General features: G+C 54.4%; 42 protein-coding genes and 3 riboswitches. Of the genes, 10 read left to right on the forward strand and 32 right to left on the reverse strand.

What is annotated here, in order from left to right:
* Nucleotides 1-375 precede the first annotated feature (375 nt).
* From J2Z70_RS25335 to J2Z70_RS25365, 7 genes are all read right to left on the reverse strand, one after another.
* Entirely contained in the window at nucleotides 376-1,185 is an 810-nt protein-coding gene (locus J2Z70_RS25335; protein WP_209877807.1) for a transglutaminase-like domain-containing protein, read from the reverse strand.
* A gap of 13 nt (nucleotides 1,186-1,198) precedes the next feature.
* A riboswitch (cyclic di-GMP riboswitch) is annotated at nucleotides 1,199-1,279 on the reverse strand.
* 73 nt (nucleotides 1,280-1,352) lie between these two features.
* A riboswitch (cyclic di-GMP riboswitch) is annotated at nucleotides 1,353-1,434 on the reverse strand.
* A gap of 125 nt (nucleotides 1,435-1,559) precedes the next feature.
* A complete protein-coding gene (locus J2Z70_RS25340; protein WP_036723825.1) occupies nucleotides 1,560-2,213 on the reverse strand; it encodes a class D sortase in 654 nt (217 codons plus the stop codon).
* A 68-nt stretch (nucleotides 2,214-2,281) separates the two neighbouring features.
* Nucleotides 2,282-2,686 (reverse strand): GtrA family protein, encoded by a 405-nt coding sequence (locus J2Z70_RS25345; RefSeq protein WP_036723824.1) that lies wholly within the window; start codon nucleotides 2,684-2,686, stop codon nucleotides 2,282-2,284.
* Entirely contained in the window at nucleotides 2,676-3,653 is a 978-nt protein-coding gene (locus tag J2Z70_RS25350; RefSeq protein WP_036723823.1) for a glycosyltransferase family 2 protein, read from the reverse strand. Before J2Z70_RS25350 ends, J2Z70_RS25345 begins: the two co-directional genes overlap by 11 nt.
* 96 nt (nucleotides 3,654-3,749) lie before the next feature.
* Complete coding sequence (locus J2Z70_RS25355; RefSeq protein WP_209877809.1) at nucleotides 3,750-7,589, reverse strand: glycosyltransferase family 39 protein; 3,840 nt, start codon at nucleotides 7,587-7,589, stop codon at nucleotides 3,750-3,752.
* Entirely contained in the window at nucleotides 7,586-9,586 is a 2,001-nt protein-coding gene (locus J2Z70_RS25360; RefSeq protein WP_209877812.1) for a dolichyl-phosphate-mannose--protein mannosyltransferase, read from the reverse strand. Before J2Z70_RS25360 ends, J2Z70_RS25355 begins: the two co-directional genes overlap by 4 nt.
* 157 nt (nucleotides 9,587-9,743) lie before the next feature.
* Nucleotides 9,744-11,144, reverse strand: a complete 1,401-nt coding sequence (locus J2Z70_RS25365; RefSeq protein WP_209877814.1) for an NCS2 family permease — start codon at nucleotides 11,142-11,144, stop codon at nucleotides 9,744-9,746.
* A 126-nt stretch (nucleotides 11,145-11,270) separates the two neighbouring features.
* Nucleotides 11,271-11,370: riboswitch (purine riboswitch) on the reverse strand.
* 537 nt (nucleotides 11,371-11,907) lie between these two features.
* On the opposite strand from J2Z70_RS25365, the gene rsgA reads away from it, so the two are divergent.
* Both rsgA and J2Z70_RS25375 read left to right on the forward strand, forming a co-directional pair.
* Complete coding sequence (gene rsgA / locus J2Z70_RS25370) at nucleotides 11,908-12,981, forward strand: ribosome small subunit-dependent GTPase A (RefSeq protein WP_209877816.1); 1,074 nt, start codon at nucleotides 11,908-11,910, stop codon at nucleotides 12,979-12,981.
* Nucleotides 12,978-13,985 (forward strand): phosphotransferase, encoded by a 1,008-nt coding sequence (locus J2Z70_RS25375; RefSeq protein ID WP_209877818.1) that lies wholly within the window; start codon nucleotides 12,978-12,980, stop codon nucleotides 13,983-13,985. The genes rsgA and J2Z70_RS25375 overlap by 4 nt, the downstream gene beginning before the upstream one ends.
* A 238-nt stretch (nucleotides 13,986-14,223) precedes the next feature.
* Here J2Z70_RS25375 and guaA read toward each other — a convergent pair whose 3' ends face one another.
* From guaA to J2Z70_RS25395, 4 genes are all read right to left on the reverse strand, one after another.
* A complete protein-coding gene (gene guaA / locus J2Z70_RS25380; protein WP_209877820.1) occupies nucleotides 14,224-15,762 on the reverse strand; it encodes a glutamine-hydrolyzing GMP synthase in 1,539 nt (512 codons plus the stop codon).
* Between the two features lie 756 nt (nucleotides 15,763-16,518).
* Nucleotides 16,519-19,071, reverse strand: a complete 2,553-nt coding sequence (locus J2Z70_RS25385) for a transglutaminase-like domain-containing protein (protein WP_209877823.1) — start codon at nucleotides 19,069-19,071, stop codon at nucleotides 16,519-16,521.
* Complete coding sequence (locus J2Z70_RS25390; RefSeq protein WP_209877825.1) at nucleotides 19,040-20,515, reverse strand: DUF58 domain-containing protein; 1,476 nt, start codon at nucleotides 20,513-20,515, stop codon at nucleotides 19,040-19,042. Before J2Z70_RS25390 ends, J2Z70_RS25385 begins: the two co-directional genes overlap by 32 nt.
* Before the next feature lie 226 nt (nucleotides 20,516-20,741).
* Entirely contained in the window at nucleotides 20,742-22,169 is a 1,428-nt protein-coding gene (locus tag J2Z70_RS25395) for a polysaccharide deacetylase family protein (protein ID WP_245368512.1), read from the reverse strand.
* A gap of 108 nt (nucleotides 22,170-22,277) precedes the next feature.
* On the opposite strand from J2Z70_RS25395, the gene J2Z70_RS25400 reads away from it, so the two are divergent.
* Together J2Z70_RS25400 and J2Z70_RS25405 are read left to right on the forward strand one after the other, a co-directional pair.
* Entirely contained in the window at nucleotides 22,278-22,958 is a 681-nt protein-coding gene (locus tag J2Z70_RS25400; protein ID WP_209877945.1) for a DedA family protein, read from the forward strand.
* Nucleotides 22,959-22,995: 37 nt separating this feature from the next.
* Complete coding sequence (locus tag J2Z70_RS25405) at nucleotides 22,996-23,949, forward strand: helix-turn-helix transcriptional regulator (protein WP_209877827.1); 954 nt, start codon at nucleotides 22,996-22,998, stop codon at nucleotides 23,947-23,949.
* Between the two features lie 277 nt (nucleotides 23,950-24,226).
* Here the strand turns inward: J2Z70_RS25405 and J2Z70_RS25410 are convergent, their stop codons facing one another.
* Nucleotides 24,227-25,759: a DHA2 family efflux MFS transporter permease subunit gene (locus tag J2Z70_RS25410; RefSeq protein ID WP_209877829.1), complete on the reverse strand. Its 1,533-nt coding sequence runs from the start codon at nucleotides 25,757-25,759 to the stop codon at nucleotides 24,227-24,229.
* Nucleotides 25,756-26,208 (reverse strand): MarR family winged helix-turn-helix transcriptional regulator, encoded by a 453-nt coding sequence (locus tag J2Z70_RS25415; RefSeq protein WP_036723807.1) that lies wholly within the window; start codon nucleotides 26,206-26,208, stop codon nucleotides 25,756-25,758. Before J2Z70_RS25415 ends, J2Z70_RS25410 begins: the two co-directional genes overlap by 4 nt.
* Nucleotides 26,209-26,346: 138 nt before the next feature.
* Between J2Z70_RS25415 and J2Z70_RS25420 the strand changes: the two genes are divergently transcribed.
* Nucleotides 26,347-27,033: a DinB family protein gene (locus tag J2Z70_RS25420; protein ID WP_209877831.1), complete on the forward strand. Its 687-nt coding sequence runs from the start codon at nucleotides 26,347-26,349 to the stop codon at nucleotides 27,031-27,033.
* A 471-nt stretch (nucleotides 27,034-27,504) separates the two neighbouring features.
* Here the strand turns inward: J2Z70_RS25420 and J2Z70_RS25425 are convergent, their stop codons facing one another.
* The gene (locus J2Z70_RS25425; RefSeq protein WP_209877832.1) at nucleotides 27,505-31,791 is read right to left on the reverse strand and encodes a 2-hydroxyacyl-CoA dehydratase; all 4,287 of its coding nucleotides are present in this window, start codon (nucleotides 31,789-31,791) and stop codon (nucleotides 27,505-27,507) included.
* A 120-nt stretch (nucleotides 31,792-31,911) separates the two neighbouring features.
* Complete coding sequence (gene bcp, locus J2Z70_RS25430; protein WP_209877833.1) at nucleotides 31,912-32,373, reverse strand: thioredoxin-dependent thiol peroxidase; 462 nt, start codon at nucleotides 32,371-32,373, stop codon at nucleotides 31,912-31,914.
* A gap of 102 nt (nucleotides 32,374-32,475) precedes the next feature.
* Here bcp and J2Z70_RS25435 point away from each other — a divergent pair, with 102 nt between their 5' ends.
* Together J2Z70_RS25435 and J2Z70_RS25440 are read left to right on the forward strand one after the other, a co-directional pair.
* Nucleotides 32,476-33,534, forward strand: coding sequence for an LCP family protein (locus J2Z70_RS25435; protein ID WP_209877834.1), 1,059 nt, complete (start codon nucleotides 32,476-32,478; stop codon nucleotides 33,532-33,534).
* 105 nt (nucleotides 33,535-33,639) lie between these two features.
* Nucleotides 33,640-34,956 (forward strand): glutamate-1-semialdehyde 2,1-aminomutase, encoded by a 1,317-nt coding sequence (locus tag J2Z70_RS25440; RefSeq protein WP_209877835.1) that lies wholly within the window; start codon nucleotides 33,640-33,642, stop codon nucleotides 34,954-34,956.
* A 351-nt stretch (nucleotides 34,957-35,307) separates the two neighbouring features.
* Here the strand turns inward: J2Z70_RS25440 and J2Z70_RS25445 are convergent, their stop codons facing one another.
* The 9 genes from J2Z70_RS25445 to J2Z70_RS25485 all read right to left on the reverse strand — a co-directional run bounded on the left by J2Z70_RS25445 (nucleotide 35,308) and on the right by J2Z70_RS25485 (nucleotide 42,471).
* Nucleotides 35,308-35,481, reverse strand: coding sequence for a hypothetical protein (locus J2Z70_RS25445; RefSeq protein WP_209877836.1), 174 nt, complete (start codon nucleotides 35,479-35,481; stop codon nucleotides 35,308-35,310).
* Complete coding sequence (def, locus tag J2Z70_RS25450) at nucleotides 35,462-36,025, reverse strand: peptide deformylase (RefSeq protein WP_209877947.1); 564 nt, start codon at nucleotides 36,023-36,025, stop codon at nucleotides 35,462-35,464. Before def ends, J2Z70_RS25445 begins: the two co-directional genes overlap by 20 nt.
* Nucleotides 36,026-36,129: 104 nt before the next feature.
* On the reverse strand, nucleotides 36,130-37,422 hold the full coding sequence (locus tag J2Z70_RS25455) for a stalk domain-containing protein (protein ID WP_209877837.1): 1,293 nt from the start codon (nucleotides 37,420-37,422) through the stop codon (nucleotides 36,130-36,132).
* A 165-nt stretch (nucleotides 37,423-37,587) separates the two neighbouring features.
* On the reverse strand, nucleotides 37,588-37,878 hold the full coding sequence (locus J2Z70_RS25460) for a hypothetical protein (protein WP_036723798.1): 291 nt from the start codon (nucleotides 37,876-37,878) through the stop codon (nucleotides 37,588-37,590).
* Between the two features lie 16 nt (nucleotides 37,879-37,894).
* A complete protein-coding gene (locus J2Z70_RS25465; RefSeq protein WP_036723796.1) occupies nucleotides 37,895-38,782 on the reverse strand; it encodes an inositol monophosphatase family protein in 888 nt (295 codons plus the stop codon).
* 180 nt (nucleotides 38,783-38,962) lie between these two features.
* Nucleotides 38,963-39,970: a UV DNA damage repair endonuclease UvsE gene (gene uvsE / locus J2Z70_RS25470; RefSeq protein ID WP_209877839.1), complete on the reverse strand. Its 1,008-nt coding sequence runs from the start codon at nucleotides 39,968-39,970 to the stop codon at nucleotides 38,963-38,965.
* Nucleotides 39,967-40,284, reverse strand: coding sequence for a hypothetical protein (locus tag J2Z70_RS25475; protein ID WP_036723794.1), 318 nt, complete (start codon nucleotides 40,282-40,284; stop codon nucleotides 39,967-39,969). The genes uvsE and J2Z70_RS25475 overlap by 4 nt, the downstream gene beginning before the upstream one ends.
* 47 nt (nucleotides 40,285-40,331) lie before the next feature.
* The gene (locus J2Z70_RS25480) at nucleotides 40,332-41,423 is read right to left on the reverse strand and encodes a D-alanine--D-alanine ligase (protein ID WP_209877841.1); all 1,092 of its coding nucleotides are present in this window, start codon (nucleotides 41,421-41,423) and stop codon (nucleotides 40,332-40,334) included.
* A gap of 19 nt (nucleotides 41,424-41,442) precedes the next feature.
* The gene (locus J2Z70_RS25485; protein ID WP_209877843.1) at nucleotides 41,443-42,471 is read right to left on the reverse strand and encodes an amidase domain-containing protein; all 1,029 of its coding nucleotides are present in this window, start codon (nucleotides 42,469-42,471) and stop codon (nucleotides 41,443-41,445) included.
* Nucleotides 42,472-42,780: 309 nt separating this feature from the next.
* On the opposite strand from J2Z70_RS25485, the gene acnA reads away from it, so the two are divergent.
* Nucleotides 42,781-45,525 carry an aconitate hydratase AcnA gene (acnA, locus tag J2Z70_RS25490; protein ID WP_209877845.1) on the forward strand — a complete coding sequence of 915 codons (2,745 nt, stop codon included), beginning with the start codon at nucleotides 42,781-42,783 and terminating at the stop codon, nucleotides 45,523-45,525.
* A 94-nt stretch (nucleotides 45,526-45,619) separates the two neighbouring features.
* Here acnA and J2Z70_RS25495 read toward each other — a convergent pair whose 3' ends face one another.
* From J2Z70_RS25495 to J2Z70_RS25505, 3 genes are all read right to left on the reverse strand, one after another.
* On the reverse strand, nucleotides 45,620-46,639 hold the full coding sequence (locus J2Z70_RS25495) for an ABC transporter substrate-binding protein (protein WP_245368513.1): 1,020 nt from the start codon (nucleotides 46,637-46,639) through the stop codon (nucleotides 45,620-45,622).
* Between the two features lie 672 nt (nucleotides 46,640-47,311).
* Nucleotides 47,312-49,504, reverse strand: coding sequence for a response regulator transcription factor (locus J2Z70_RS34040; RefSeq protein ID WP_425355129.1), 2,193 nt, complete (start codon nucleotides 49,502-49,504; stop codon nucleotides 47,312-47,314).
* Between the two features lie 192 nt (nucleotides 49,505-49,696).
* The gene (locus J2Z70_RS25505) at nucleotides 49,697-50,449 is read right to left on the reverse strand and encodes an IclR family transcriptional regulator (protein ID WP_036723784.1); all 753 of its coding nucleotides are present in this window, start codon (nucleotides 50,447-50,449) and stop codon (nucleotides 49,697-49,699) included.
* 285 nt (nucleotides 50,450-50,734) lie between these two features.
* Between J2Z70_RS25505 and J2Z70_RS25510 the strand changes: the two genes are divergently transcribed.
* Entirely contained in the window at nucleotides 50,735-51,733 is a 999-nt protein-coding gene (locus tag J2Z70_RS25510; protein WP_245368518.1) for an alpha/beta hydrolase, read from the forward strand.
* Nucleotides 51,734-51,917: 184 nt separating this feature from the next.
* The gene (locus J2Z70_RS25515; protein ID WP_209877849.1) at nucleotides 51,918-53,105 is read left to right on the forward strand and encodes a Fe-Mn family superoxide dismutase; all 1,188 of its coding nucleotides are present in this window, start codon (nucleotides 51,918-51,920) and stop codon (nucleotides 53,103-53,105) included.
* Nucleotides 53,106-53,825: 720 nt separating this feature from the next.
* On the opposite strand, the gene folE is transcribed toward J2Z70_RS25515, so the two are convergent.
* From folE to J2Z70_RS25540, 5 genes are all read right to left on the reverse strand, one after another.
* A complete protein-coding gene (gene folE, locus J2Z70_RS25520; RefSeq protein ID WP_036723782.1) occupies nucleotides 53,826-54,419 on the reverse strand; it encodes a GTP cyclohydrolase I FolE in 594 nt (197 codons plus the stop codon).
* Nucleotides 54,420-54,479: 60 nt separating this feature from the next.
* The gene (locus J2Z70_RS25525) at nucleotides 54,480-54,725 is read right to left on the reverse strand and encodes a YneF family protein (RefSeq protein ID WP_036723780.1); all 246 of its coding nucleotides are present in this window, start codon (nucleotides 54,723-54,725) and stop codon (nucleotides 54,480-54,482) included.
* Nucleotides 54,726-54,838: 113 nt separating this feature from the next.
* Nucleotides 54,839-56,035, reverse strand: a complete 1,197-nt coding sequence (gene queG / locus J2Z70_RS25530) for a tRNA epoxyqueuosine(34) reductase QueG (RefSeq protein ID WP_209877850.1) — start codon at nucleotides 56,033-56,035, stop codon at nucleotides 54,839-54,841.
* A gap of 35 nt (nucleotides 56,036-56,070) precedes the next feature.
* Nucleotides 56,071-56,688, reverse strand: a complete 618-nt coding sequence (gene lepB / locus J2Z70_RS25535) for a signal peptidase I (RefSeq protein WP_081751075.1) — start codon at nucleotides 56,686-56,688, stop codon at nucleotides 56,071-56,073.
* 204 nt (nucleotides 56,689-56,892) lie between these two features.
* The gene (locus J2Z70_RS25540; RefSeq protein WP_036723776.1) at nucleotides 56,893-57,312 is read right to left on the reverse strand and encodes a GNAT family N-acetyltransferase; all 420 of its coding nucleotides are present in this window, start codon (nucleotides 57,310-57,312) and stop codon (nucleotides 56,893-56,895) included.
* Between the last annotated feature and the right edge of the window lie 359 nt (nucleotides 57,313-57,671).

A 57,671-nucleotide genomic window follows, 5' to 3' on the forward strand; every position in this document is an offset into this window, starting at 1 on the left:
TCTCCAAATTGGTATTTAGAAAGAGCGATTGCTCATTTTGAAACATCTGACGAGAATTTACATTCTCATTTTTGGATCTCACCGAAGTGATCTCCGATACTCACTCGTTGTTCAGTTTTCAAAGATCAAGCTCGTTGTTAGTGTCGATGTTGTCGTCACCAGCAACTCTTATAATATATCACGTTCATCTGAGCAATGCAAGCTTTATTTTTGAAATCACTTATTTAAGTAATCTCTCATTTCCTTTGCCGCTCCAACAACGCTTATTTATAATAACCTATCCTTCTATTAAAAAGCAACCTTTATATAAATAAAAATAACCCGCTTAATGACTAAGCGGGTTATTCTCAGATAATGCTGTAGTTACAGCTATTCTTAGTAGAATTTCGCTGCAGTATATTTGCTTGCTGATTTGATCAGTTCTGTTGATGCTGTTTTCTTACCCAGACCTGCATCCACTGTAGTATCAATCGTCACCCATTTGCCGTTCAGGAACACTTCGTTCCAGGCATGGTATGAAGTTACATAGCTTGTATTCCCCATAACCAACTTGGTTGGAATCCCTTCACTGCGGAGCATAGTAGCGAACAAGGAAGCGTAATCGTAGCAGATACCTTTGTTGGTAGCCAGTGTGTTGTCGTTGTTCGGAATATAATCTGTGCTTACACTGTTGGCCAGAGAGTAGTCATATTTCACGTTAGCTACGATGTAATTATAGATAGCCTTAACTTTGTCTGCATCTGTGGTCAGACCCTTTGTAAGCTGTGCTGCCTTTTGAACGGATTTATCGGAAGAACTCCACTTTACATTCTGTACAGAGCTCAAATATACGGCATTCACATTGCTCATTGAGAGAGATACAGTCTCGGAAGATAGTACTTTGTATTTGTTACCGGTAGTATTCTCAAGAACGGAGACCTTGTAAGAGCCATTACCTTGTTGCAGCGGGAACGTCTCGGTCGGTTTGGAAGTGTATAAGTTGTAAGTATAGCTGTTATTGTCCTTGGTAATCATGAGCTTCATCTTCTTGTCCTTAGGAACATCGTACGAAACCCCGATAACTCCTTGATCAAGTTGTCCAACATTTAACCAGCTTGAATCTGCATTTGCTGCTTGAGCAGTGCCTGTCTGCACGGAAGTGACGATCACAAAAAGTGTAATCAGCATTAAATAAAACTTCTTCATGGATAAAACCCCTTTCGGTAGCTGGCTGCCATTCTTACGGGAAGGCCCTTTAGCTTTGCGTCCCTACCTTTCGATAGGTTTGCCGTTATCGTATAAGCTTTATCTGTCCAATCTACTGCCACATAATGACAGATTCAGAATGAAAACAAACAAAAAAAGCCTCTTCATTCGGTAACTGGCTGCCATCCATGACGGGAAGGCCCTGTAGCTTTGCGTCCCTACCTTTCGATAGGTTTGCCGTTATCGTGTATTAGCTTTCATAGTTATAGCTTACCATATCTCAATCTATTAGCAAGACCCAAATCACTAGATTCCCGCAAAAATAGACTAAAATTTTATGTTTTTTGACCTTTCTCAGCATTGCCCTATAACAATCAGGTCAACTTTGCATGAATGATGAGTCTGTGGGTCGGGTTGACAAGCGGATCACAGGTAATGAGGGTCAGAATTTTATCATCATCCTTACCCTTCAGTACTGAAATATCGGTAGGCTCTACAATAGATACATCATATACAACATATTTGTATTCCTGTCCGCTTGTAATAACAGTAATGGCATCCCCTTTACCGACCTCATCCAGTCTGTTGAACAGCCGCCCTGCCGTTCTTGACCGATGTGCCGCAATCGCTGCATTGCCTACCGCGCCAATCGGAGCTGTCTCCTTCATATGTGCCGCCGCATGCTTCATATTGGTCTTGGTGGCGCCCTCCAGTACAGGCAGCTTCAGATCGATTTTATCGATTTCAATAATAGCGGTGATTTTGCCTCCCACTTCAATCTCGGGCGCTGTAGTGGGCACCGGCTCTTCCGCACCAGACTCTTCAGCCAGCAGCTGGGTGACTTCTGCATAAGGCTTGCTCAGATCCTGGCTGGCAGGAGCCGTAGCCGAAGGAACGATTTCACTATAGGCCTGTTCAGCCTCTTCCAGCAGCTTCTGCTGCTGACGGTCCTCGTACCATTCGCTTCCTTTGGGGTAGAGCATAATCAGGACCCCGGCAAGTATAATCAAATAGGATAACTTCCGCATGACAATCGCCTCCGCAACATAGAATAAGTGCTTTCCTCCACAGAATACGGGGAAGATATACGCTCTCTTTAAAATACCCACTTCCGGCTTCCAAAGAAATTAATGATTACTGTAACAAAGGTAACCAGCACCTTGGCCATCAGCACCTGGACGCCCAGCCGGTCAGTCAGCAGATGAATCAGCAGCACCGAAATGCCCAGCACCATCAGATTCAGGACAATAAATCTCACCAGCTGCATCCGGTCAAAGCCGCTATTCCCGCCTCTGTTCCCGCCCTTGAAGGTCACCTTCTTATTCCAGAAAAAGCTGTTGGCCGTCCCGGCACTGTAGGAAATAATCTGTGCAGGGGTGTTAAGCATCCCCAGGGAATGAAGCAGGGTAAATACCGCAAAATCTATGAACGTGTTAAGCAGGCCCACCGCATTGAATTTCAGAAACTGGATCATCCCTGCCCGCCAAGCCTTATCTTGCATAATCGCTTGCCTTCCGCGTGTCTTCGGCCTCTGCCTCCGGGTAGCCTCGGGTCTCGCGTACGATATAAAGCGGTCTATCCTTAGATTCATCATAGATCCGTCCGATGTATTCCCCGATCACGCCCAGCAGCATCAGCACAATGCCGTTAAACAGCAGGTTCACCCCGACAATAGATGCCCAGCCCGGCACAGTCCAAGAGGTGAAGACTTTCTGGAATAAGACCAGGAACAGGTAGATGAAGCTGGAGAAGGACAGGAAGAAGCCGACATAAGAAGCGATTTTGAGCGGCTTGTGCGAGAAGGAGGTGATTCCGTCGAGCGCAAAGCGGATCATTTTTTTGAGCGGATATTTCGTCTCCCCGGCGAAGCGTTCCTCCCGCACATATTCCACCATGGTCTGCCGGAAGCCGACCCAGCTTACCAGCCCCCGTACATAACGGTTCTTCTCCTTCAGACCGCGCAGCACATCGCAGACCTTACGGTCGATGAGCCGGAAGTCCCCGGTATCTGTGGGAATCTCCACACTGGTCATGCTGCTGAGCAGACGGTAAAAGATTTTGGCTGTCACCTTCTTAAAGAAGGTCTCTCCGTGGCGCTTCAGCCGCTTGGCATAGACTACCTCATAGCCTTCCTTCCACTTGGCGATCATCTGCAGGATGACCTCCGGCGGGTCCTGGAGATCTGCGTCAATCACCACAACAGCCTGGCCTTCAGCATAATCCATACCCGCCGTAATCGCCACCTGATGGCCGAAGTTACGGGAGAAGTCAATCAGCTTGACATGCTCATCCCTATTACTGATTTCGCGCATAATCTCAGCCGTACGGTCCCGGCTGCCGTCATTGACGAACACGAGCTCATAGGAATCCCCGCACTCATCCATTACTTTTTTGAGCCGTTCGTAGGTTATCTGAATGACTTCCTCCTCATTATACATGGGCACAATTACACTATATCTGGCCTTCACAAGGGTTCCTCCTCAATTTATTGTAAGCCACAGCTTCCTTGATGCGCTTCATCAACATCAGCTTTGAGCAACTATGCGGCTCTTACAGCTCCCCTCCTAGAATACCCAGGAAGGGAACCAGCGAAGTACATGAATGATATAACTGCTGTTCACCTGCATGCCGGACAATACCGGATAGAACATTACAAACAGGATGGCGGCGGCCGCAACATAGGCGTACCGCAGATATTTGGCACCCTGGAACCTGCCGTCAAGCAGCTTCAGGATGTACACAATGGATAGAATCATAAACGGCACCATCGCAAAGTAATGGTACAGGAAGGTCTCACGCGGCACAAGCATCCACGGAACATATTGTGAGAAGAAGCCGATCCAAATCATATACAGGCTCTTGTCCCGGCGCTTCAGGGTGAACCATACAGCAGCCAGCATCGTGAAGATTCCTGTCCACCAGATCAGCGGATTGCCCATCGTTACTATGCTGCTCGCCTTGCCTGCAGGCAAGCCTTCGCCGCCGCTGAAGAACCACACCGGACGCTTCATGAACGGCCACTCCCACCAGGAGGAGGCGAACGGATGTGTAGCTACAAGCTGACTGTGATAGTTGTACATATTCTTCTGGGCATCAATCAGCCCCTTAACGGTGAAGCCCTCTGCCGACGCAGATAGTGAAGGAATGAAGGACAGGCTGTATATGATTCCCGGAATGATGACGAAGAATCCGATGCAGCTGGCCAGCGTGATGATCGTGTTCTTCCAGAAGGACTGATCTGCAGTCCGGCAGGCGGCTTTGAGCTCCTGACCGCTCAGCTTGCCTTCAGCCAGCAGGCGTCCGGCAGCCTTGTATTCTCTATAGCGTTCAATGAGTACCAGCGCAAGCATAATAGCAAGTCCTGCGCCTCCGTAGATCACGATCCACTTCGAAGCAACCCCGATGCCGAAGAACAGGCCGGACCAGAACAGCGGAGCCAGTGTGGTCCTCAGCGGCACCCGGTAGAAATTCATCGTGAAATACCGCTGCATGAAATAGAACATCAGCATAATGAAGAATACACCGTACACATCGATGGTCGATATCCGCGTCTGGGTGAAATGCATGAAGTCCAGAGCGAATAATCCCGCTGCCAGTGCAGCATAGGTGGTCTTACGGAACAACCGAATCGCCATGATATAGATCAGCGGCAGCATCGCAATCCCGAACAAGGTGCCGATGATCCGCCAACCGAACGGATTGACGCCGAACAGCTCCATCCCTACCCCGATCAGCAGCTTGCCAAGCGGCGGATGCGTGTTCTCATAAGGAACAATATTATGATAATGCTCATAAGCTGTACGGGCATGATAGATCTCATCAAAATACGTACTGTTCATGAAATTAGAGTTCCCCGGTATGACGGACTGCTCGTCAAACAGATTGGCCGGCGTTCCTCTTTTAGCTTCTGCTCCCGAATCGGGTGTCACGCTTGCTATCGTCAGAGGAACCTCCGGTGCCCCCTGCTCATAGAAGGCCATCTCATTGAGAGTGAAGCCTGGAGACGTAACCGAGAGCTTGACATATCTTGCAGATACGTTAAGCGGCTGGCTTTTCCAGATGAAGACATTGCCCACATCCTCGCTTACCTCAAGCGGGCTGCTCCAATTATCAGGGGTCTGGCTGAATTCCAGCTGAAACTTCCCTGTTCCGACACCGCCGAACACATTAACCCGCTCCAGTTGATGGGCCTGCCCCAGATCCACATAGAAGCTCTCGCCGCTGGCTGCTGGCTCCCACAGAGTCTCAGGTGCCTTGTTATCTCCCAGATGATAGAGGGCAAGCGCCCCGTATAGCACGGTGATACCGAGCATCCAGATCCAGTCTCTGCGCTTCAGCTTCAGCGGAGAACGGCGCTCAGCAGGAGCAAGCGGCTTGATGCCTTCTGCAAGCAGCAGATCTGCTGCGTACGCCTCCTTGGGGGTAACCGGCTCAGGAAAAAGCTTCGCAGTTCGGCGGATATATACATCGTATCCAATATAGAGCAGATATATCGCAAGAATGATAGTGGTAATAGCTGTAACCAGAACAATGCCGTCAGCCGGCGGATTTCCGCCGGTATTCAGATACGCCAGTGTATAACCAACATTGATGTACTGGGTCAGGGAGAACCCGAGGAACAGGGTCAGGAACCGCCGGTCCCGGCTCTCCATGAAGGCGAATAAGGACAGAATCAGTACCGGATACAAGTAACGCTCATGCATTTTGGTACCGAATACGAAGACAATCGTGATCAGCACCATAGCGATGAAGTAGGACTTGGAGAGATCCTTGCGGTCCTTGGTATTGAAGGAATAATAAGCAGCAAGTGCTACTGCCACCAGGATGAAAATAAAGCCCCATATACGATACGGTATGCCGAGCCAGGTCACATCCAGCGCCGACCACATCGGGTCAGTCAAGGCATACAGATTGAATGCATTCACTGTGGAATACGGATAGGAGGACAGTGTGCTTTTGTAGAGGTTAATCAAGCCTGCAAAACCGCCGTTGTTCCAGAAGAACGGGGCTGCGAGGACAAGGAAAATCCCCAGTCCGTACAGGGCGCCCAGCGCAAGCTGCTTCCAGGCCCGGTGATGGTAGAAGGCAAGCAGCAGCACAGGTGTGAAAATCAGCGCCTGCGGCTTGATTAATGTAGCGACGGCAAAGAAGATCGCTGCACGTACGAAGCGCTTATCAACAACCCCGATCATACTGAGCAGCAGAAAGATGAGGAAAAAGGAATCCGCCTGCCCCCAGGCTGCCGAATCCATCAGCACAGCCGGATTGAACAGGAACAGCATCATCAGCCCCATAGCCAGCCGGGAGCCGAGCCTGGTTCGCGCGCTCTTATAGATAATCCAGCCAAGCACCAGATCCGAGAGCATCGCGGGCAGCTTGAAGAGAACCGTCTCGGCACCTGAGCCGCCCGCAAAGTTAAATAATCCGCGCAGCAGGCTAAGCAGGTATAGCACATATAAGTACCCCGGCGGGTAATCGGCGAAATAACCTTCCTCATAGAATTTGCCCGGTCCAAGGTCGGTCAGACGCTGGCCCCAGGCCATGAAGGTGTTCATATCATTCTTATAGCCCTGTGCCGTAAGGCCGATCCAGATCCGCAGGATGAATGCCGCCCCAAACAAAACGTACAGCCAGCGGGTGTAGATTACATCCTCCTGTCTCAGCAGACGCTCACTGCGGAAGGCTCTTGTGTACAGAAAAGCAAAGAACAGGCAGAATACTCCAGAAAGCAGCAGCAGCTTGGCCGGAGACACCTTATGCGGCACTTCCTCCGGCTTGCTTCCGCCGTCCGCATCTGCCGGGGGAGCCTGGGCGCCGCTGTCCAGTGAGATGATATTCGATCCCTCCGGTACTGTATCCAGCTTCTCTACGGACAGATCATCGAAATAGGCCTTACCCTGAATCAGATTGGCATAGCCGCCCAGCGCAGCGCCGATTCCGATCTCGGTCTGCTCCTTGCCGGTCTGGCCGATGAACTCCAGACGCTGCCATTCACCGCCGGTATCGCTGGTAGCGGGATAACCGCCCCCAATGCCTACCGGGAAAATATTGGCCCCGATTCCCCCGCCTGCGGTGCTGGCTATTTTGACGTATCCAGAGATTCTGTAATAGCTATCCGGCAAGACGGTAACGGTCTGCACCCACTTCAGGTGATTGGGCTCCAGATTCTCAATAACCGCCGCTTTGCTGCCGGAATGAACCTCTTCCGACTGAACGGATATGGAGCCCGCCGCATCTCCGGCAATCCACATGTCCTTGGTCCAGCCTGCCGGTGCCCCCTCTTCGCCTTCTTCAAAGCCCGGGTTCTGCAACAAATTCCCTTCGGCATAAATGCTTGTTACAGGAAGAATAAATAATAAGAGCATTAGTATAACGGTTGCCGCTGCACGTACCTTCTTGGTCATCGTTCTACCCTCACCTCGTCAATGTTAATCCAGCCATTACCGCCGGTTATGTATACTTCTGCCTGTATCCCCTGCTCCAGAGTGACCGCAGGAAGTGTGACCTGTTGATAGGCTTCCGCCGCAGGCAGCTCTGTCTCTGCAAGCAGCTTACCGGCTGCCCGGATGCCGATCTTCCCGCCGCTGCCGCCGCTACTGGACATGACGGTCAGTCTGTACTCACCGGCTGGTGCAGTGAAAGCCTGCGAAACGATGTTCTCCGTTCCGGGATCAAGATATGCCAGCTTACTCCCGGCGAAGGGGTTGTTGACAGCAACTCCCGTTCCCGCAGAGAAGGACCAGCCTGCCGTCCCTTCTTCAAATCCGCCATTCACAAATTCAAATGCAGCAGTCTTGGGTGTATCTTGAGGCCCGCCATTCTGTTCACTGGTGAGCATTACGCTGTAGTTGGCAAAACGCTTCACTCTGGACCCGGCGCTTGCCGCAGGCGGCGCAGCAGTATTCGCATAAATATATGCGGCATTCGCAGGCACCCTGTTCAGATCATCAAACCTGTATCTTCCAAAGGAAGAGACGCGCTGAAAGGCCTCTCCCGGATTGGCATACTGAACGGACTTCAGGAAATCATGCGGGCTGATCTGTTCATAGAACAGCACATAAATATAAGGCATATTCACCTGGTTCGTAAGATAGACTTCACCGGAGCTGTGTTCCGAAGCATACTGCACAGCCTCCCCTAAGGATTCATAGAAGACTGGACCGATTCGTTCAGGGAACTCGCGGAAATACGTATTGGAGAATAAAATGAACATCATGGCGAACCCGGCCGCGGCCAGGATGGCTATCCCTTTGACTCTGCCTGCCAGCCAGACGAATCCGGTGCTTACCAGCATAATGAACGGATAAAAAATAATATTAATCCGGTTAATATTCACAGTTGTAATCAGCGCCATTAGCACCGCCACCAGGAACCATAGCAGCACGGCTCCCCTACCAGCGCTCTCCCTCTCCCGCCGGCTTGCCCACCAGGAATGCAGGAGAACGGTCAGGCCGAGCAGTGCAAAAGGCAGCGCCAGCGGGTACGCATACCCGTAAGGAGAGATGGAGTTCCAAGCCAAGCCGTCACTTCCGCTCCACATCAGCTTGCTGAACGCAGTGAGGTTATCCGCAGCCGCCTGCCACAGCCTGCCGCCGAATACGGATGAAATCTCCTCCACGCGCGGGGTCGTGAGCTTCGGAATTGTGAACAGCGGAGTGGCTATATCCTGCATAGCGTAACGGTTAATGATAATAAATAGTAATATAGGCAGCGCCAGTACCGCAAACCATACGAAATTCCAGACCAGGGCACGAGGTCTCAGGACCTTGCTATATAATAGAAGAATTGCCGTACCGAGCGCAAATAGCGGGACGAAGAAGTAAGCTGTTCCATAAGCATACAGCGAGAGGGCCAGCATGCCGGTAAAGGCGTACAGCCACCTTGGATTCGCAAAGGCGCGCAGCAGAAAGTATACGGATATCAAAATCATTGTAGGAAACAGATTCGATTCCAATGCCCACCTGGACATCATAATATGCCACGGGTTAATGGCGATAAAGAACATGGCAGCGGTCCCGGCTCCAGTCGAGGCCGACAGTCTTTTCATAATGAGATAGAAAAACAGCATGCCCAGTAGTCCCATGATCAGGCTAAGCGCCCTTACAGACAATGGCGTTAGACCGAACAACAGAATGAACGGCATGGACAAGTAGGCATATAGCGCATTCTGTCCGCTCCCCCAGGCGATCAGGTGAATTGGCAGATGAACACCATTCCGGTCCATCCCGTAGTGCAGAATGGCGTAGGCATCATAGCCGATAGAGGCTTCGTCCTGGTTCAGTCCCGGTGGAATAGAAGTTATGTATAGAATACGGACTATTGCCCCAAGCAGGAACAGCAGCACCGGCCAGGGCTGGCTACGGAAGAACTTGTACACTCGATTGAATACACCGGACACCATTTATCACCTCTTCAACAATATAATCTAAATATTGGTTGATGAAAAGGGTAAAACCCAGCTTGTCCCGCGCGGCTCCCCCCTTAAAAGAATAAAAAGAAAACGGCCCCTTCATATAATGAAGAGACCGCAGAATGTAAGTCAGAATCCGTGGAGCTTATTAGCCTTGGCTGCCGATCAGAACATAACGCAGGATGATCAGAATCGCCAGCACCCACATCATCCAGTGGATATCATATTTCTTCTTGCCGGCGATATTCGCTACACAAGCCAGAATCACGTAAGTAACAATCCCGAACGAGATCCCGTTAGCAATGTTATACGTAAACGGCATGATCACGAAGGTCAGGAAGGCCGGAATCGCCAGCACCATGTCCTGGAAGTCGATCTCACGGATCGATTGAGCCATCAGAACACCGACAATAATCAGCGCTGCCGCTGTGGCCGGACCAGGGATCAGAGCGACTACCGGAGCCAGGAACAAGGCAAGCAGGAAGCAGATCCCTGTAGTTACTGCAGTCAGACCCGTACGTCCGCCTTCAGCTACACCGGCTGCACTTTCTACATAAGCGGTAGTGGTGGAAGTCCCCAGCATCGCACCGCCCGCAACAGCTACCGCATCTACGAACATGGCATTGCCGACACGCTTCTTGCCTTCTTCAGGGTTCTTCATAATTCCGGCACGTTCAGCAGTACCTACCAGCGTACCGAAGGTATCGAACAGTTCTACGAAGGTAAAAGTGGCAATCGCCGATACGATACCTGTGTGCATAATGCCTTCCCAGTCGAATTCCCAGAAGTTGAGCTGGGTGAAGTCAGGAATCCATGGTGTCTGCGGATTGCTCAATGAACTGAAATCCACAGCCCCCATTAGGATTGCAGCCACGGTAGTCCCGAGAATTCCGAACAGGATGGCGCCGCGAACGCGCAGTACCATTAAGATGGAGATCAGCAGCAGGCCGATAATCACGAGCTGAACATTGGTGTTCTCCAGGCTGCCCATATGAATTACAGTTTCAAAAGAAAGAACATCTGTAAATTTGTTAGCGGCGATATCACTTCCGGCTTCAACGCCGATGGTCATCAGTCCGCTGTTCTTCAGGCCGATAATGGTGATGAACATCCCGATCCCGACAGTAATCGCATGCTTCAGGCTATCAGGAATAGCAGTGAGGAGAATCTGCCGGACCCTGGTGATCGTGAGCAGGATAAATACGATCCCGGAGATGAAGACGGCGGTCAGCCCCATCTGCCAGGTGAACTGATGCTCCGTGGTGGCGGAGGATAAGACGACGGAAGCGAAATATGCGTTAAGGCCCATACCAGGTGCCAAAGCGACCGGGAAGTTAATGAATACCCCCATGGCAATGGTGAAAATACCGGCTGCCAGTGCCGTCGCAAGGAATACGGAATACCAGCCCATATCAATGCGGCCGAAGGCAGTCAGAGTGCTTGGATTAACCGACAGAATATAAGCCATTGCCATAAACGTGGTTATACCGGCCATGATCTCTGTACGTACTGTGGTGCCGTTCTCTTTCAATTTGAAAAAGCGGTTCAAATCGTTCTCCCCCTAAGGTTGTATGTTGTGCCAATACAGCAACACAAAAGCCGGCATCTGGGAAGACACCGGCCCGAAAAAGAGATGGCTGCCGGGAATTCCGGACAATCGCCGGAAATCCCAGAACAAGTTGCTCTTCTTAATCGTAGCCAGGTCATTACGGTGACCTCGTAGAGACTTCCGGGCCGATCCCCGGAATTATACGAATATATTTGCTGTAGCGCTTTATCATTTTAGGGGGAGATGACAGCTCTTGTCAATGGTAAATACGAACATTGGCCGTCAGGTTTACACAAATGTTCGTAAATTGAACATTTCTATGACAAATACTGCTTGGTTCAGGGAGAATCCGCCAAACATTGCAGCATAAATGCGGATAGTTCCGCACTAAATTAACTATAATCAAACTCTACATGGATTTGCATACCAAATCTATGTTAATCTGAATGTGCTTAGCGATAAGCATTAAATTTCTAATCAAGTTCCTTATCCGAAAGGGGATGTTTTGATTGGCTACTACTTATATGGTGGTTTCCGTTTAAAACTGCATAGCAGGCATACATCTTAAAAATCAGGCGAACGCCTGGATTATTTGGTATGCCATCCCAAGTAACCTTTCGTGAATATTGCTGTTTGCGGGATACGATGAAGGTCGTATCTTCTTTGCATCTTGATGCCGTAGAACAGCAGCTTCTTATTGAGGCTGCTGTTCCGCGGCATTTTTGCGTCCACCAAACAACAGATAAGGAGCTAACCCAAAACCATGATGGATCTAAAAACCTATGGATACACAGAAATAGAGGAAATCCCATCCGGATTATTGCCTGGCAGAATTACAGAGCTCCGGCGGGAGCGCTTCACGGTAATCACAGAGCGGGGCGAGCTGACCGCTGTACTCAAAGGCGCGTTCTATCACAGTGCGGAATCGCGCGGGGACTTCCCGTGCGTCGGCGACTTCGTCCTGCTGCGTCCGAACGAAAGCGGGGAATCGCTCATTACAGCGCTTCTCCCCCGCCGCTCCAAGTTCTCGCGTGCGAATTATTCCGGCCATGCCGCAGAATATACCAGAACCGTTCTGGAACAGGTCGTAGCCGCCAATTTCGACTATGTATTTATTTTGTCTTCCCTGAACAAGGATTTCAATGTCACGCGCATGATGCGTTATTTGACCCAGGCCAGGCAGAGCGGCGGCCAGCCGGTCATCATTCTGACGAAGGCGGATCTCACAGAAGACTACAGCCTCCCGCTGGCAGAAGTCCGGCAGAGCATGCCGAATGTTCCCGTGCACGCAGTGTGCAGTCATAACGGTCTCGGGCTGAATGAGCTCGATGTCTACCTTGAGCCAGGTTCAACTGTCGTCTTCCTTGGCATGTCCGGAGTCGGCAAATCATCGCTGCTTAACGCCCTGATGGAACGGGATGTTATGAAGGTCAGTGCCATCCGGGAGGAAGACAGCCGGGGACGGCATACGACGACCCACCGCCAGTTGTTCATGCTCCCCTCGGGAGCAATGGTAATCGATACTCCCGGGATGCGTGAGCTTGGATTATTCGATGCTGACGAAGGCATCTCTGCAGGCTTCAACGATGTGGAGGAATGGTTCGCAGGGTGCCGGTTCCATGACTGCCGCCATGAGTCCGAGCCGGGCTGTGCGGTACTCGCCGCCCTGGCGGACGGTTCCTTGCCGCGTGAACGCTGGGAGCGTTACAACTCACAGCAGCAGGAGAACCGGTTCGTCCAGGACAAAACACACTATCTCAGGGACAAGGATGCCCGCAATCAGTCAGCTGCAATGCAGCGCAAGCAAATGAAGAAAAACGGAGGACGATACAAATGAAGATAAACCAAGATGCTTTATATATTGCTCTATCTCAGCTTTTTAATACAACGATTACCTCTGCAGATTACGAAACGCTACAGTTACACGGCGGAACTGTGGGGGATGTGCAATTGGTCACCGGAACCGCTGCAAGTGCTGCCGGGGAGAGCCTGCCGTTCCGCATCGTGCTGAAAATTCAAAAGAAATGGGAACGTTACAATGACCCGGATTCATGGCGGCGGGAATATGATCTCTACGCTTCTGAGCTGGGAGCGACCTTCAATGATACCTTCCGCTGGCCGGTGTGTTATCACGCGAAGATGAATGATGAAGAGAATGAGTACCAGCTATGGCTGGAATATATCAACGGTATATCCGGCCTGGACCTAACGGGTGATATGTACGAACAGGCGGCAATGGAGTTGGGACGGTATCAAGGGAAGTTGTACGCGGAGCAGCCTGAGGTGCTGCAAAGTCTGACCAACCTGAGCCATGCAGACCTCATGAAGAATACGTATCTGCACTACCGGTCTTGGCCGGTTGTCTACGACTATATCCGTTCAGAGGAATGCGGATTCCCGCAGCATGTGCGGCAAATGCTCATTGACATCGATGAGCATTCGGACGATATTTTTGCCCGGATTGAAAGCCTGCCTCTGGTGTTATGCCACCGGGACTTCTGGGTAACCAACATCATCTATACTGGCGGGACCATCGCGCTGATCGACTGGGATACCAGCGGCTGGGGCTACCTCGGCGAGGACATCGCCAGCCTGATTGCAGATGAGGTGGATCTTGATCACATGATTGAATACTATCAGCGGTGTGTCCCTGCTTATTACCGGGGCTTCACGGAATATGCGGGAGAGATTGCCCCGCTTGCCGGCCACTGCGTCTACGAATTCATTCTGCTCGTCTTCGGATACCGGCTGGTGGAGGGATATCTTCATGCGGAGGATGATGATAAGAAGACAGAGTGTCTGGATACGCTGGAGAAGATTTATGAGTTGAAGAGCTTGTAGCTATCCGCCTAAGCGGGAAGAACTCCAAACCATAATATAGGGTTTGGAGTTCTTTTTTGTCATAACCGTTTCGGCAAGTGGAAACGGCTTTGCCGTCCTTTTAAAGGACGGTACCGTTTCAGCGAGAAATAGAAGGATAAGTTATCGTGTGCAACATATAAGTTCTTATATTTCGAAAAAAACTCTCTCCCATCAGCAAAAATCGCCGATAGAAGAGAGTTTTTATTTTATCCTTGATCTATTCCCACTCGATCGTGGCAGGTGGCTTAGAAGTAATATCGTAAACAATACGGTTCACGTTATCTACTTCGTTGACGATGCGGACCGAAATTTTCTCCAGCACATCCCATGGGATACGTGCCCAGTCAGCGGTCATGCCGTCGATGGAGGTTACCGCACGAATGCCTACGGTGTAGGAATAGGTGCGCTCGTCACCCATTACGCCAACACTCTTCATGTTAGGGAGTGCAGTGAAATACTGCCAGATCTCGCGGTCGAGACCCGCCTTGGCAATCTCTTCACGCAAGATATAGTCGGAATCGCGAACGATCTGCAGCTTCTCTTCGGTCACTTCACCCAGCACACGAATCGCCAGACCCGGACCCGGGAAAGGCTGACGCCACACGATCGCATGCGGCATGCCCAGCTCTTCGCCCAGCTTGCGGACTTCATCCTTGAAGAGGGTGTTCAGCGGCTCGATCAGGCTGAATTTCATATCTTCCGGCAACCCGCCGACATTGTGGTGCGACTTAATTGTCTGCGCCGTTGCTGTACCGCTCTCTACGATATCGGTATACAGTGTACCCTGGGCCAGGAACGCGAAGTCACCCAGCTTGGCCGATTCTTCGTCGAAGCAGTAGATGAACTCGTTGCCGATGATTTTACGTTTCTGTTCGGGATCGGACACACCGGCCAGCTTGCCGAGGAAGCGGTCACGAGCGTCGATTTTGACAACATGGATATCGAACTTGCCGACAAACGTCTCCATGACGCTCTCCGCTTCACCTTTACGCAGAAGGCCGTGGTCGATGAACATACAGGTCAGCTGATCGCCGATCGCACGGTGAATCAGCATCGCCACAACAGAGGAATCCACGCCGCCGCTGAGTGCGCAGAGCACCTTCCGGTCGCCGACTTTATCACGGATGTCCTTAACAGCATCCTCGATGAACGACTCCATCGTCCATTTGCCCTCGCAGCCGCAGACCTCGTACAGGAAGTTCGAGATCATCTCATTCCCCTTCACGGAGTGGCGTACCTCAGGATGGAACTGAACGGCGAAGAATTTGCGTTCATCATTACTCATGGCTGCAATCGGCGCGCTCTCTGTACCGGCATCCAGCTTAAAGCCCTCCGGAAGCTCCACTACATGGTCGCCGTGGCTCATCCAGACGGTCTGTTTGCTATCAAGGCCCGCTGCCAGCACGGAGCTGGGTGCGAATTCCACATCGGCTTTGCCGTACTCGCGCTTGGCGGAGCGCTCCACCTTGCCTCCCTGCTGCTGTGCCATCAGTTGCATCCCATAGCAGATTCCGAAGATCGGCAGCCCGAGCTCGTAAATCGCCGGGTCGACATGTGGTGCATTCTCCGCATAGACACTACTTGGCCCGCCTGAGAATACAATACCTTTGGGTGATAAGGCCTTAATCTTCTCCATCGGTGTATTGTACGGCAGAAGCTCGCTGTATACCCCCAGGTCACGAATTCTGCGCGCGATAAGCTGGTTATACTGTCCCCCGAAATCCAGAACAACGATTATTTCATTTGGCTTGTTCATTACTTGCCTCCCTTGATTATTGGATTCATTATACTCATGGTTAATTCTCAGCGTCAAGGAAATGGGGTCCCTCTGTTTCAAGGTTTTGGGCTGGCTGTGGTAGGGGTGGAGGGAATACCTGCATGGGGCAAAGATAGCGGAAACAGGCTCGCGGCCATGACAGTAAAGAATACCTGCAGATGAGCAAATGTCTGCCGATTCACTGGTGCCGGGAGCCGGTATCTATGTTATGGAAATACAGTCAAAAATTATAGCCCTGGCTGGGGGTGGATAGTATCTGGCATGGGGAGCGTGGATTTAAATGTAGTCGGTTTTTCGATTACATTTGGCCCAGGTGCCCACGCAGCGCCGAATGTAGTCGGTTTTTCGATTACATTTGGTCCTCGTGCCCACGCAGCGCCGAATATATAGTCGGTTTTTCGATTACATTTGGGCCACGTGCCCACGCAGCGCTAAATATAGTCGGTTTTTCGATTACATTTGGTCCTCGTGCCCACGCAGCGCCGAATTTCGTTTTTCGATTACATTTGCCCCTCGCCGCCCCCCCAACAAATTGCATTCGGTTGTGAAAATACGCTAAACAGATGAATGGACGATAGCACGCTGCTCTTTTCATGCTGGAGTTGTGCCTTGATTGACATGTATGTTTTCGCCTACATTTGGTCCATTATATGTACCTCTATCCGGGGCAGACGGAAGTCATGATTCCCTATATGAAAAGACGTCCGCTGCAAATGCAGGGACGCCGCTTCTCGATCAAGTTAGATGGAAGGTGATCATCAGGCACCGGGCCATAAAAGCCGCTGCGTTCGTGGCATCGGCAGCGCTGGGGGGCTCGGGGGGTGACGAGGGCAAGGAGGGCGACATCCGCGCAGAGTGCGACAAAGGTAAGGCGCCTCCGGTGGGGACCGACGCCGCTGAAGGCATGGCGTCTCCAGCGGAGCCCGACGCCGCCAAGGGCGCAGCACCGCCACCAGAGCCCGACGCCGGCAAAGGCACGGCGCCTCCAGCGGAGCTCGCGGCCGCTAAAGGCACGCCGCCTCCGGCGCCGCCATACGCCAGGGTCTCCCATTGGCGTACAAACCCCCGGACGGCGGCGCGCAGCCGCCCGTCCTCGATAGCCAGGGAGTCTGCGTACTCCCTGGCGGTAACCCCGGGCAGCGGCGGCCCATAGCGCGCCGCCAGCCCGTGCCAGGCCGCAGCGGCGGCGCGCAGCTGCCGCTCACGGCCAAGCCTGCCGGCGCGTCGCACCGCCGGCAGCAGGGCCAGGCTGCGCCGCCAGCGGATGGCGGCAGCCAGCACCAGCGCCGCCAGTGCGAGCGGCGCAGTGTCCGGGCCGCCCGCCTGCGGCAGGGCGGCGGTGAGCGCGTCCGCGTGCAGCGCAGCGGAGCGGCGGGTGTCCGGCGGCGCGGAGGCCGCCGCCGGGTCCGTAGCCGCCGCGCCGAGGGCAGCGGCGGCAGCGGCGGAGGGCGTGGGGTCGAAGGGGACCCAGCCCGCGCCGGGGAAATAGACCTCGACCCAGGCGTGGGCATCGCCGCCGGTCACGCTGTAGCGCTGCGGCACAGAGCCGGGCACGGCGGTTCCCGGGCCGTAGCCCTGGACGTACCGCGCCGGAATGCCGCTGCTGCGCAGCAGGACCGTCATCGCAGTGGCAAAATGCACACAATAGCCCTGACGGGTCCCGAACAGGAAATCATCGGTGAAATCGGCACCGGACGGCGGCACGCGGGTCTTCAGCGAATAGGTATAGCCTTCCTGAAGATAACCGGCTACAGCTACGGCGGCATCGTAACGGCTCGCCGCAGCAGCAGTAATATCGCCGGCCAGTGCACGCACTCTGGGCGGCAGAGCAGCGGGGAGCTGCAAATACTGGCTGCGGACCCCGTCAGGATCACTCCCCCTCAGCTTCCGCAGCACTGCCGGATCACTTGGCGGCAGAACAGACTTGACGGTGTACTCCGTAACCCCTGCGGAGCCGTAGACTTCCGGCAGGCGGAAGCTGAGCCTGTCCGGGCTGGCCAGCACGTAACCCAGCTGGCTTCCGTCCGCAAGCCGGATGTTCTGTACGTCTGTTATAGCGCCTGCGCTGAACAGAGGCACACCTCCAGTGGAAGGAGCAGCGAGCTGAATCCGCTGGGTGAGGGTCTGACCCCCGGCCGATGAAGCATTCGCCAGAGCGGGCAGCGCCCCGGACAGCCGGGGCAGATTCAGCGCTGAATACGCGGCTCCGCTCCTGATCCAGCGGCGGCCGTCATAATACGCCATGCTTTCCCCCCGCAAGTAGTAGGGACGGGAAGCAGTGACCGTGAAGGCCGCCTCCCGGCTGGGAGTCAGGGGCATGCCAAGCTCTCTGTCCTCCATACTGTAGCCGGTGCTGCCGGTGCCGGGTACGCCTGCCTCCTCCGGTCTTTGCGCCGCTGCCCAGTGCTCCAGCTTGTCCAGCACCGGCTGCAGTGTAACCGGGGCAGCCGGGCGCGCGCCCAGCCCTTGCCCGGCCATCCAGGCGGCCAGCGTTACCAGTACAGCTGCCGAGAATGCCCTGGCTCCCCAGCGGGCGTATGGAAGAACAGGCCTTTCTGTCCTCTCTTGCAGGTGGAGCAGCCCGCTTAAAGCCCGCAGCCATAGGATCAGCCCCGCAGTGACCAGGACATCCCCGGAAGTATTAACAGCATAGCCCATATCCAGCACCAGCAGATACACCAGCGTTACACCGGTGAACAGCGCAATACTTCCCCTGTACAGCGCGAGCTGCTGGACGGAGGACACCAGCAGCCCCCAGCCCAGCACCAGAATCAGCAGCCTGCTGTCCTCGCTTAATGCGGAGATCCGGCCAGAGAGCAGCAGCAGGGCATCTTGTCCACTTTTCTCCATGGCATAGACCTTCAGCCACCCGCCCCCACCTCCCGCTGCAGCACAGAGACCATACCAGGTCATGAAGATTAGCAGAAGCTGCCCGCTTGCCTGGACAAGACGGGGCAACAGCAGACAGCCCCATGCGAGAAGTGCTGCTGCCGAGAGCATCAGGAGCCTCAGGAGCTGTGTATGGTCCGCTGCCGCAGGCAATCTGTAGAGCGGCAGCAGCCACAGCCCAAAGACGCCCATAATCGCCAAAGAGAACAGACCGCGATAATACAGAGGACTGTTCTCTCTTTTACCAGCGGAGCTGTTCTCTGCAAGGTCTGATTCCACCATCCCTGCCGCTGTAAACATGATGCTTCCGTAGCGGCGATGCCCGCTGTGGGTTGAACCCTTCGGACTGGCGCTATCCGTACCCGCACTAGCAGGAGGTGGAGTTATCCGGGAATCCATCAGGCTCCGCCCCCTTGTACCCTTGTGCAGGAGCAGCATAGCCCAGACAGTGAATCCTCGCGCCAAGCCGCATCAGACTTCCCGCAATCGTATCCGAGGCAGGCGGTCTGCTGTTCCCGTAAGCTGCGGGATCATGCTGCCCGGTTGTTTCCCACCCCTCCGGTGCCAGCCTGCTGCTGCGGGATAGCTCCGGTAGCGTCCCCGCTGCTCCGGCCGGGCTCCGCACAGGACTACCCTGAGTCCGGCTCGGAGAAGGCTGGTCCCAGACATAATACAGCTCCACCCTGATTCCTTGAACCAGGAAGCGGGCCAGCGTTCTCGCTGACTCCTCCTCCAGCCTGCCGGTAACGACCGATACCGTCATCCCGGGAATCCAGCTCTGTGACGCATCCTCCAGCAGTCTGCTGAGACTCTGTGAACCGGATGGGGCAATCTCTGTAAGCAGATCCCGGACCCTCCCGGGGATCTGGCCCAGTCCCTCATGTCTGGCCATCCCTTCCGGCCAGCCGCCGCTGAAGAGCTGGATGTAGCTGCCGGTACGCTCGGCAGAGAGCAGCAGCCCCATCGTAGCCGATACCGCCTGTTCAAAGGCCGGGATCACCGACCTCCGCTGGCTGCGGGGAGGGTGCGCACCGCCGGGAATCTCGTAATCCGCCGGACTGCTCGCAAGCACGATGCAGGTCATCTGCCCCGCTTCACGTTCCGGCACTCTGCTCTGCAGATTGCCTTTACGGGCGCTGCTCTTCCAGTGAATCCGGCTGAACGGATCACCCGGCGCATAATCACGGATATCCGCTGCTTGCGGGCTGCTGTGGTTCCCCCGCCCGGACACACGGTCTCCCGGCAGCAAGCCGGTATCCGGCACAACTGTGCCCATATATAACGCCCTTGGCAGCACTTTGAAGTCCGCCTTGCCGCCCGGCTGGCAGCCGCCGGTGAACAGCCCCGGCAGATCCCCCCAAGTTATACTGCACCCATGAAGCTGATGTACACCCCTGGGAACGGACAGCAGCTCATAAGAATATTTGAAGGAACGCCGGAAGCCGGGAAACAGCAGCTCCTGATGGCTGCCCCCGCTCCAGTAATCGGTCACAATCATCCAGGGCAGCGGGATTCTGGCGGCAAAAGAAATTTGAACTTCCACAACGGCGTCATCCCCCGCAGACAGACGCGCAGGAACAATCGTGCGCTGGACACTAACTCTCCGGGGACCGCAGAGCTGCATCAGCAGGCCGCCGGACATGACCACACCGCCCGCTGTCAGCAGCAGCAGGAGCGATTCTCCGCCGCGCCACATATACAGTCCTCCGGTAACTGCCATCAGGAGCAGCATTCGCCCCCACTCCTTCGCTGCGCGGCGGACGCGCTTCCGGGGGAACCCGGCTATCTCTGCATTCCCGTACCTGTTCTGCTGTGAATACACCTGTGATTTTGGATCTGTCAATGATGATGAGGACAAGGAGGACACCCTTCCATGGTCATAGACTAGCCCCCTGACAGCCTGTACTTTCTCTGGCTATACTATTTGCTGAGGCCTGTTGCTATCTATTCTTTCCACGAAAAAGGGTGCCCAGACATTCAGCAGCCGCTTTTCCCGCCAGCCCCCCTGCCGTCCCTGTCGTATCCTGCCGTCCCCTCCGTCCAGCCCTCCTCCAAAACGGATATCCGCCTTAAGCTGCGGTAACCCTGCGCTCCTCTGCATTAACAAAGGCTTCCGCACCCGGATGACCTGCCGCCTCAAGCAGCATACGCAGGGGTACCCAGAGGTAGGAGCCTTGGAGCTGCACCTGTGCCGCCCTGTACTCTGCTGTACCGTCCGGCCAGTGAATGCCAACCTCCTGCTTCTGTGAGTCTAACGTCATGCTGCGGCCGTTCCAGCTAACAGCTGCGCTGCGGGTATCCGCATCCCAGCCGACCCGCCCGCCCAGCCGTTCCACGGTGGCGCGTAGCGGAACATAGTACTGCCCGTCCTGGAGACGGTACTCTCCGGGCTTCAGCTTGATCTCCATCCGCCCAATCTCAAGCGCAAGCGCCTTGCCTGGTGCAAACAGCTCCGCATTCGGAGCAATATTGGCCGATATCCAATCCTGTGACGGCTTGCTCCGCTGAAGCGAGGCTGCCTTGGAGGACACCCTGAACTGTACGGGATCACTCTGCGTATCCAGAACGCCGAACTCATAACCGGCCGCTCTGTAGCGTTCAATAATGGCAGGCAGCGCCTTGGCACTCTGTTCATGGCCTGATCCGTCATGCAGCAGCAGCACCACACTGGCGGAGTTCAAGTCAGCCACAGATGCCTGCACAATCTCCGCAGCGGGCACTCCCCGGCGGCGGGAATCTCCGCTGTCCACAGTCCAGTCCATCACCCGGTATCCTGCCTGCTTTAGCAGATTGAAGTATGTACTGTCGAAATGGCCGAACGTGCCGCCCGGCGCACGGACCAGTTGCGGACGGACGCCTGTGATCTCACGTACCGTTTCCTCCGTCTGCTTGATTTGACGCCAGAATTCCGTGAAGCCGCTATATAAATCATGATAGTTATGATTATAGGTATGGTTGCCGATAGCATGCCCCTGCTCCCAGATGGCATGGATCAGCTCGGGACGCCCTGCGGCCTGATCCCCCAGCACGAAGAAGGTCGCCTTAACCCCCTGCTCCTGCAATATGCTAAGCACCTTGGGAGTAACTGCGCTTGGCCCGTCGTCAAAAGTCAGATAGACCACCTTCTCCTTACGGTGACCGGCTGCTGGAGCAGCTTTCCCCGCAGCAGCAGCAGCTACTTGTTGTATAGCGGGAGCAGGACGCTCTGCATCTGCCTTAGGGGTTGAACCGCCCGAAATATGCGGCTGCCGTGATTCTGCGGTTGTCATTCTGGCCGCTGCCGGAGGCAAATCTTGCACCGGGACAGCCGGAGCATTATTCTTAGAGAGTAGAGGTAACGCACTGCCTGCTTCAGCCTGCAGGGAGTACGTAATCCGCGAACCGGAAGAATTCCCCTGCCCTCCATAGGCTGACACACCCAGACTCAGCACAACAGCAATAACAAGCAACCCGCAGATCATGATGCGGCGGATAGGATTTTCCAGGTTGTTCTTCATCTTCTCTACCTCCAGCATTCTATTGGCGCACCCGCACCATTTGGTAGATTGTATGAAGACAAGCTTCAGAATAGAATAGGCGCGCAGCCTTTGGAGAGTGAAGAATCTATGGATATGCTGAAATGGATACAAGAATTGTTTGCGAGCTATGGTTATAGCGTATTGTTTTTCGGGCTTTTGCTCGAATTTATCGCCCTGCCTTTTCCCGGGGAGACCACGATGGCCTTCGCAGGATTTCTCTCTTTCACGGGGAGGTTGGATTTCTTCACCCTGGTGATCGTAGCCTTCTTAGGGACTACAATCGGGATGACCATTACATATTTCATCGGGCTCAAGGCCGGTCTGCCCTTTATCCAGCGGTACGGCAAATGGTTCATGTTCTCTCCGGCCAAGCTGGAAAAGACGCAGCGCTGGTTCGAGAAATACGGCAGTGTGCTGATCTCCATCGGCTATTTCATCCCCGGCGTCCGCCACTTCACCGGCTATTTTGCCGGGATTATTGCCCTGCCCTTCCGTAAATTCGCTATGTATGCCTACGGGGGCGCAATATTCTGGGTAGTGTTATTCCTCGGAATCGGCAAAATCTTCGGCCCGCAGTGGATGGGCATCTTCCACCTGATCGAATCCTACGCCCTCTGGATTGCGGTCGGCGTGCTGGCCATCGCCGCGCTGATTGTCCTCTACCGTTACCGGGCAGCCATTTCTCTGCGGCTGCGGCGGCGCAAGCCGGTAGCTACGCTTGATGCCAAGGTCCAAGTGAAGGTTAAAGAAACCTCCAAGACCCGCTGACTAAAGCCTCAACTAACGCCCGAAAGAAGGTATCCCTGTGAAAATAGACCGTCTGCTCTCCATCGTCATTCTGCTGCTGAACCGGCCGCTGATTCAGGCCAAGGAGCTGGCCGATATGTTCGAGGTCTCCGTGCGTACGATTTACCGCGATATAGACAGTATTAACAGCGCAGGCATCCCTGTGGTTACCTATCAGGGCGCAGGGGGCGGCATCGGCCTCATGCAGGGCTACCGGCTGGACCGCAACGTATTATCGCAACGCGAGCTGGCCGATATTTTCAGTGCGCTGCAAAGCGCTTCCTCCATCGGAGGAGAGGGCCATCAGCTATTGATGGAGAAGATCAGCAGCGTTGTCCCTCCCTCCCAGATCTCCGCCTTCCGCAGCAAAACCACGCAAATGATCGTCGATTTCTCCCCCTGGGAGCTGACAGCTCCGCTGGAGGAGCGGCTGGACCTCCTTAAAGAAGCCTTAGAGGAGGAGATCATGGTCACTTTTGAATACATAACTGCCGAAGGCAGGGTAAGCCAGCGTACGGTCGAGCCCTATACGCTGGTCCTCAAGGGACAATTCTGGTACTTATACGGGTTCTGCGAGGAGCGTCAGGATTTCCGCCTTTTCAAGCTGCTGCGGATGAAAGCGCTAGTGAAGAAGAACAGGCACTATATCCGCCAGGATATTCCGCTTACAGAGCTGCCGTGGAGTAGTAGCTGGAAGGAACCGCAGAATCTCACACCGGTCAAGCTGCGTTTCACGCCGGAAGGCAAGCATCTCGCCGAAGAATACTTCGACTGTGAGACGCTCCAGCAGGATGATACCGGCGGATACACCCTAACGCTCCAGTACCCTGAGAATGACTGGCTATACGGCTTCCTGCTAAGCTTCGGAACCGTCCTGGAGGTGCTGGGACCGGAGCACATCCGCCGCAGATTAGGCGAGGTGGCCCGCGGCGTCGCGGCGGTATATTCATCAGACTTGCCGGAGCGGCAATAAAAGCCGACCCTAAGCATTTTCAATTCGCCATCGCATGACCTCCTTTCCACCCCACCCGCATTCAAGCATGTACAATCTTTTTCCATCCGCTTCCGAACCTGAATCCATGTTGTCAGGTTTGCCGGTTTATACTCTAAGGGAGAAGCCGGTTTTTGACTGGGAGACTGGGGAGGATGAAGGACAGTGGGGCAATTCCACCCTAGTTCGCAGACGCAAAAAGACGACCCGGCAACCGTTAACGGTTATATCGGATCGTCTTTTTGTACTATATACAGGATTATGCTCTCTGTGATTTCGTCAGGCTCGGCTGCGGCTGTCCGCCTTCCGCTTCTTCCGTCTTCAGGAAGTCGGGCTGCGGAGAGGTCTTGCGGATGAACAGCGCCAGCACCAGGGCAACAACAGTCACCCAGGTTGCTACAGCGAAAGCATGGGTAATCCCGTTAATCGTTGCTTCCTGTGTAAGCTTCAGCATCGCAGCCTTATCGGTCTTCGACACCGCACCGCTTACCAGTGCATCGGTAATGTTGCTCTTCGTACGGTTGGTCATCAGGCTGACGAACAGGGCCATCCCCAGTGCACCGCCCACGGTACGCAGGGTGTTGGACATGGCTGTACCATGAGAAGCCAGACGCTGCGGCAGCTGGTTCAGACCGGCGGTGACGATAGGCATCATCAGCATCGACATCCCGAACATGCGGGCCGTATACGTCAGGATCAGATGAGTATAAGTGGTAGTGGTGCTGATCTGGCTGAATTCCCAGGTCGTTACAGTGGTGATGGCAAGGCCGATAACCGCCAGCCATCTGGCTCCGATTTTATCAAATATAATTCCGGTGATCGGTGACATCACGCCCATCAGAACCGCACCCGGGAGCAGCATCAGTCCGGATTCCATCGGTGTAAAGCCGCGGATGGTCTGCAGATAGATCGGCAGCAGGATCATCCCTGCATACATAGCCATAGTGACGATAATGTTGATCACGGTAGTCAGGGAGAACATGTTGTAGCGGAAAATGCGGAACTCAAGCAACGGCTTATCTGTGGTCAGCTCACGCCATACGAACAGCCCCAGAGACACGATACCCAGGATCAGGCAGAGAATAACAGTCGTGCTTCCCCAGCCGTCTGTTCCGGCATCACTGAAGCCGTAGAGCAGCCCGCCGAAGCCCAGTGTAGACAGAATCACACCCGGTTTATCCAGCTTCGGAGAAGTCAGCTTACCGACATTCTGCATAGTCTTCATGCCGAGCAGCATTGAGAAAATGGCCAGCGGAAGCACGATGTAGAACAGCACGCGCCAGGAATAGTTCTGCACAACCCAGCCGGACAAGGTAGGTCCGACAGCCGGAGCAAAAATCATCGCAACCGCCATCAGTCCCATCGCCTTGCCCCGTTCTTCAATCGGGAAGATACGCAGGAACACAATGTTCATCAGCGGCATCAGAATTCCGGCACCTACAGCCTGAATGACTCTGCCGACCATAATCATCTCAAAGCCTGTTCCTATTGCACAGACCAGTGTACCTATCGAAAATAACATCATTGCCGTCGTAAAGAGCTGGCGGGTCGTAAATTTCTCCACCAGATAGGCGCTGATCGGCACGAGCACACCATTAACCAGCATGAACCCTGTCGTCAGCCATTGGGCCGTATTGGCGAGGATATTCAGATCCTCCATCATTTTGGGCAGCGCCACATTCATCAGCGTCTGATTGAGTAGCGCCACGAAGGCGCCGATCAGGAGCGCTGCGATAATCGGGCCTCTGCGGACCGTCTTGGACGGTGCATTACCGGCTGTAATTGTACTCATAGCTTCTTGTTGTCTCTCCCTTGTTCTAGAATTCGGATAATTTCACCATGCAGCCGCAGCAGCTCCTGTACATCCTCCGCAGGAATGTCTGCCAAGGGCTGCAAATGTCTTCGGAGTGACTGTCTGCTGAGCAGACGGATCTCCTTGCCCTTCTCAGTCATCGCCAGCTTAAATATTCGTCTGTCGCTCTGCGAGCGTTCTCTGGTAATCAGTCCGGCCTTCACCATCCGGTCCACTACACCGCTGGCTGCGCTGTTGCCCAGATGCAGAAGATCGGCCAGCTCCGTGATCCCGATATCGGGATGCAAGGATAACTTACGCAATACCATCAGCTGGGTAGATGTGATGTTAAGCTCCTCTGCATCCTTCCACAGAAGCTGCTGGAAATTATGGGTGATGCAGCGGAAAGAGGACAGAATATCGTCCAGTTGCTTTTCCTTTTCTTCCAAGCCTTATCCCTCCACAAGCATAATGCACAAATTCACAATAATACTTCGCATGCGAACTATTTTACTATTTACCTATTTATCCGTCAATGATTTTCTTACAGAAATTTTCTGAAAAATTACGGAAAGCGAGGATTAAACATGAATACAGAACAACGAAATCACTGGAACAGGCAGCATAAAATGTTGTCCAGGATCATCACCAAGCCGGAGGCGCATACTGAAGCAGTCGCTATCATTCTGGAGCTGCATACCTCCCTCTACGCCTCTGAAGAAGGCAACGGGGAACAGGCAACCTATGAGGATGCCTTATGGGACCAGCTGCTGGAGTCCACCGCGCGCAGCTACCCGGTGCAGACACCCGGCAGCCGTAATTCTATAATCTGGCATCTGTGGCACAGTGCACGAATAGAGGATATCACCATGAACATCCTGGGGGCAGACCGTGAGCAGGTGCTATACTCCGGTCAGTATGCCCGGAGGCTGGGGGTTCCTTACGTTCATTCCGGCAACGGAATGAGTGAACAGGATGTTGCTGCACTCAGTAGAGAGGTGAATCTCGGAGCGCTATCCGAGTACCGGCGCGATGTCGCCCGCAGAACACGTTCCATCCTATCCGCTCTGGAGCCGGGACAGCTCGGGATGAAGGCAACTCCGGCGCAGTTCGAGAGAGTCCGGGAAGAGAAGGCCGTGTTGGACACCGAGCAGTGGCTGCTGGATTATTGGGGCGGCAAGACCTTTGCCGGTCATGTGCTGATGCCGGCTACCCGCCATAACTTCGTCCATCTGAACAAAGCGATGCGGGTGAAGCTGCTGCTGCAGAAGTGACTCCGGGGTATCCGGAGGATTTGGCCCACGTCCTTCACGTCTGCTCCATGTAGTCGGTTTTTTGACTACATTCGGCCCACATGCTCCGCGCCTGCTCCATGTAGTCGGTTTTCCGACTACATTCGACCCATGTGCTCCGCGCCTGCTCCATGTAGTCGGTTTTTCGACTACATTTGACCCACGTGCTCCGCTCCTGCTTCATGTAGTCGGTTTTCCGACTACATTTGGCCCACGTGCTCCGCGACTGCTCCATGTAGTCGGTTTTCCGACTACATTCGGCCCACTCACCTCACACAGATCCAATGTAGTCGGTTTTTCGACTATATTCTCTCCACTTGCCTCCTGCGGGCCCCATGTGTTCGGTTCCCGCACACATGGGCGTTGAGCCCTGGAAGGCAAACAAGCGGACCGGAGTTTCCTCCGGTCCGCTCTTCATCTATTCAACCGCTGCTTATCCGCAGGCGGCTTGCTCTACCCCTGACAGCCCATACTACCGGCCAGGACTGGCACCAGCTGTGCCAGATCATCCGCTGACGGCTGGGTACCGGCGGCGAGACCGCTGGCAATCGACATCATCAGCTTGATCCGGTTGGCCTGATTGACCACGCTGACTCCGGCATCATAATCAATAGCGACGATGTTCGCACCAGGATATAGATCCTTAAGCCCTTTAATCATCCCGCGCCCGGTAATATGGTTCGGCAGGCAGGCAAACGGCTGAATGCAGGCAATATTATTCACGCCGTTATCCAATAGATCCATCATCTCAGCCGTCAGGAACCAGCCTTCGCCCATCTGGTTGCCGACCGACACGAGGCGGCTTGCCTTCTCGGCCAGACCGTAGATATTCTCCCGGCCTTTGGATAGTCCAGCCTGCTCCAGCGCTACCTTGACCGGCTTGCGGTAGATTTCGAGATAGGAGATCAGCATGGGATTGATATAGCCCAGCCGCTTGCTTTTGCCGAATTGCTCGGCCTTGTAGATCGGATTGTAGACACAATAGAAAATAAAGTCCAGGAAATCAGGCATCACCGCCTCTCCGCCCTCCGCCTCAATCATGTCAATGATATGATTGTTGGCATCCGGATGGAATTTGATCAGAATCTCCCCGACAATGCCCACCTTGGGCTTATCCGCTGAGATAACTGGCAGCCGCGAGAACCCGGCAACAATCTCACGGGTCAGCCGCTTGTATTCGCGGAACGAGAAGTTCGACAGGCTTCCCTTGCAGCGTCCCATTCCTTGGCGGAATAAGGCCTCTGTGCTTCCCGGCACCGCTTCATACGGTCTGAAGCGGTGCAGCAGGCGCATCATCAGATCTCCGTAGCAGGCTGCGGCGATCAGGCGGTTCGCCAGCTTCAGGCTGATGCGGAAGCCCGGCTGGTTCTCCATCCCGGAGGCATTCAGGGAGATCACCGGGATCTGCCCCAGATCGGCATCCTTCAGCGCCTTGCGCAGCAGAGAGATGTAGTTCGTCGCCCGGCAGCCGCCGCCGGTCTGCGACATGATTACAGCCGTCCGGTCCGGGTCATAATCGCCGCTCTTCAATGCCGACAGCATCTGCCCGATCGTTACAATCGCCGGATAACAGGCATCATTGTTGACGTACCGTAGGCCTTCCTCCGTCTCCTGCGGACCGGTCGATTCCAGAATTTTCAGCCGGTAGCCCGCATCCTGGAAGACCCGTTCGAACAGTTCGAAATGAATCGGCGACATCTGCGGGGCAAGGATGGTATAGGTATCCTTCATTTCTTTGGTGAACGGCACATTGGCTTGCGGCTTGTAGAGCAGCTGCGGCTTAACCTCACCTCTCTCGCGCTCACGCATTGCGGCCTGGAGCGAACGCAGGCGAATCCGCGCGGCTCCGAGATTGCTGATTTCATCGATTTTGATGAGCGTATAGACCTTGTTGTGACGCTCCATAATCTCCTGAACCGCATCGCAGGTAATCGCATCGATCCCGCAGCCGAAGGAGGTGAGCTGGACCAGCTCCAGATCACTTCTCCCCGCTGCCAGCCGGGCCGCACGGTACATCCGCGCATGGTAGGTCCACTGGTTCACTACGCCAACATCCCCTTCGCTGCGGTCCAGATGGCAGATCGAATCCTCGGTCAGCACCGCAAGCCCCATACCGGTAATCATATCGGCAATCCCGTGGTTGATCTCAGGGTCGGCATGATACGGATGTCCGCAGAGCAGAATCCCCTTCGTACCTGTCTCCGTGAGGAAGACCAGCGTCTCCTCGCCCTTGGTGCGCACATCGTTCTTCGCCTGCTCCGCTTCCGCCAGTCCTGCCTGGACAGCAGACGCAATCTCCTCCTTAGGCACCTCGGCGAAGGTTCGCGCCAGCACCCGGGTCAGCGCCGGAATATCGTCGAAGGTCAGGAACGGGCTGACCAGCGGAACCCCCTGCTCCTTCAGGCCGTCCATATTATTGCGGATCACCTCGGGGTAGGAGGCAACCACCGGGCAGTTGAAGTGATTCTGCGCCGCATCATCCTCCTTCTTCTCATACACCACCGCCGGGTAAAAGATGAAGTCCACGCCCTGGCCGATCAGCTGCTGTACATGCCCGTGGGCCATTTTGGCCGGATAGCAGATGGATTCCGAAGGAATGGTATCCATTCCGCTCTCATACAGCTTCTTACTAGACTTCGGAGACAGCACGGTCCGGTAGCGCAGCGAGGTGAAAAAGGTATGCCAGAACGGGTAATTCTCGAACATATTCATTGTGCGGGGAAGTCCAACCGTTCCCCGGAGCGCTGCCACTTCAGGCAGGCCCTCATACGCGAAGAACCGCTCATATTTATATTGCATCAGGTTCGGCAGCGTGTTCTTCTCTTTCTTGCCGCCTGCGCCGCGTTCACAGCGGTTCCCCGTCACATGGAAGCTCTTGTCCGGGAACCGGCTGATGGTCAGCGCACAGTTGTTGGCACAGCGACTGCAGCGGCCTGGAGCGACTGAATACTGGAAGCCCTCCAGCTCCTCCGGTCCGAGAATCGTGCTGATTCCTTCCGGGGCCGCCTGTTCTTTGGCTATCAGCGCACAGCCGTAAGCGCCCATCACGCCGGCGATATCAGGTCTGACTACCGTTCTTCCGGTCAGCAGCTCAAAAGCCCGCAGGACGGCTTCATTGTAGAAGGTGCCGCCCTGGACGATAATATTCCGGCCCAAATCCTCGGGATTACGGATCTTGATCACCTTTTGCAGCGCATTCTTCACTACGGAATAGGCCAGCCCGGCCGAGAGATCAGCAAGGGAAGCCCCTTCCTTCTGGACCTGCTTCACCTTGGAATTCATGAATACAGTACAGCGCGAGCCGAGATTCACCGGTCCCTTCGATTCGAGTGCCACAGCGGCGAACTCCTCTATGCCAAGCTCCAGTGCGGAAGCGAAGCTCTCCAGGAAGGAGCCGCAGCCCGCCGAGCAGGCCTCATTAAGCATCAGGCTGTCGATCGCTCCCCCGCGGATCTTGATGCACTTCATGTCCTGTCCGCCGATATCGAGGATGAAATCGACCTCCGGCATGAACCGGGAGGCTGCCTTGTAATGGGCCACCGTCTCTACTTCTCCGCCATCCATCCGCAGCGCCGCCTTGACCAGACCCTCTCCATAACCGGTTGCGTAAGCTCCCGCAATGTAGCAGCCTGAGGGCAGAATCCGGTAGAGCTCCTTCAGCGCGTCCGTAACCGACTGCAGAGGATTGCCTCCATTGCTCCCGTAAAAGGTATGCAGAATCTCACCCGCCGCTCCGGTAACCACCAGCTTGGTCGTGGTAGAGCCGGCATCAATGCCCAGATAGACCGGCCCCCGGTAGGCAGCCAGCGCGGAACGCGGTGCTGTAGCCTGACTGTGACGAAGTCTGAACTGTGCCAGATCATCCGGCGCTCTGAACAGCGGCGCCAGCTCTGCATCCTCCGCGCGGTCCTGCGAGAAGTCTACAGCCATGATCCGGGCAATCCAGCCGCTGAGCGGCAGGAATACGGGATCTGACCCGGCAAGCGCCGAACCGATGGCGACGAAGTATTGCGAGTGCTCCGGGAACAGCACCTCCTCCTCCTTCAGTCCAAGCGTCTCCGTGAACCGGTCCCGCAGAGCGGACAGGAAGGTCAACGGTCCCCCGAGAAAAGCAACACGCCCACGGATCGGCCGTCCGCAGGCCAAGCCGCTGATCGTCTGGTTCACGATGCTCTGGAAGATCGAGGCCGCCACATCCTCACGCCGCGCCCCTTCATTCAGCAGCGGCTGCACATCGCTCTTGGCAAATACCCCGCAGCGCGAAGCGATGGGATAGATCCGCTCATGCTTCACCGCAAGCGCATTCAGACCCGCAGGGTCCGTCTGCAGCAGAGAGGCCATCTGATCGATGAATGCCCCTGTACCGCCTGCACAGGCTGTGTTCATCCGCTGCTCAATGCCGCCGCTGAGGTAGATGATTTTGGCATCCTCTCCGCCCAGCTCAATCGCGGTATCACATTCCGGAATCCGTCCGCTGATCGCCCTCGTGCAGGCAATGACCTCCTGGACAAACGGAATCTCCCCGAGCTTGGACAGGGACAACCCGGAGGAGCCGCTTACGGTGAGCGCCGCTTCACTGCCGGGGAACCTATGCTGCACCTCTGAGAGTAGGGTAACCGCCGCTTTTTTTATATCACTGAAATGACGCACATAATCCTGATATATAATGATATCCCGTTCCATAACCACCAATTTGGCTGTAGTTGATCCGACGTCAAGCCCAATACGCAGTCTCTTCATGCCATCCCCCATACCTTGCTCCAAATTTGAAGTAATATGAGGCAACTATATCACGAGTGAGCCTGACTATAGCTGTTAGAAAAGTAACAGACAAATACAATTAATTCCCAGCATACTTAATTATTTCACGATTTGTTCTAATGCAGCCTCCACATGGCCCTTCACTCTGACTTTTCGCCACTCCGCTCTCAGAATTCCTTCTTCATCAATCAGAAAAGTAGAGCGCACAATCCCCATGAATTCCTTACCGTAGAGCTTCTTAAGCTGCCACACCCCGAACAATTCGCTCACCGTATGCTCCTCATCGGATAATAACGGAAAGGGCAGGCTATTCTTCGCAATAAATTTGCTGTGTGAGGCCAGCGGATCGGCACTGATTCCAAGAACAACGGCCCCATTCGCGGCAATCGTATCGTGGGCATCACGGAAATCGCAGGCCTCCTGGGTGCAGGCCGGGGTACTGTCCTTAGGATAGAAGTAGAGCAGCACCTTCCTGCCGCGGTAATCGCTCAAGCTGATGTTGCCCCCTGTTGAGGCAGGGAGTGTGAAGTCCGGAACCTTGTCACCTACTGTGATACTCATTTATTATTCACTCCTCTTAATGTGGTTGTTGATTTCTGAAATTGCGTGTCTTCCCAAAAGAAATTATAATGTAGAGAATGTGAACTGGAAAGGACGAACGAAATGCCACCAAGAAAGAACCGGCACGCCAAAGCCGGCAAGTCAAAGAAGAAAACGCTGCTCTGGACTCTGGCAATCATACTCCTTTTAATTATCGGAGGTCTGGTTTACTATTTCACTGCAATTTACAATCAGCTCGATAACCTCCACAAGACAGGTGAAGATTCTCCGTTCGCCAATGTTCCTACAGCCTCGGCGGAGGCGATTAAGCCACCTGAATGGGAGGGCACAGAGCCGGTTAACATCCTACTCATGGGCGTGGACGGCCGCGGGGTGAAGAAGGGCGAAGTGCCGCGTTCGGATACGATGCTGGTGGCCTCTCTGGACCCGGTGAAGAAGAAGTTCTATGTCTTCTCTATTCTGCGCGATACGTATGTTGATATTCCAGACCACGGGACCCAGCGGATCAATGCCGCCATTACTTACGGACCCAATACGGCGATGCAGACGGTCAGCGACCTGCTCGGCATTCCGATTCAATATTATGTCTATACCGATTTCCAGGGCTTCATTAAGCTGGTGGATGCCGTGGGCGGTGTGGACTACGAGGTCGAGAAGGACATGCGCTACACCACCAAGGCAGACGGGCCTGAATACGACATTGATCTCAAAAAAGGCTTCCAGCATCTGGACGGCAAAATGGCGCTGCAATATGTACGCTTCCGCCATGATGCCACCTCCGACTTCACCCGGACCGAGCGCCAGCGCGGCTTCCTTAAGGCGGTGGCGGACAAGGTGATCAGCACCACTTCAATTATCAAGCTGCCGAATATTCTCGGTCAGGTTACGCCTTATATCGACACGAACCTTGACGCGAGCGACATGTGGAAGCTGGGCGCTGTAGGTTATGACAGCTCTATGGGCGGCAGCGAGCAGATTCCGCCGATGAAGCTGATCCGGGAGAAGACCCTCAAGGACGGCTCCCAGGTGATCGGGTTCAGCAGCGAGAAGGCAATGAAGCAGTTCGTAGAGGATACGCTCACTGCACCCGAACCATCGCCAACTCCTGGAGCAGAGGCTTCACCGGGCAGCAGCCCTTCCGCTTCACCGGGAACAAAGTAACATCCAATATAACCATGCTTGGCACACGGGGCGGGCGGACAGCGGGAATCAGCCGCGGTTCGCCCTTTCCCATGGACGCAAGCCAAGAAGAAAGGAACATTAGCTATGAACCGCAGCACATCAGAACAGTTATACGAGGAAGCTCTCCAGCATATTGTCGGAGGCGTGAACAGCCCCTCCCGCTCCTTCAAGGCCGTGGGCGGAGGCGCCCCTGTCTTCATGAAACGCGCCGGAGGCTCACGCTTTTGGGATGAGGACGGCAATGAATATATTGATTATCTGGCCGCCTATGGCCCGATCATTACCGGACATGCCCACCCGCATATCACCGCCGCTATTACTGAGGCCGCGCAGAACGGACTGCTCTACGGAACGCCAACCCGGCTTGAGATCAAGCTGGCTAAGATGCTGAAGGAAGCTATTCCCTCGATGGACAAGGTACGCTTCGTCAACTCCGGTACAGAAGCCGTCATGACGACCATCCGCGTCGCCCGCGCCTACACGAAGCGCAGCAAAATCATCAAATTCGCCGGCTGTTATCACGGCCACTCTGACCTTGTGCTTGTAGCCGCAGGTTCAGGTCCATCGACGCTGGGCATCCCTGACAGCGCAGGCGTTCCGGCCAGTATCGCCCAAGAGGTCATCACCGTCCCCTTCAATGATCTGGATGCCCTGCGTGAAGCATTAGAGAAATGGGGCCAGGATGTGGCTGCTGTTATGGTCGAGCCGATTGTCGGCAACTTCGGTATGGTTATGCCGGAGCCAGGCTTCCTGGAAGGCTTATGCAAGCTGACGCACGAGAACGGCTCCCTGGTTATCTATGATGAAGTCATTACCGCCTTCCGTTTCCACTATGGCTCCACACAGACCTATGCCGGTCTGGCGAATCATGAGGAGATCATTCCCGATCTGACTGCCCTTGGCAAAATCATTGGCGGCGGGCTGCCTATTGGCGCTTACGGCGGCCGCAAGCATGTCATGGAGCAGGTCGCTCCGCTCGGTCCTGCTTATCAGGCCGGCACGATGGCCGGTAACCCCGCCTCGATCTCGGCAGGGATCGCCTGCCTGGAGGTGCTTAGCGCGGAAGGCGTCTATGACGAGATGGAGCGGCTGGCCATCCGCCTGACCGAAGGACTTCAGGCGTCCGCTGACCGTCACGGTATTCCACTAACCATCAACCGCATTCGTGGTGCATTCTCCACACATTTTTGCAGCCATCCCATTACGAATTATGAAGAAGCGCAGGATACCGATGGTGAAATGTTCGCCAGCTTCTTCCGGCATATGCTGAGCCGGGGCATCAACCTGGCCCCGTCCAAATATGAGGCGTGGTTCCTGACCACAGCCCACACGGATGCCGACATTGACCTCACCCTGGAGGCGGCAGAGGCTTCGTTCGCGGCTATGGCTGCTGAGAAGTAGTCGCTCAACTATAAGAATAGGCTGTCCCAAGAGTCAGATAATGACTTTGTGGGACAGCCTTTTGTTTACTTAAGATCCATGTGAAAACAGGAACACTCAGTGATAGGTGTATTTTGTACAATTAAAAACGAAAAAATGGAAGGGTTTCCTCTTCTAATTGCAGTCTGTACAACTAAATCTGTCCGAATGGGTGAGAACCCCGGCATGAAGACTTTTTAAATGTATGAAATACAACTAAACGGATTATCGGTGGAATATCGGATGATTTAGTTGTACGGAATACATTTATGCAAATCGATCGTACCGTAGTCGGGGCATGGCCAAATCTCAAAATGCGATGCCCTACCGGCATTAGTTGCGCCGTCCATACACAAACAACGCTGCCACCGCAAGCGGGGTCACCAGCCGAACGGCAAGCGGCATGCTCCCGCCCGTGAAGGCGACAACTACATAGCTTATCACAATAGCTGCTTCGGACATCAGGTGCTTGTGAAAAGTTCCTTGTCTACTTGCTCTTCTGCTCATACAGGCTGCGGATCTCCACATCCTGCGGAAGCTTGAACGGGTTTTGCGGATTGATCCGGTCATAGAACATCATTCCGTCCAGGTGATCCATCTCATGCTGGATGATGATCGCCTGATAGCCTTTGAATTTCTGGGTTACCACCTCGCCATTCAGATCGAAGCCCCTGACCTTCACAGACTCATAACGCGGTACGAAGCCGTGCACCGGCCGGTCCACAGACAGGCAGCCCTCGCTCTCCGGCAGATAGACCATCGCCAATGAATGGCTGATAATCTTGGGATTCACCCAGGTATATTCCACATTTTTTCCATTATCGTCCTTCAAAAACATGACAAACATCCGCTTCGATATTCCGATCTGGTTAGCGGATAAGCCTACCCCTGAACGCAGCTTATACTTGGCAGACATTTCGGCATCCTGACTGTTCTTCAGGAACTGCATCATGCTCTGCAGTACACCACGGTCTTCTGCCTGCAGCGGCAGCTGTACGGGTTCCGCTACCGTACGCAGGACAGGGTCGCCTTCCCGTATGATATCCTCCATCGTGATGATGTAATCAGCATTATACTTTGTACTAGACAACTGGGTTCATCCACCTTTTCCACTACGGGACTGATTTGATGATGCTATGGTTAGATTATGCGCGATTAAGGATTAATGAAAGCTGTCCGCAGCTTGCTGCTGTAATTCACATCGAAGCCCAGTCCGGTAGCGAGCGCGGCGAGCGGAAGATAGGTTTTATCCTCTTTGCCAACCTTATGCAGAAAAGCTGGAGTATCAATCGCTACATCCGCACCGTTCACCTTAATGGTCTTCGAGCCGATCGTAATAACCACCGTTCTTCCTCCGTAAATTACAGTGGCACTGGAGGTTTTGTTATCCCATTTGCCATCCGCACCCACTGCATTCAGAATATCCTTCAGCGCCAGAAAGTTCTGCCCGTTCTTCAAAATGAGCTTATTGGGCGTATTCAGTTCCTTCCCCTTCACAACGATGGACATCGGCGCTGTCTCCGAAGCCATCGCCGTTACTGCCGGCGTACGGTATTCCCCCCATTGCATTTCAGCGAATACAGTGGCAATCCGTTCATATCCAAGCTGCGTAGGATGGAAGTCTGCCGCCCCGGCTCCGATGATATGAGTTAGCGATCCCTCTACCCCGGCGAACTTTGCGGCTACATGAGCTACCTTAAGCGGAGCGCCTGCCTGGTTCAGGGTAGCCGCGATATTCTCAGCCGCGATGGTGAACTGTGCAGCCGCATTCATCAGCTTGTCATACGAAGCCCCCAGGGCGATTTTCGGAGCAGGCTGATACTGGTCGGCCAGCAGAATGGTTGCCTGCGGATTCACTTCCCGGATATTCTTCAGCAGCGCTGTTACATTACTGCTGTATTCCGTCAGACGCTCCGCAAGCTGGGAAGCGAAATCGGCATCGGTCAGCGTCTTGTAATTCAAGAACAGACTGCTGACATCATTACCGCCGATGGTAATGGTAATCAGATCCGCCGCAGCGAGTTCCGTTCTAATCTGCGGGGCCAGCGCAGCAAATTGCAAGGTACGCGGATCAGACAGCCCCGGCTGAATGGCCTCCGGCGTAATTACCGCGCTGTCCTTAATAGCTCCGGTATATTGAAGGAGTCCCGCTGTCTTAAGGCCCAAAATGCCATAATTCTTAAGCTCACTTCTGCCGTGGTACCAGCCCTGCTCCAGTAATCGCTCAGCGTATCCGTACGGCTTCACGGAGGGATCAGTCATCCCCGGCTCATACCCGGCAGTAATAGAATCTCCAAGTGCCACGATGCGAAAGACATCCTGCTCCGTTCCTTGCGCCACGGCTGCTGCAGCGGCAACCGCCGGACCTGCATGCACATTGATTAATACGGTGAACAACAGCAGTCCGCTAGCAGAAGCTGATATTAACCTTCTCCATGTCTTCAGCATCGTATTCCTCCTAAATTAGTATAATTCTATTCTAACATCCCGCCCAGCTCCTGTGGAAACAGCTTTGCCGTCTTTTTATAGCAGATAACGTTTCAACAGCTGATCTTTGCGCAAAAGAGCGGTCTCCCGATAATTCGGAAAACCGCTCCTGTGGATAACAGCAGCTTATCGCTCTCCGCTGCCGGATTCTGAAGATTTCTTCGGTTCGCTAGTGCTGGGCGGACCGCTTGCCTGGTCTGAGCGCTTCACATATTTATCATACCGGTCATCCAGCTCATAGGCGATTTTGCGGTAACGAAGCGTCTCTTCGACTATGGGGTCAAGTGTAGTCTGTATGCGGATCTCATACTTGGGCGAAATCTGACGGATCTCCTTGGCCTGCCGGTCCGCCTGCTCCATCTCGCCGTCCTCCAGAAGCTCGCTTAGCCTCCGCTCCAGATCTTCATTCTCATTCATAACGGTGTAAGCCCTCCTACTGCTTCTTGAAGCCTGTAGCATCTGCGGCCTGCAGGGACGTAACCAGATAATCATGAATTCGTCCATTGCTTGCGACTACATGGCGTGTGCCGATATCGTAGGGATCACCCAGCGTATTCGTGACCTTGCCGCCGGATTCCAGCACCAGTAGCACCCCCGCTGCGCAGTCCCAAGGGCTCAGTCCAACCTCCCAATACCCGTCCACTCGTCCGGCAGCAACATAAGCCAGATGCAGTGCCGCCGATCCTCCGGCACGAATGCCGCGGACCTGCGGCATAATCTGCTGCAGCCCGGCCATATTCGCCGGCTGGGCCACCACGCGGTCCGGCGGGAAGCCCATGGCGATCAGGCTGTTGCCCGGCAGAGTCTCAGCCGATACCTTCGTAGGAATCCCGTGCATGTATGCGCCCTTCCCCTTCTCGGCCACGAACATCTCGTCCCGGATCGGATCATAGATCACGCCTACCGTAAGCTCTCCCTTAACAACCAGAGCAATCGATACACAATAGAACGGGAAGCCGTGCACGAAATTAGTCGTGCCGTCTATCGGATCGACGATCCACAGATACTCATGCTCCCGTGCTTCATCCAGCGCGGCCGTCAGTGCCTCCGCACCAGGCTCAACACCCTCCTCGCCAAGGATGGCATGGTCGGGATAATGGGTCAGGATCAGCCGGCGGATCATCTGCTCCACACCCTTATCGACCTCCGTGACCAGATCCTGGGCCGATGTCTTACTGCCCAGCTCCTTCACCTGGCCTTGTCTGCTCTTGATCCATTCCCCCGCTTTGGCCGCAGCATTGATGGCTGCCGCCGTATGTCCCTTGCTTGTAACTACATAGGGCTGCCGTTCATTTCGGTTATCAGGACTTACAGGACTCATCTCTTCACTCCGCTTTCTTTGCGCATGATTGTTCTCCCGGGGACCGCTGTTTCCGCAGGATACCCTTTCTCTGCCTTAGAACATGACTGCTCAACTTTCTTTCAACGTACCTCATTTCGGCCGGTTTATCAAGTCATGACTGGTGCCGCTCACGGGCCTGGCCGGCAAGTTTTTTGCCAGTTATGGTTCTATATTCACACTCGCTCCGTTTAGTACCATAATTCCATTCCCGCCTTCCGACAGTCCCTTCATCTCCTCCATCAGACCGAACAGGGCCCCATCCTTGAGCTTCGCCTCAATCATCACATCTACGGCGGGAGTATCCGCAGCAATCCGCTTCAGAAAAGCAACCAGCGGTGCCGGCTCCACCCCATCGGCATGGCTGCGCGGATCAGACGGGCTGCGCGGGCTGGACACATGGATCTTCGGCGGCAGCTGCCCTCCGGGCGGTACATCCTTCAGTGCCAGAGGGCTTGTCCATGTCTTCAGGATCTCCGGCCACAGCTCCCAGGGAAGCTCACCTTCATTGTTGACCCATTGGTGATGGATATCCAGCACCATCGGCAGCTCCATTCTGCGGCAAACCTCCAGCGTCTCTACCGCGTTGAACGTCTTGTCGTCGTTCTCCAGCGTCAGCCGCTCTCTAAGCGCAAGCGGCAACGCGGAGCATTGTACGCAGAAGCGTTCCGCAGACAGAGGCTTGTCCCCGTAAGCGCCGCCGATGTGGATATTGCTCTTAGCCGTCGCCGGCAGCCCCATCGCGTCCAGCATGTCCGTATGATGCTGCAGATCACGGATCGAGCTTGCAAGCACCTCCGGCCGCGGCGTACTCAGCACCGTGAAGTGATCCGGGTGGAAGCTGACACGCAGCCCGTGCTTCTTCACATAGCTGCCCACCTCAGCGAATTCCTCCGCAAGAGCAGCCAGCGGATTCCAGTCCGCCAGATCAGGGTGGGTGGCCAGCGGAACCAGCTTGGAGGTGAGCCTGTAGACCTTAATATCCGATCCGACATTATGCTTCAGCAGACGGAGCGTATTATGCAGATTCATCCGGGCGATGGATTCCAGCTTACGAAGGCCCGCCTCCCGGTCGCCCAGCTTGTTGAAGCTTGCCATCGTCATCGTTTTGGAGGGAGAACAGTCAGGGATCACCGTAGACATGGCAACATAGCCGAAGCGGACAATCATCCCTCTTCCCCGAAGAACATCTCGTAGGCAAGAGCCGTCTGAACGCGCGACTCTTCCTCATTCAGCTTCCGGACCAGATCCATTTCCACCGCCGTAACCTCATTGCCCTGAAAATTGATTTCAGCAATCGACGCAGAAATTTTGACAATGGCCACCGCTACATTCTCCGGGGTATAGGCGATCACCTTCTGGCCGGTCGGATAGACACGGAAGCCCTGCTTCACCATCTTGGTACGTCCGTACTCCAGCAGCTCGTACAGCTCCTGCTCATTCTTGAACTTGCACACCGAATTGAATTCTGATTGAAACCCCATGCTTCTCTCTCCTTCCCGGCCGGAATGCTCCCGCCGATCAACGTGGTTTATTCATTATCGTACTTCAGGCCCTGTCTGAACCGGTAACGCTCCAGCGCCAGCCCGATCATACGGTCCAGCAGCGCTTTATAGGACACACCAGTCTCACGCCACAGCAGAGGATACATGCTGAACGGGGTGAAGCCTGGCATGGTATTCACTTCATTAATAAGAATCTTGCCGTCAGACTTCCGCAGGAAGAAGTCGGCCCGGGTAATTCCGCTGCCCTCAATAGCCTTGAAGGCCAATATCGCCGACTCGCGCAAGTGGTCCGCTACCTCGGGATCGACAGGTGCCGGGATCAGCATCTGTGATTTGCCGTCCGTGTATTTGGCCGCATAATCATAATATTCACCGGAAGAGACGATTTCACCCGGAACCGAGGCCTCCGGCTCCTCATTGCCGAGTACCGCCACCTCCACTTCCCGCGCATCCACGAACTCCTCAATAATCACCTTCGTGTCATAACGGAAGGCATAATCCACAGCCTTGATCAGACTTTCCTTGTCCGTGGCCTTGGAGATTCCTACGCTGGAGCCCAGGTTGGCAGGCTTGACGAATACCGGATATCCCAGCTTATCCTCCAGACCTACAATCAGCTCGTGCTTGCGCTGTCTCCAGTTCGCAGCATTGAAGTAGCAGTAATCACATTGATCCAGCCCCGCCTCGCCGAACAGCTTTTTCATAACTACCTTATCCATACCCGCCGATGAAGCCAGCACCCCTGCACCGATATACGGGATATTCGCCATCTCGAACAGTCCCTGAATGGTGCCATCCTCGCCGTTCGTACCATGCAGCAGCGGGAACATGACGTCTATTACCTGCTCGCCTCCGCTGAGCCCGCTGAACAAGGCATTCAGGGCTGTACCCATGTCACCAGCCACCCCGGAGAGCTTAAGCTGCTCAATCGCGGGGAAGGGAGCCTCCAGCACTGCACCTACCTTCCATACCCCCTGCTTGGAGATATAGAACGGAATAATCTCATATTTATCGTAGTCAAAAGCGTTCATAACCGCATAAGCCGTCTGCAGCGATACCTCATGCTCTCCGGATTTGCCGCCGTACACCAGTCCTACGGTAGTTTTAGCGTTCCCCATGCCCTAACCTCTTTCTGATCTATAAATAGTCATTGATATGAAAAAAACGATATGCCGTCCGGTCCGTCCAGGCGTAGGAATCCTTGTAATCCCAGAAACGGTGACGGCTGCTAACCGTCCGCGCATTCACCAGCGGCTGCCCGCCAGCATCAAAAGCGGTAACGATCGTGCTGTGCTGATAATGTCCGTTGCCGTCCCAGTCATACTGAATAATGTCGCCCAGCTGAAGCTGCTCCGGCCGCTCGACAATCTCCGCCCGCAGCCCGCTGCTACGGCTCCCGCTCAGATAACGCTTCAGGCTGTCGGAGACCGCCCAGCTGAAGCTCCACCATTCCTGGGCTCCATTATAGCCCTTGTACCACCAGCCCGTTTCTCTTTTACCAGTATAGTTGATAGGCGCTCCCCCTGCAAAGAGACATTGGGAGACATAATTCGTGCAGTCCACCTCAAAAATCTCAAACTCCGGATTCCCCTCCTTCCACCAGAGGTCGGCATAGGCTGCAGCCTCCTCCCTGCGGTACCGCACCTCCCTTACGCCGCTTGCGCCCTTCAGGACACGGCGGTTCAGCAGCGGCTGGGAAGGACGCGGATCGGGCAGAGCCTCCCCCCATTCCGAGAGCCGCAGTGCCGGATCTTTCTCCACCACCTTGCGCACCCCATTCCGCTCAGGCACGCGGCGCTCCACGTTCACAATCTCCCAGCCGTCTTTTTCACGTACAAAGGTCAGTCGCTCCGACTCCACCACATCCTCACGGTGTGTCATCCCGCCCTTCTCATAATAGAAGGCGCTGTGCAGCGCCACATCGGCGACCACCTCGGCAGGATTCTGCCGCACGGTCCGCAGCGTCCGCACCCCCGTCTCCCCGCGCAGCGGAGTAATGCCCCGGCGGGTGTACCACTGGGCGATCCGGCGGGAACGCGTGCGCTGTTCGTCCAGGAACCGGGGGTCCCTAATTGTGGTATGGCGCGGTTCGGCGCCAGGTGCAACCCGCCCCTTGTTCAGCTGGTCCACATAGACATAGAGACTTTTCTTCCACTGCTGCTCCATTCATCCTCCGCCCTTTCGTTCACAGATAAGAATGTATATGATGTAAGCTAAGAATATTCCTTCACGGTTTCACCGCCACAATGGCTGCTGTCCTATGTATATGAAGGATTGCTCGCACCTATACGGAAGCGGGAGCGATTTAACTGCAAGGAAGTCAGGGAGCCGGCGGTTCTATGCATCCGTGGAAACCCTGAATATACCTTACATCAAGGAGCAAAAAAAACTTTACTCCCCCCATTGTAAACGTTATACTTAAAGTATAGGAATTATGAAATGTAGTTTCACCAGATGAAACGAGGAGGCGCATATATGCCAAGCAAGGACCATTTTTCATTGGCCAAGAACCTGAAATCAGGTGGCAAAACTTATCGCTACTATCATTTGAATGCTCTGGAGGAGCAAGGTGCAGGCGACATTTCCTCCCTGCCATTCTCCATTAAGGTCTTACTCGAAGCGGCTGTCCGCCAATATGACGGACGGGCAATTACTGAAGAACATGTCAAGCAGCTGGCCAACTGGTCCGGCGGCATTGACCGCAATAAGGAAATTCCGTTCATTCCTGCCCGGATTGTCCTGCAGGATTTCACCGGCGTACCTGTAGTTGTGGATCTCGCCGCTATGCGCGATACCGTTAAGAAGGCGGGCGGAGACCCGAAGAAGATCAACCCGCTTGTACCGGTTGACCTTGTCATTGACCATTCCGTTATGGTGGATGCGTTCGGAACGGCCGATGCCCTTGAATATAATATGAACGTAGAATTTGAGCGTAATGAGGAGCGCTACCGCTTCCTGCGCTGGGCACAGACCGCCTTCAATAATTTCCGTGCGGTTCCTCCGGCAACCGGAATTGTGCATCAGGTGAACCTGGAGTATCTGGCTTCTGTTGCGGCCACCAAGACCATTGATGGAGAGACGGTTGTCTACCCGGATTCCCTGGTCGGCACGGACTCCCATACTACAATGATTAACGGCCTTGGCGTAGTAGGCTGGGGCGTCGGCGGAATTGAGGCTGAAGCAGGAATGCTTGGACAGCCGCTGTATTTCGTTACCCCGGATGTCGTTGGCTTCAAGCTGACCGGCAGTCTGATGGAAGGCGCTACAGCTACCGATCTGGCCCTTACCGTTACCCAAATGCTGCGCAAGAAAGGCGTGGTCGGCAAATTCGTCGAATTCTACGGTCCGGGTCTGGCGAACATCAGTCTGGCAGACCGGGCGACAGTAGCCAACATGGCTCCTGAATACGGCGCAACCGTCGGCTTCTTCCCAGTAGATGAGGAGACACTGGCCTATCTGCGCAGCACTGGACGCCCGGATGAGCTGGTAGAGCTGGTAGGGGATTATTATAAGGCGCAGGGTATGTTCCGCACCGCAGAGACACCGGACCCGACATTCAGCGATGTCATTGAGCTGGATCTGGCTTCTGTGGTTCCCAGCCTGGCCGGACCTAAGCGTCCGCAGGACCGGGTAGAGCTTACCCATATGAAGGAGAATTTCGAAGGCATTATCCGTACACCTGTCGACAAGGGCGGCTATGGCCTCAGCGACGAGAAGATTGCCGAAGAAGTTGAGATTCAGCACAAGAACGGAAGCACTAGCAAGCTCTCTACAGGAGCGGTAGTCATTGCAGCCATCACGAGCTGTACGAACACCTCTAACCCGAGCGTAATGCTGGGCGCAGGACTGCTTGCCAAGAAGGCTGTAGAACGCGGGCTGACCAAACCGGGCTATGTCAAAAGCAGCCTGACTCCCGGATCGCTGGTCGTTACGGAATACCTGCAGAAGGCAGATCTGCTGAAGCCGCTGGAAGCGCTCGGCTTCTACCTGGCCGGCTACGGCTGCGCTACCTGTATCGGCAACTCCGGTCCGCTGCCGGATGAAGTCAGCGAAGCCATTACAGAGCATGATATGACGGTTGCCGCCGTAATATCCGGGAACCGTAACTTCGAGGGCCGCGTGCATGCCCAGGTCAAAGCCAACTATCTGGCTTCACCGCCGCTGGTTGTCGCCTACGCACTGGCCGGCACGGTGAATATTGACCTGAAGACCGAGCCGCTGGGCTATGACCCGCAGGGTGAGCCTGTCTTCCTGGCCGATATCTGGCCGACTACAGCCGAGATCCGCGAAGCCATAGGGCTCTCGCTCAGTCCGGAAATGTTCCGCAGCAAATACGAGAATGTATTCACAGCCAATGAACGCTGGAATAACATTCCGGTACCGGAAGGCGAGCTGTATGAATGGGATAACAACTCCACCTACATTCAGAATCCGCCATTCTTCGAGCACCTGGCTGACGGTATCTCTGACATTAAGGACATCAAGAGCTCCCGTGTGCTTGCCCTGCTTGGCGATTCCGTCACTACCGACCATATCTCGCCAGCCGGGAATATCTCCACTTCCGGTCCAGCCGGGGAATACCTGCGGGGTCATGGCGTGGAACGCGCTGACTTCAACTCCTACGGATCGCGCCGCGGGAATCATGAGGTGATGATGCGCGGTACCTTCGCTAACATCCGTATCCGCAACGCAGTGGCTCCTGGAACAGAAGGCGGCGTAACCACCTTCCTCCCGAGCGATGAGGTCATGTCGATCTATGACGCCTCCATGCTGTACCAGTCGGCCGGACAGAACCTGATCGTTATCGCCGGTAAAGAATACGGCACAGGCAGCTCCCGCGACTGGGCTGCTAAGGGGACACTCCTCCTCGGAGTCAAAGCCGTCATCGCTGAGAGCTTCGAGCGGATTCACCGCAGCAATCTCGTCGGCATGGGCGTGTTGCCGCTGCAGTTCCAGGAAGGCTATGGCTGGAGCAGCATGGGGCTGACCGGACGCGAGACCTTCGACATTACCGGTCTTGACAACCATGTCCTTCCCGGACAGGAGCTGACAGTCACTGCTACCCGTGAAGACGGCACCCAGTTCGACTTCCCGGTCATTGCCCGTCTCGATAGTACCGTAGATATCGACTACTACCGCAATGGCGGTATTCTGCAGACAGTCCTCCGCCAGATGCTGGCAGATGCTACAGCTTCGGAAGCGGCTCAGCCGGTAGAATAATTCGGCTTCATAAGGCTAGATCATTATACAAGCTGCGCCGGTATCAGATTTCAGTCTGATACCGGCGCAGCTTTTTGTCATATTCATGTAGGCCCTATTTGACCGACAGCAGGCTGGTCGCAATGAAATCCAGCTGCTTTTCCAGGGAGATCGGATCATTGTACGTATCGGCAGCCGGATTCAACTGGAATACATTCCCTGCCTTGACAGCAGGAAGCCCCTTCCACAGCGGATTGTCATAGACAATCTTCGGGTCTGTAGTATCCCCTGACCACGGGCAGGTGAAGATAATGTCTCCGGCAAAGTCCGGCAGCTTCTCCAGAGAGATGGAGGCCCAGCCTGTTCCGCTGTCGATGGCCTCCTTCTGCGCTTCTGCGGGAGCCTTCAGCCCGAACTCCCCATACAGAATCTCACCGCCCCGGCCATAGTTATGCCCAAAGACATACAACCCCTTGGCATATGGATTCAGGATAGATACCGTCTTATTGCCAACAGCAGCCTGTACCTGCGGCTTCAGCTCAGCAATGCGGGCCTCCCACTGGGCGATCCAGGCCTTAGCTTCATCATTCTTGTTCACCAGCTTGCCGTAGTCGAGCATCTGATCCTTATAATTCTTGGCGCCATATTGAATCTGTACCACAGGCGCAATTTCCTTCAGCTTATCAATGCCTTCTGTTCCGGTATACACAATAATCAGGTCAGGGTCCAGGGACAGGATATTCTCCGGGGTGACATCATCACCAAGCCCTTCTGCACCTTCAAGCATGTCTGCAAGATAGGGACTATCCTTGGCTCCTTGCATGACTCCTACCGGCTTCACACCCAGCGCCAGAAGATATCCTGTATAAAAGGCTGTAGTATCCACGATTCTCTGCGGATTCTTAGGCACTTGAACCTCACCTGCGCTATCCTTGAAGGTAACCATCTCTGCTTCAGCGGAGGGTTTATCAGTAGCCGGAGCAGCAGTGGGTGCTTCAGAAGCTGCAGGTGCAGGAGCATTCGCTGCCGTCCCGGAGCCAGAGCCGGAATTACCCGATGAACCGCAGGCTGCCAGCAGGACAGCCATGACGAGAGTAAAGACAATCAGGACAAGACTTTGTTTAGAGTATCGCAAGATAATCCCCCTATGTATATGTGATATTGATAATCATTATCATTAGTAATATATCACAGAGTAGACAGGCTGACAACACTCCGGGAACTTTTTTGTAGCCGGTTTCGCATACGTTTTGAAGTGTTTCTTCCATCCGGGCGGTGCTCCGCCTATCTCTTGCCAATTCCGGGCTTTCTCTCTCACCGACCACTTGCTTGGAGCCGCATTGTTGCACATCTTGCAGGATTTCTCTAAAAATGTTACTGGCTGTGATACATTGTTGCATTATTTGCACAAATTTCGGTGTTTAGAGCAAGTTAACGCTGGATTTGTTGCATTTCTTGCAGGATTTCAGCATAGAACGCTTCTTTGGGGCAGTATTGTTGCACTTTTTGCAGGATTCCTCTTAAAATGTTACTACCTGTGATGCATGGGGCCATTCCCTCCGCGCAGCGGCACCCATTGTATTCGGTTTTTCTGTGAAAATACGTCTGGCACTGCGATAAACACACGACCTACACGGCACTCCCAGTCCAATTGCGTTCGGTTTTCTGTCGAAATATGGTACATAAAAGTATGAAAATGTAATATCCAAAAAAACCGTCCTTAGTAAGGACGGCTTCGTTTCAGCGAGAAGTAGCAAGATAGGTTATGGGCATAAGCAAATGAATAATCGTGACTCCAGGAGGGCTTTCAGGACATCTCGATACGCTCGGAATCAAATATTCTTTTGTAGACCAGTGCTATGATCTGTGAGCGGTCTGTTACGTCCATTTTATTAAAAATACGGCTCAGATGATTCTTGACGGTATGCTCGCTGATAAACAAGGCGCTGGCAATATCCTTGTTCGTCTTGCCCAGAATAATCAGCTCCAGCACTTCCTCCTCGCGCGGCGAGATTCCCCATTCCTCCTTGGGCGTCTTCAGTGCCGTACTGTTCAGCAGCTTCCCTGCCGACACGCCTCTTTTGGCGGACATCGCTTCTGAGCGGCTGCGCAAGAAGGATTGGAAGGTAGTGCGCGGCTCACTGTACAGCTCCCCGACTACATGATCATCCAGGTTGAAGCGGGAGGGGTCCAGCCACTCCAGATCCGAGTCCGCCAGCAGCTCCTTATCCGCACCCTTGCCTGCATGATGAAGCACCAGCGCGAGCAGTTGGGCAGTGACAGAGACCGAAGGCTTATTGATCTGAAAATAGAACGAAGCAAACTGGTCCACCTGCTTCAGCAAAGAAAGCTCCTCCGGGTAGAACCCGTATCCCTGCAGGAAATCCAGCCTGAACGGAGCCAGCAGAGCAGCCGTTCTCATCTGCTCTGACTCCCGCTCCGGCAGTCCTGTATAACGGGCAAGCTCATACGCCATGGCAGAAGCCTCTGCCGACAGGCGGTGCAGCTCGGGATTACTGAGCCGGAGATAATGAAGTGTCTGCCCGGTGAAGACCCCTGCCTGCTTCATATGTCTGGCTTCCTTCTCGATCAGACGGATCGAAGTACTCGCCAGACTGGCGAGACAGCCGGTTAAGGACAGCCACTCCTCGGCTTCGCTGCGGCGTCTGAAGCCCACAGACAGAATGCCCTTGAATACCTTCTCGGCAATCAGCGGACATTCGAGCAAGACCTGCCCCTCGGCCTCCCCGTTGATGATCGCAGAAGAGAGAAAGGCCTGCGAGGAGTAACGGGACTGGAGGTCCTGGACATACGGCGCAATCTCCTCCGGCCTCCACCCCTTGGCGTAATGGGTATCCCCCGGCTGCTCCTCGAAGAATATGAGCACCGATGACGGGAAGAACGGCATGCCCATTACCATATCCAGCAGCACAGTGCCCAGCTCCTGAGTGGATACGGCCTGCGGCAGCAGGCGGGCAGCCTCCTTCAAGCGCTGGGTGGCTTCCCTGCGCAAGGCTTCGCGCTGCACCAGCTGCTCTCCCCGTCCGGATAAGCCCAGGAGCGCAGCAACATTCTGCTCATACTGGGCATAATCCTGGATTGGACGGCTCTTCCCAAAGCCTACAGCAAGCAGCAATGCCCTCTTCCCGCTGTGAATTCTCAGCGGATAGCATGACAAATATTCCGGCTGCGTCATTGCGCGCTGAGTGAAGAATAACGATCTAGGATCTTGGGCAATGTCCTGCCAGTGCCGGGGCTCCCTGCCCAGAACTGCCTGTCCCAGGAAGCCGTCTCCCTGCTGGAACCCGGCATTCATGAGAAGTCCTGCTTCTTTGCCGGCAGAATATTTGACCTTGAACTGTCCGGCCTCCTCCTCTTGGGCAAAGGCATACAGCTCTGCGTCAGATAACGTACCAGCCATCTGCTGCAGCACAACCTCTATCTTCAGGAACTCACTCTCCAGATTGGACAACAGCTGGGAAATCACCAGGCCCCGTCTCTGTTCCAGCGGCTTCACTGCGCACCCGGCCAGCAATTTGGAGAGCACATTCCCGAGCACACTCAATTTCCCCCTGATGCTGACGATTCCTTCCCGGCTAAGCTCAGGCATGGCGGCCAGTACATCCTTCAACATCTCATAGTCGGGGTGTTTCCGCATCTTGGCCTCGAACGCCTGCAGTACAAGCCCGCGGGTACCTTCTTCCATATATAAGCCGGACCATAAATAGTACGTCTGCCCATAGTCAGGAACCAGCGGACTGACCACATACTTCAGTCCGGGGACCCATTCCTCAAGTACGGCAGGATATGATAAGGGGCCCATTCTGAGCAATGCTGGCTCGAAGGGCCGCTCTATGACCTGTAAAGATTTAAACATCTTCTGATAGAATATTCCGGAAAGCGTCGGGCGGGTAACCACATTCCCAGCCTGATCCGTAAGCACAAGCGCCTGGCCCGTAACAGAGCCGAACGTATCCTGGAGCTCTTGAATTTCTCCCATCAGTGAATCGGGTATAACTACTTTCATCCCATCACCTCGTGCCCCTAGATTCCTATTATTTCTTCACTCTTAATTTAGCTAATCATTACTAATGATAGTTCATTTTAACTAGATATACAATGAATACCGAAGGCTGAATAGCCTGTATTTCCTAATTTTTCCCTGCACAGATCTGCTGCCGGAGGCCTCAGCTCAGCCCATCATTAGGCCCATTTCAGCAGCAGCCTCAGCCAAAATGACAGCATATTCCTCCAGGGTCTCCCGCGACAGACGGCTGACCGGGCCGGACATCGAGAGCGCTGCTACCACGCCCCCGGCCCGTCCGGCGATGGGCACAGCCACGGCTGCCGCTCCCGGCTCCCGTTCCTCGAAGCTAGTTGCATAGCCGCAGCGGGTGATCTCCTTCAGCTGCTCCAGGTACTGGCTGCGGTCTACACTGTCCGGCCATGCGGGGTCGGCCAGCAGCCGAACCTGCACTTCCGGCGGCGCGTAAGCAGCCAGAACCTTGCTTGATGCGCCTACCGAGAGCGGCAGCCTTGCGCCGATCTGGGCTACCCGGCGGATAGCCTGCCGGCTCTGCACCGCCTGAATGCGCACACGCTCCAGATTGTCGCGCAGATACAGGCTGACCGTCTCTCCCAGGCGGTCACGCAGCCGCTCCATGGCGGGCAGCAGAAGCACCGCTGGCTCGTTCAGCGTCGGGAGATGCGTGGACAGCTCCCAGATGCGGATGCCAAGGCGGTATTTGTCCGTCCCCTCATCCCGCTGCAGGAAACCCTTCTCCTCCAGTGTGGTCAGCAGGCGGTGCACTGTGCTTTTATGCAGGCCGATCTTCGCAGAGATCTCCGTCAGACTAAGGTCGTAATCATCATTATCCTGAGTAAAGCACAGTAATATATCCAGCGCACGTTCTACGGCGCGTACAGTCAGCTTCCGGTCTTCCACCCCGATCTCCCCTTCACATGTTTCACCTATTGAAACCCGGTTACATAATTATTAAGATATCCCTATCTTAGTGCAAAAGCCTAAATAAAGTCCAGCAGATTCCGTATCCATAATCAGCCGTCCGCAGTTTACAGTTACATTACAAAAGAACCATTTCCATTGACTTTGTAAGGGCATAAATTTACGATTAAATATATGAACTATTCATGCTCTGAATCTTGAAACTTTCCAGGAGGGGACCTTATGAATCTGGCAACTAGTCATCCCGGCGCGCCGGTCTCCCGTATGCCTAACGAGGGTAAGCCCGCTTCGTCACCACTAATTCCACTTCGGATGATACGCGTCAAGCACATCATTGTGGCCCTGCTGTTATCCGTATTCTTCTTTTTTGTATTCTGCTTCATCGCCCTGCATGCCTATATCGCCTGGGTACTCTCGAATCCTACCGTAGCCCCGCTCTACTCCAATCCTTATCAGGCCAAGGGGCTCGCCTACGAGGATATCAGCTTCCCTGCCAAGGACGGCAGCCGGATGATGGAGGGATGGTATATTCCTTCCAAAGGAGCCACCAAAACTATTGTTTTCAGTCACGGCTATGGCGCGAACCGCGAGGAGAGCTGGGTTCCCATGTATGATCTGGCCCACTACGCGCACAGCCTGAGATTCAATGTCGTCATGTTCGACTACGGCTTCGCCTCCAAGACCGACAGGGATATCGCAACCGGCGGCAAAAAAGAATCCCAGCAGCTGCTCGGAGCCATTGAGTTCGCCAAGGAGCAGGGGGCAGACCAGATTGTGGTCTGGGGCTTCTCGATGGGCGCAGGCACCGCCCTGCAGGCTGGACTTGTAACCAAAGATGTGGACGCGATGATTCTGGACAGCACCTTCCTGCTGGAGCCGGACACCCTGTACCATAACATCAAGCAGAACATCAATCTTCCCCGCCAGCCTTCGCTGGAGATTATGGAGATGCTCTTCCCGGTGCTGAACGGCACAGGACTGAATCAGATTCCTTACTCCAAGGTCAAATCGGAGGATTATCCGTTCCCGGTACTGTTCATGCACGGCACCAAGGACGATAAGGCACCTTATCCGATTGCCGAGGAGCTGGCAGCGAACCAGAGCAATCCGTATTCGGATTCATGGATCGTGGAGGACAGCCATCATGAGCTGCTGTTCCGCGAGCACCCGCGTGAGTATCTGCGGCGGGTATCCGCTTTTCTCGGGAATGTGCAGCTGGCCCAGATCAGCGGGAGCCAAGGCAACCCCACCGCAAGCAAATAGCATCTTATCGTTACCTACGGCATGTGCAGATGTATCCTGTGATACATTCTGTGCATGCCTTTTTACTGTGCGGGGTACAGGACCTCCAATCCGCCGCAATTCCCCTCACAGGCCAGTCTCATAAGCTGTCCCTCTCCGGCATATAATGGACCGATGAAACTTTAGGACGGGAGGACTGCATGTCATGCCATATGTATTCGTTGCACCGCCGCCAGTACAGATTCTAGGGGAGATTGCCTTCTGGAAAAACCAGGAGAAGGAGCATGCCGAGGTCCTGATCCAGATCATCCCACGCCTGGAGGAGCCTTATGTAAAGCTGCTGGAGGACTGGGCCATTGTCTTCCTGGCTACAGAACAGACGGCGCAGCAGCTGCTCGCTAGTCCCCAGGCACCGGACGCAGGCGGTCCGGGGAGTCCATCTGCCGAAGCCGGGCTGCTGCTGCACACCGCCTGCGACCAGTCCGCCGAATTCATCCGGCACCTGAAGGCCATGAAGGAGGCCAGCGCCGCCGTCAATGCCTTCCCCCTGGCGGGAACCACGCTGCTGCACTTCATCCGGGAGTCCGAATACTTCCTCGCTGTACTAGCCGCTCTGACTCCTGCGGACTACGGACCCGGGTTGCTGCGGATGAATCCGCCGGAACAGGGTGAACCCGCTCCTTCACCCGCTCCTGCTGCAGGCGGAGACAGTCTCCAGGGAACAGGAAGCTTCGCAGTTCCGTTATGGGAATCCCGCGAGGCAGGCTCGGTTCCCATCGGCGGGCATACGCTTCCCCCTCTGCCTTATGCCTATAATGCTCTGGAGCCGTATATTGACGAGAAGACGATGATCATTCATCACGACAAGCATCACCAGAGCTATGTAGACGGGCTGAACAAGGCCGAGAACAAGCTGGCGGAAGCGCGCCTGAGTGGCGACTATGATCTGGTTAAGCATTGGGAGCGGGAGCTTGCCTTCAATGGGGCCGGACACTATCTGCATACGATCTTCTGGAATGTCATGTCCCCGCAAGGAGGCGGCCGCCCCTCCGGCGCCCTGCTGGACGCTATAGAACGCAGCTTCGGAAGCTATGATGCCTTCAAGGCCCAGTTCACTGAGGCCGCGGGTAAAGTCGAGGGCGGCGGATGGGCTATTTTGGTCTGGAGCCCGCGCAGCCGCAGACTGGAGATTCTGACGGCTGAGAAGCATCAGAATCTGTCCCAATGGGATGTCGTTCCGCTGCTGGCGCTCGATGTGTGGGAGCATGCCTATTACCTCAAGCATCAGAACAACCGCGCAGATTACATCCAGGACTGGTGGAGAGTCGTGAACTGGCCTTATGTCGCCGAGCGCTACGGGGCTGCCCGCAAGCTGGTCTGGCAGCCTTTCTGAGGCTCTGTGGTGTATTCGTTTTCCGCATACAACAAGCCCGCGCACCTTCAGCGCGGCACATTGTATTCGTCTTTCGCATACGTTCTGATGAACTTCTCCCTCTCATGGCGGCGTTCTGCGCATCTCTGCGTATCTCTGCGTATCTCTGGCCAATTCTGAGATTGTTCACTCTCACCGGCTGCTTGTATGGAGTAGCATTGTTGCACTTCTTGCAGAGTTTCTCTAAATTTATTAGAAGCCGTGGAGTATTGGGTCACACACCTTCGCGCGAGCACAATGTATGCTGTTTTTAACATATATTTGGTTCATATGCCTGCTAGCGAGCACAATGTATACTGTTTTTCACATACATTCGGTCCGTGCGCCTGCTTGCGAGCACAATGTATGCTGTTTTCCGCATACATTCGGGCCACATTGCCTGCGCGCTAGCAAATGTATGCTGTTTTCCGCATACATTCGGTCCGTGTGCCTGCTTGCGAGACAATGTATGCTGTTTTTCATATACATTCGGGCCACATGCCTTGCGCGCTAGCAAATGTATGCTGTTTTCCGCATACATTCGGGCCACAAGCCTGCGTGCCAGCAAATGTATGCTGTTTTTCACATACATTTGAGCCACGCACCTTCGCGCGCAAAAGCCCGCCGCCACTGTTGAAGTGGCAGGCGGGCTTTTGCGCTTGCAGGGCCGGTCCGGCAAGCTTATCCTTCCCGGCTCCGGCTTTATTCCTTGATCAAGGCCAGGAATTCGGCCCTTGCCGCAGCGTCCTCACGGAAGGTGCCGCGGGTGGCCATCGTAACCGTCTTGCTGCCCGGCTTCTTCACACCCCGGGCACACATGCACAGATGCTCCCCTTCGACTACAACCATGACACCGTGCGGATTCAGCACCTCGGTCATGATGTCGGCGATCTGGGCTGTGATGCGCTCCTGCACCTGTAACCGGCGGCTGACCGCTTCCACGAGCCGGGCCAGCTTGCTGAGTCCGGCAATGCGGCCGCTGGGCACATAACCGATATGCACCTTGCCGAAGAATGGAGCCATGTGATGCTCGCATTGGCTATAGTAGACAATATCCTTCACAATGACCAGCTCTTCATGAGACTCGTCGAAGGTGACGCCCAGCGCTTCACGCGGGTCAACGGAATAACCGCCGAAGATCTCTTCATACATCCGGGTCACTCTGGCCGGTGTTTCCAGCAGGCCTTCACGGCTCGTATCCTCACCGATTAATTCCAGAATCTTCTCTACATGATACTCAATCTGCTCACGGTTTACAGAAACCTTCCCGTTCTTGTACTCCTTGATGCCCCCCATGAAAACTCCCCCCTTCCGCACCTGCAGCTGACTCTTATCTATTTCATACGATCATCATTATTACTTCTTGCGGGACTGTCCTTTGCCCGCAGCGGGACGCCCCGGCGGATTGCCGTTCTTCATCATCTGCTGGGCTCGCTGCATTTGCTTCCCGTTCAGGTTATACCCCATTTGCTTGGCAACCTTCTGCAGCATTTCAGGATCATTCTGCATCGTTGTCATCTGTCTGCGCAGATAATATACACCGATGAAGAATCCGCCGATCAGACCTACCACAAGCGTAATAATAGGCAATGCAATATTCATCTGTAATCCACCTTTGTACTCTATTGTCTGGCGATAACCCTGTTCAGGCACGCGAATCTATCATAGCATTTCAACAACTGGACAGCAATTGGCAAATCCCGCTGGCAGCCGGTTCATTTCCCGTCCGCTGCTCTCTGCTCGCGCAGCTTGCCTGCGGCCCGCTCCAGCATGTCGCGCACCGTAGCGTCCTCTTCGCTCTCCAGCGCCTGCTCGACTGCCGCAAGCGCCTCTTCGCCGCCGATACGGCTCAGCGCCCAGGCAGCCGTCCCGCGCATCACCGGCCGCGTCTCCTTCAGCACAATCTCAGTCAGCTTCGGCACGGCCGATGCCTCCTTGAAGTTGCCCAGCGCGATGACCGCATTGCGCTGGATCGGATTCTTGCCTCGCCAGGCGGCGGAGCTGCTGCCGAATTTCTCCTTGAACCCCCGGTTGCTGAGATCCAGAATCGGCAGCAGCAGCGGCTTGACCACCTCCGGGTCAGGCTGGAGCTGCGGGCGGTGATTCCAGTTCTTGCCGCGGTTCTGCGGACAGACAATCTGGCAGGTATCGCAGCCGTAGAGCCGGTTCCCGATCTTGGTCATATAGTTCTCGCTCAGGAAGCCCTTGGTCTGGGTCAGGAAGGAGATGCAGGCCTGGGCATTGAGCTGTCCCGGTCCGACCAGCGCGCCGGTAGGACAGGCATCGATGCATTTCGTGCAGTCACCGCAGCCCTCCTGCACCGGCTGGTCCGGAGGGAGCGGGAGATTCGTCACCATCTCCCCCAGATAGATCCATGATCCCCACTTGGGAGAGATAATCGCACAATTCTTGGCGCTGAAGCCGATCCCTGCCCGCTCCGCTACTGCCCGGTCTACCAGCGCTCCCGTATCCACCATGCTCTCCAGCACAGCATCCGGGACACGCTCACGGATGAAGCTCTCCAGCTTCGCCAGCGCTTCACGAAGGACATGATGGTAATCCTGTCCCCAGGAGGCGCGGGCCAGAATACCTCTGCGTGCACCCGGCTCGGATTTGGGCGGATTCTCCATCTTGGAGGGGTAGGCCACGGCAATCGCAATGATGGAGAGCGGCTGCTCCCCGGACTGGAGGGCGGGAACCGTCCGCTTGTCCAGGTCAGGCTCCTCGAAGCCGGATTCGTACCCCTTGTCCCGATGCTCCTGAAGAATGTTCTTCAAATATAAAAACGGCTCCGCAGTGGTGAACCCGATATCATCGATACCGAGCGCAGCTGCAGCCGCCTTAATCTCAGCCTTAAGTTCCTCCCATTTGGAAGGAGGCGGAGCGTAGCCTTTCTGGATGTTGAGGTGCATATCCGCCTCTCCTTTATAGATTGACTAAGGTTGCTCTACAGGGCCTTCATCTTAGAGAGAGGCCACCAGATCAGGGAGACCTTACCCACAATACTCTCCCCTGCGACAGCGCCGAAATAACGGCTGTCCTTGCTGGCTCCGGCATGCCGGTTGTCCCCCATGACGAAGTAGGTCCCCGCCTGCACGGTCAGACTGCTGAAATCGGGATCTTCTATAGACGTATCGATATATGGCTCATCCAGCAGCTTGCCGTTGAGATAGAGCTGCTGGTTCCGTACTTCAATAATGTCGCCGGGAATGCCGATCACCCGCTTGACCAGATATTCCTTGCGGCTGGGTCCCGTACTGGGATCATGAAGGACGACAACCTCCCCGCGGCCCGGATTCCCGAAGCTGAGGGCGATTTTATTAATAATCAGCTTCTCCCCCTGATAGAGGGTAGGCTCCATGGATTGGCCGATTACAGTTGACACATTGAACACATAGATATTAAGCAGCGACATCACAGCGAACACAATCCCCGCCGTAATGATCCACTCCCGCATATCCTTGATCCATGTTCTTCGGGACTTCTGTCTGGACTTGTTATGCGTCACTGATCTGTATCTTTGTCTGCGGCTCCGCATGAAATCTTCTTCAAGCTCCCGGTTCATAGGCCACCTACTTGCTTCGATTGGGTTATCCGTTCCTTAACAATAGAAAAGCATATCTCCCGCCCATTTGCAATGGACATAGGGAAGATATGCTTTAGTATAATGAAACAGACTATGCAGGAATACCCATATTCAAAGTATCCGCCCTGCAACAGTTCTCTACTCTGACCTTTGATTCCGCTTACAGCAGCGGTTCAACAACAGTTACCCGACAATGCTCAGCTTGCGCACGGATTTGAAAATGTGGTTCTCGTCATAACCCATGGCTTCATATAGAGGCATTGCAAAAGAATTGTGTTCATCGACGGCAACATAAATGCCGCTGACCTTCCGCGCCTGAAATCTGCTCTCCATAGCCGTTACAAGACTCTTACCGACTCCTCTGCGGCGGTAATCCGGATGGACGGCAATGCGGAAATAACAGCCGTGATTCTTCTCAATCGTACCAATCAGCGCACCGATGATTTCTCCTTCATCCTCAGCAACTACAATGAGATCAGAATCCCATGACAATTGCCTGGAGAAAGGCTCGATCGTGCTCTCGAAACATTCTTCCGATAATGCGGTCTGCAGCAATTCAGTCACTGGAGTTACATCGCTTAATTGAAAGGAACGAACGTGCATACTTTCAAGTCTCCCTTTTCTATGGCTTATGATTTTACAAAAAGAAGGAGTTTCCATAACAGCATAAAGTGGAAAAAAGCATCAAAAACCGAGGAATACCTGCTTTTGTCTCTATTAAAGCACACTTTTCTCGCGTTATCATCATTTTTCTTTTGAAAGCGCTTGATATGAAGCGTTTACATTCAATATAGTTTCATATTTAACATCTATTAGGAGATTATAGTAGTCAAAACGTCCCGGTTACGAAGCCTCACTAGTTTAACACAGCCTTAACACTTTCAGTGAGCTGGGGACGGGAAAATACTTTTTAAACATTTTTGTTTATTTAATGTTGCATTATTGTTCCAGATGCGTTTTAA

This window comes from Paenibacillus silagei, from assembly GCF_017874735.1.
Classification (GTDB): Bacteria; Bacillota; Bacilli; order Paenibacillales; family Paenibacillaceae; genus Paenibacillus_AQ; species Paenibacillus_AQ silagei.

Excerpts from the sequence above, each read along its gene's own strand:
- lepB (WP_081751075.1), bottom strand. The coding sequence starts at position 56,688 with ATGAACCGGGAGCTTGAAGAAGATTTCATGCGGAGCCGCAGACAAAGA.
- J2Z70_RS25510 (WP_245368518.1), top strand. The coding sequence starts at position 50,735 with ATGCCTAACGAGGGTAAGCCCGCTTCGTCACCACTAATTCCACTTCGG.
- J2Z70_RS25420 (WP_209877831.1), top strand. The coding sequence starts at position 26,347 with ATGAATACAGAACAACGAAATCACTGGAACAGGCAGCATAAAATGTTG.
- J2Z70_RS25345 (WP_036723824.1), bottom strand. The coding sequence starts at position 2,686 with ATGCAAGATAAGGCTTGGCGGGCAGGGATGATCCAGTTTCTGAAATTC.
- J2Z70_RS25445 (WP_209877836.1), bottom strand. The coding sequence starts at position 35,481 with ATGAGCAGAAGAGCAAGTAGACAAGGAACTTTTCACAAGCACCTGATG.
- J2Z70_RS25440 (WP_209877835.1), top strand. The coding sequence starts at position 33,640 with ATGAACCGCAGCACATCAGAACAGTTATACGAGGAAGCTCTCCAGCAT.
- J2Z70_RS25485 (WP_209877843.1), bottom strand. The coding sequence starts at position 42,471 with ATGGAGCAGCAGTGGAAGAAAAGTCTCTATGTCTATGTGGACCAGCTG.
- J2Z70_RS25480 (WP_209877841.1), bottom strand. The coding sequence starts at position 41,423 with ATGGGGAACGCTAAAACTACCGTAGGACTGGTGTACGGCGGCAAATCC.
- J2Z70_RS25375 (WP_209877818.1), top strand. The coding sequence starts at position 12,978 with ATGAAGATAAACCAAGATGCTTTATATATTGCTCTATCTCAGCTTTTT.
- J2Z70_RS25400 (WP_209877945.1), top strand. The coding sequence starts at position 22,278 with ATGGATATGCTGAAATGGATACAAGAATTGTTTGCGAGCTATGGTTAT.
- bcp (WP_209877833.1), bottom strand. The coding sequence starts at position 32,373 with ATGAGTATCACAGTAGGTGACAAGGTTCCGGACTTCACACTCCCTGCC.
- J2Z70_RS25435 (WP_209877834.1), top strand. The coding sequence starts at position 32,476 with ATGCCACCAAGAAAGAACCGGCACGCCAAAGCCGGCAAGTCAAAGAAG.
- J2Z70_RS25410 (WP_209877829.1), bottom strand. The coding sequence starts at position 25,759 with ATGAGTACAATTACAGCCGGTAATGCACCGTCCAAGACGGTCCGCAGA.
- J2Z70_RS25340 (WP_036723825.1), bottom strand. The coding sequence starts at position 2,213 with ATGCGGAAGTTATCCTATTTGATTATACTTGCCGGGGTCCTGATTATG.
- J2Z70_RS34040 (WP_425355129.1), bottom strand. The coding sequence starts at position 49,504 with ATGGGAGAAATTCAAGAGCTCCAGGATACGTTCGGCTCTGTTACGGGC.
- J2Z70_RS25525 (WP_036723780.1), bottom strand. The coding sequence starts at position 54,725 with ATGAATATTGCATTGCCTATTATTACGCTTGTGGTAGGTCTGATCGGC.
- J2Z70_RS25540 (WP_036723776.1), bottom strand. The coding sequence starts at position 57,312 with ATGCACGTTCGTTCCTTTCAATTAAGCGATGTAACTCCAGTGACTGAA.
- uvsE (WP_209877839.1), bottom strand. The coding sequence starts at position 39,970 with ATGATTGTCCGCTTCGGCTATGTTGCCATGTCTACGGTGATCCCTGAC.
- J2Z70_RS25355 (WP_209877809.1), bottom strand. The coding sequence starts at position 7,589 with ATGACCAAGAAGGTACGTGCAGCGGCAACCGTTATACTAATGCTCTTA.
- J2Z70_RS25515 (WP_209877849.1), top strand. The coding sequence starts at position 51,918 with ATGCCATATGTATTCGTTGCACCGCCGCCAGTACAGATTCTAGGGGAG.
- folE (WP_036723782.1), bottom strand. The coding sequence starts at position 54,419 with ATGGGGGGCATCAAGGAGTACAAGAACGGGAAGGTTTCTGTAAACCGT.
- J2Z70_RS25475 (WP_036723794.1), bottom strand. The coding sequence starts at position 40,284 with ATGGGGTTTCAATCAGAATTCAATTCGGTGTGCAAGTTCAAGAATGAG.
- queG (WP_209877850.1), bottom strand. The coding sequence starts at position 56,035 with ATGCACCTCAACATCCAGAAAGGCTACGCTCCGCCTCCTTCCAAATGG.
- J2Z70_RS25465 (WP_036723796.1), bottom strand. The coding sequence starts at position 38,782 with ATGAGTCCTGTAAGTCCTGATAACCGAAATGAACGGCAGCCCTATGTA.
- J2Z70_RS25395 (WP_245368512.1), bottom strand. The coding sequence starts at position 22,169 with ATGAAGAACAACCTGGAAAATCCTATCCGCCGCATCATGATCTGCGGG.
- J2Z70_RS25360 (WP_209877812.1), bottom strand. The coding sequence starts at position 9,586 with ATGGTGTCCGGTGTATTCAATCGAGTGTACAAGTTCTTCCGTAGCCAG.
- J2Z70_RS25385 (WP_209877823.1), bottom strand. The coding sequence starts at position 19,071 with ATGGATTCCCGGATAACTCCACCTCCTGCTAGTGCGGGTACGGATAGC.
- guaA (WP_209877820.1), bottom strand. The coding sequence starts at position 15,762 with ATGAACAAGCCAAATGAAATAATCGTTGTTCTGGATTTCGGGGGACAG.
- J2Z70_RS25455 (WP_209877837.1), bottom strand. The coding sequence starts at position 37,422 with ATGCTGAAGACATGGAGAAGGTTAATATCAGCTTCTGCTAGCGGACTG.
- rsgA (WP_209877816.1), top strand. The coding sequence starts at position 11,908 with ATGATGGATCTAAAAACCTATGGATACACAGAAATAGAGGAAATCCCA.
- J2Z70_RS25460 (WP_036723798.1), bottom strand. The coding sequence starts at position 37,878 with ATGAATGAGAATGAAGATCTGGAGCGGAGGCTAAGCGAGCTTCTGGAG.
- acnA (WP_209877845.1), top strand. The coding sequence starts at position 42,781 with ATGCCAAGCAAGGACCATTTTTCATTGGCCAAGAACCTGAAATCAGGT.
- J2Z70_RS25335 (WP_209877807.1), bottom strand. The coding sequence starts at position 1,185 with ATGAAGAAGTTTTATTTAATGCTGATTACACTTTTTGTGATCGTCACT.
- def (WP_209877947.1), bottom strand. The coding sequence starts at position 36,025 with ATGGAGGATATCATACGGGAAGGCGACCCTGTCCTGCGTACGGTAGCG.
- J2Z70_RS25425 (WP_209877832.1), bottom strand. The coding sequence starts at position 31,791 with ATGAAGAGACTGCGTATTGGGCTTGACGTCGGATCAACTACAGCCAAA.